The organism is Rothia uropygioeca (genome assembly GCF_004136585.1).
Taxonomy (GTDB): domain Bacteria; phylum Actinomycetota; class Actinomycetes; order Actinomycetales; family Micrococcaceae; genus Rothia.
Window position 1 is genome coordinate 57,536 of the sequence record NZ_NOIR01000004.1, and the last position, 57,671, is coordinate 115,206.

51 protein-coding genes and 1 pseudogene (2 of these 52 running past the window's edge) are annotated in these 57,671 nt (G+C 61.8%); 11 read left to right on the plus strand and 41 right to left on the minus strand.

Annotation, left to right across the window (positions count from 1 at the left end; genetic code table 11):
- From EWR20_RS10315 to EWR20_RS10350, 8 genes are all read right to left on the minus strand, one after another.
- Window positions 1-2,734: the 5' portion of a non-ribosomal peptide synthetase gene (locus EWR20_RS10315; RefSeq protein ID WP_129360597.1), read on the minus strand. It extends 1,349 nt beyond the left edge of the window; only the first 2,734 of its 4,083 coding nucleotides appear in the window; its start codon is at window positions 2,732-2,734; the stop codon falls past the left edge of the window.
- A 5-nt stretch (window positions 2,735-2,739) separates the two neighbouring features.
- On the minus strand, window positions 2,740-2,973 hold the full coding sequence (locus tag EWR20_RS10320) for a phosphopantetheine-binding protein (protein WP_129360598.1): 234 nt from the start codon (window positions 2,971-2,973) through the stop codon (window positions 2,740-2,742).
- A 27-nt stretch (window positions 2,974-3,000) separates the two neighbouring features.
- The gene (locus EWR20_RS10325; protein WP_193553890.1) at window positions 3,001-4,743 is read right to left on the minus strand and encodes a (2,3-dihydroxybenzoyl)adenylate synthase; all 1,743 of its coding nucleotides are present in this window, start codon (window positions 4,741-4,743) and stop codon (window positions 3,001-3,003) included.
- Between the two features lie 66 nt (window positions 4,744-4,809).
- Window positions 4,810-5,676 carry a heme ABC transporter ATP-binding protein gene (locus tag EWR20_RS10330; protein ID WP_202864805.1) on the minus strand — a complete coding sequence of 289 codons (867 nt, stop codon included), beginning with the start codon at window positions 5,674-5,676 and terminating at the stop codon, window positions 4,810-4,812.
- The gene (locus EWR20_RS10335) at window positions 5,673-6,731 is read right to left on the minus strand and encodes a FecCD family ABC transporter permease (RefSeq protein ID WP_129360599.1); all 1,059 of its coding nucleotides are present in this window, start codon (window positions 6,729-6,731) and stop codon (window positions 5,673-5,675) included. Before EWR20_RS10335 ends, EWR20_RS10330 begins: the two co-directional genes overlap by 4 nt.
- Before the next feature lie 6 nt (window positions 6,732-6,737).
- Entirely contained in the window at window positions 6,738-7,907 is a 1,170-nt protein-coding gene (locus EWR20_RS10340; RefSeq protein WP_129360600.1) for a heme/hemin ABC transporter substrate-binding protein, read from the minus strand.
- A gap of 49 nt (window positions 7,908-7,956) precedes the next feature.
- The gene (locus tag EWR20_RS10345; RefSeq protein ID WP_366150744.1) at window positions 7,957-11,682 is read right to left on the minus strand and encodes an ABC transporter ATP-binding protein; all 3,726 of its coding nucleotides are present in this window, start codon (window positions 11,680-11,682) and stop codon (window positions 7,957-7,959) included.
- Window positions 11,683-12,798: a nucleotide disphospho-sugar-binding domain-containing protein gene (locus EWR20_RS10350; RefSeq protein ID WP_129360602.1), complete on the minus strand. Its 1,116-nt coding sequence runs from the start codon at window positions 12,796-12,798 to the stop codon at window positions 11,683-11,685.
- Window positions 12,799-13,048: 250 nt separating this feature from the next.
- Between EWR20_RS10350 and EWR20_RS10355 the strand changes: the two genes are divergently transcribed.
- The 4 genes from EWR20_RS10355 to EWR20_RS10370 are packed head-to-tail and all read left to right on the plus strand — an operon-like array spanning window position 13,049 to window position 17,008.
- Complete coding sequence (locus tag EWR20_RS10355; RefSeq protein WP_129360603.1) at window positions 13,049-14,347, plus strand: alpha/beta hydrolase-fold protein; 1,299 nt, start codon at window positions 13,049-13,051, stop codon at window positions 14,345-14,347.
- Between the two features lie 44 nt (window positions 14,348-14,391).
- A complete protein-coding gene (locus EWR20_RS10360) occupies window positions 14,392-15,057 on the plus strand; it encodes an isochorismatase family protein (RefSeq protein ID WP_238147705.1) in 666 nt (221 codons plus the stop codon).
- Window positions 15,054-15,854 carry an SDR family oxidoreductase gene (locus tag EWR20_RS10365; RefSeq protein WP_165001015.1) on the plus strand — a complete coding sequence of 267 codons (801 nt, stop codon included), beginning with the start codon at window positions 15,054-15,056 and terminating at the stop codon, window positions 15,852-15,854. The genes EWR20_RS10360 and EWR20_RS10365 overlap by 4 nt, the downstream gene beginning before the upstream one ends.
- Window positions 15,851-17,008: an isochorismate synthase gene (locus EWR20_RS10370; protein ID WP_129360605.1), complete on the plus strand. Its 1,158-nt coding sequence runs from the start codon at window positions 15,851-15,853 to the stop codon at window positions 17,006-17,008. Before EWR20_RS10365 ends, EWR20_RS10370 begins: the two co-directional genes overlap by 4 nt.
- Before the next feature lie 63 nt (window positions 17,009-17,071).
- Here EWR20_RS10370 and EWR20_RS10375 read toward each other — a convergent pair whose 3' ends face one another.
- The 8 genes from EWR20_RS10375 to rpsO form a co-directional block, all read right to left on the minus strand.
- Window positions 17,072-17,758 (minus strand): GDSL-type esterase/lipase family protein, encoded by a 687-nt coding sequence (locus EWR20_RS10375; protein ID WP_165001016.1) that lies wholly within the window; start codon window positions 17,756-17,758, stop codon window positions 17,072-17,074.
- Window positions 17,759-17,925: 167 nt separating this feature from the next.
- Window positions 17,926-18,975, minus strand: coding sequence for a C40 family peptidase (locus EWR20_RS10380; RefSeq protein WP_129360607.1), 1,050 nt, complete (start codon window positions 18,973-18,975; stop codon window positions 17,926-17,928).
- On the minus strand, window positions 18,972-20,084 hold the full coding sequence (locus EWR20_RS10385) for a dipeptide epimerase (protein ID WP_129360608.1): 1,113 nt from the start codon (window positions 20,082-20,084) through the stop codon (window positions 18,972-18,974). Before EWR20_RS10385 ends, EWR20_RS10380 begins: the two co-directional genes overlap by 4 nt.
- A 35-nt stretch (window positions 20,085-20,119) precedes the next feature.
- The gene (locus EWR20_RS10390; protein WP_129360609.1) at window positions 20,120-21,274 is read right to left on the minus strand and encodes a DUF819 family protein; all 1,155 of its coding nucleotides are present in this window, start codon (window positions 21,272-21,274) and stop codon (window positions 20,120-20,122) included.
- A gap of 119 nt (window positions 21,275-21,393) precedes the next feature.
- On the minus strand, window positions 21,394-21,708 hold the full coding sequence (locus EWR20_RS10395; RefSeq protein ID WP_129360610.1) for a DUF3870 domain-containing protein: 315 nt from the start codon (window positions 21,706-21,708) through the stop codon (window positions 21,394-21,396).
- Between the two features lie 40 nt (window positions 21,709-21,748).
- Window positions 21,749-23,119: a M16 family metallopeptidase gene (locus EWR20_RS10400; RefSeq protein ID WP_129360611.1), complete on the minus strand. Its 1,371-nt coding sequence runs from the start codon at window positions 23,117-23,119 to the stop codon at window positions 21,749-21,751.
- A gap of 188 nt (window positions 23,120-23,307) precedes the next feature.
- Window positions 23,308-25,551 (minus strand): polyribonucleotide nucleotidyltransferase, encoded by a 2,244-nt coding sequence (locus EWR20_RS10405; protein ID WP_129360612.1) that lies wholly within the window; start codon window positions 25,549-25,551, stop codon window positions 23,308-23,310.
- A gap of 267 nt (window positions 25,552-25,818) precedes the next feature.
- Window positions 25,819-26,088: a 30S ribosomal protein S15 gene (gene rpsO, locus EWR20_RS10410; RefSeq protein ID WP_129360613.1), complete on the minus strand. Its 270-nt coding sequence runs from the start codon at window positions 26,086-26,088 to the stop codon at window positions 25,819-25,821.
- Between the two features lie 253 nt (window positions 26,089-26,341).
- Here rpsO and EWR20_RS10415 point away from each other — a divergent pair, with 253 nt between their 5' ends.
- A complete protein-coding gene (locus EWR20_RS10415; protein ID WP_129360614.1) occupies window positions 26,342-26,947 on the plus strand; it encodes a DNA-3-methyladenine glycosylase in 606 nt (201 codons plus the stop codon).
- A 91-nt stretch (window positions 26,948-27,038) separates the two neighbouring features.
- Here the strand turns inward: EWR20_RS10415 and EWR20_RS10420 are convergent, their stop codons facing one another.
- The 4 genes from EWR20_RS10420 to EWR20_RS10435 all read right to left on the minus strand — a co-directional run bounded on the left by EWR20_RS10420 (window position 27,039) and on the right by EWR20_RS10435 (window position 30,940).
- Complete coding sequence (locus tag EWR20_RS10420) at window positions 27,039-28,256, minus strand: aminotransferase-like domain-containing protein (RefSeq protein ID WP_129360615.1); 1,218 nt, start codon at window positions 28,254-28,256, stop codon at window positions 27,039-27,041.
- Window positions 28,257-28,333: 77 nt separating this feature from the next.
- Window positions 28,334-29,179: a methyltransferase domain-containing protein gene (locus EWR20_RS10425; protein ID WP_238147706.1), complete on the minus strand. Its 846-nt coding sequence runs from the start codon at window positions 29,177-29,179 to the stop codon at window positions 28,334-28,336.
- A complete protein-coding gene (locus tag EWR20_RS10430; RefSeq protein WP_129360617.1) occupies window positions 29,179-29,499 on the minus strand; it encodes a hypothetical protein in 321 nt (106 codons plus the stop codon). The genes EWR20_RS10425 and EWR20_RS10430 overlap by 1 nt, the downstream gene beginning before the upstream one ends.
- An 82-nt stretch (window positions 29,500-29,581) precedes the next feature.
- Window positions 29,582-30,940, minus strand: a complete 1,359-nt coding sequence (locus EWR20_RS10435) for a site-specific DNA-methyltransferase (protein WP_165001017.1) — start codon at window positions 30,938-30,940, stop codon at window positions 29,582-29,584.
- 106 nt (window positions 30,941-31,046) lie between these two features.
- Between EWR20_RS10435 and EWR20_RS10440 the strand changes: the two genes are divergently transcribed.
- From EWR20_RS10440 to EWR20_RS10455, 4 genes are all read left to right on the plus strand, one after another.
- Window positions 31,047-31,334, plus strand: a complete 288-nt coding sequence (locus EWR20_RS10440) for a helix-turn-helix transcriptional regulator (protein WP_165001018.1) — start codon at window positions 31,047-31,049, stop codon at window positions 31,332-31,334.
- A gap of 62 nt (window positions 31,335-31,396) precedes the next feature.
- Window positions 31,397-31,855: an S-ribosylhomocysteine lyase gene (locus tag EWR20_RS10445; RefSeq protein WP_129360620.1), complete on the plus strand. Its 459-nt coding sequence runs from the start codon at window positions 31,397-31,399 to the stop codon at window positions 31,853-31,855.
- Window positions 31,852-32,607, plus strand: a complete 756-nt coding sequence (gene mtnN / locus EWR20_RS10450) for a 5'-methylthioadenosine/S-adenosylhomocysteine nucleosidase (RefSeq protein ID WP_238147707.1) — start codon at window positions 31,852-31,854, stop codon at window positions 32,605-32,607. The genes EWR20_RS10445 and mtnN overlap by 4 nt, the downstream gene beginning before the upstream one ends.
- Before the next feature lie 41 nt (window positions 32,608-32,648).
- A complete protein-coding gene (locus tag EWR20_RS10455) occupies window positions 32,649-33,476 on the plus strand; it encodes an aldo/keto reductase (RefSeq protein WP_129360621.1) in 828 nt (275 codons plus the stop codon).
- 71 nt (window positions 33,477-33,547) lie between these two features.
- Here the strand turns inward: EWR20_RS10455 and EWR20_RS10460 are convergent, their stop codons facing one another.
- The 10 genes and pseudogenes from EWR20_RS10460 to EWR20_RS10505 all read right to left on the minus strand — a co-directional run bounded on the left by EWR20_RS10460 (window position 33,548) and on the right by EWR20_RS10505 (window position 43,513).
- Complete coding sequence (locus EWR20_RS10460; RefSeq protein ID WP_129360622.1) at window positions 33,548-34,537, minus strand: bifunctional riboflavin kinase/FAD synthetase; 990 nt, start codon at window positions 34,535-34,537, stop codon at window positions 33,548-33,550.
- 92 nt (window positions 34,538-34,629) lie between these two features.
- Window positions 34,630-35,355 (minus strand): DUF4345 domain-containing protein, encoded by a 726-nt coding sequence (locus tag EWR20_RS10465; RefSeq protein ID WP_129360623.1) that lies wholly within the window; start codon window positions 35,353-35,355, stop codon window positions 34,630-34,632.
- Between the two features lie 69 nt (window positions 35,356-35,424).
- On the minus strand, window positions 35,425-35,886 hold the full coding sequence (locus EWR20_RS10470) for a hypothetical protein (protein ID WP_129360624.1): 462 nt from the start codon (window positions 35,884-35,886) through the stop codon (window positions 35,425-35,427).
- Window positions 35,887-35,917: 31 nt separating this feature from the next.
- Complete coding sequence (locus tag EWR20_RS10475) at window positions 35,918-36,289, minus strand: hypothetical protein (protein WP_129360625.1); 372 nt, start codon at window positions 36,287-36,289, stop codon at window positions 35,918-35,920.
- The gene (gene truB, locus EWR20_RS10480; RefSeq protein WP_129360626.1) at window positions 36,286-37,347 is read right to left on the minus strand and encodes a tRNA pseudouridine(55) synthase TruB; all 1,062 of its coding nucleotides are present in this window, start codon (window positions 37,345-37,347) and stop codon (window positions 36,286-36,288) included. The genes EWR20_RS10475 and truB overlap by 4 nt, the downstream gene beginning before the upstream one ends.
- Window positions 37,348-37,515: 168 nt before the next feature.
- A pseudogene (rbfA, locus tag EWR20_RS10485) lies at window positions 37,516-37,950 on the minus strand (30S ribosome-binding factor RbfA); the annotation flags it as partial.
- 144 nt (window positions 37,951-38,094) lie between these two features.
- Window positions 38,095-41,094: a translation initiation factor IF-2 gene (infB, locus tag EWR20_RS10490; protein WP_129360628.1), complete on the minus strand. Its 3,000-nt coding sequence runs from the start codon at window positions 41,092-41,094 to the stop codon at window positions 38,095-38,097.
- 152 nt (window positions 41,095-41,246) lie between these two features.
- Window positions 41,247-41,603, minus strand: a complete 357-nt coding sequence (locus EWR20_RS10495) for a YlxR family protein (protein WP_129360629.1) — start codon at window positions 41,601-41,603, stop codon at window positions 41,247-41,249.
- 150 nt (window positions 41,604-41,753) lie between these two features.
- Window positions 41,754-42,743, minus strand: a complete 990-nt coding sequence (gene nusA, locus EWR20_RS10500) for a transcription termination factor NusA (RefSeq protein WP_129360630.1) — start codon at window positions 42,741-42,743, stop codon at window positions 41,754-41,756.
- Window positions 42,744-42,865: 122 nt separating this feature from the next.
- Window positions 42,866-43,513, minus strand: a complete 648-nt coding sequence (locus EWR20_RS10505) for a ribosome maturation factor RimP (protein ID WP_165001019.1) — start codon at window positions 43,511-43,513, stop codon at window positions 42,866-42,868.
- Between the two features lie 99 nt (window positions 43,514-43,612).
- On the opposite strand from EWR20_RS10505, the gene EWR20_RS10510 reads away from it, so the two are divergent.
- Window positions 43,613-44,668: a hypothetical protein gene (locus EWR20_RS10510; RefSeq protein ID WP_129360632.1), complete on the plus strand. Its 1,056-nt coding sequence runs from the start codon at window positions 43,613-43,615 to the stop codon at window positions 44,666-44,668.
- A 52-nt stretch (window positions 44,669-44,720) separates the two neighbouring features.
- Here the strand turns inward: EWR20_RS10510 and EWR20_RS10515 are convergent, their stop codons facing one another.
- The 11 genes from EWR20_RS10515 to rpsB all read right to left on the minus strand — a co-directional run bounded on the left by EWR20_RS10515 (window position 44,721) and on the right by rpsB (window position 56,766).
- A complete protein-coding gene (locus EWR20_RS10515; protein WP_129360633.1) occupies window positions 44,721-45,515 on the minus strand; it encodes a sulfite exporter TauE/SafE family protein in 795 nt (264 codons plus the stop codon).
- Between the two features lie 62 nt (window positions 45,516-45,577).
- Window positions 45,578-47,392, minus strand: a complete 1,815-nt coding sequence (locus tag EWR20_RS10520) for a proline--tRNA ligase (protein WP_129360634.1) — start codon at window positions 47,390-47,392, stop codon at window positions 45,578-45,580.
- Between the two features lie 95 nt (window positions 47,393-47,487).
- The gene (locus tag EWR20_RS10525) at window positions 47,488-48,426 is read right to left on the minus strand and encodes a GNAT family N-acetyltransferase (RefSeq protein ID WP_129360635.1); all 939 of its coding nucleotides are present in this window, start codon (window positions 48,424-48,426) and stop codon (window positions 47,488-47,490) included.
- 19 nt (window positions 48,427-48,445) lie between these two features.
- On the minus strand, window positions 48,446-49,771 hold the full coding sequence (locus tag EWR20_RS10530; RefSeq protein ID WP_129360834.1) for a M50 family metallopeptidase: 1,326 nt from the start codon (window positions 49,769-49,771) through the stop codon (window positions 48,446-48,448).
- 156 nt (window positions 49,772-49,927) lie between these two features.
- Window positions 49,928-51,784 carry an ABC transporter ATP-binding protein gene (locus EWR20_RS10535; protein ID WP_129360636.1) on the minus strand — a complete coding sequence of 619 codons (1,857 nt, stop codon included), beginning with the start codon at window positions 51,782-51,784 and terminating at the stop codon, window positions 49,928-49,930.
- 103 nt (window positions 51,785-51,887) lie between these two features.
- Window positions 51,888-52,508 (minus strand): DivIVA domain-containing protein, encoded by a 621-nt coding sequence (locus tag EWR20_RS10540; protein WP_129360637.1) that lies wholly within the window; start codon window positions 52,506-52,508, stop codon window positions 51,888-51,890.
- A 27-nt stretch (window positions 52,509-52,535) separates the two neighbouring features.
- Window positions 52,536-53,384, minus strand: a complete 849-nt coding sequence (locus EWR20_RS10545; protein ID WP_129360638.1) for a phosphatidate cytidylyltransferase — start codon at window positions 53,382-53,384, stop codon at window positions 52,536-52,538.
- Window positions 53,384-53,941, minus strand: a complete 558-nt coding sequence (gene frr / locus EWR20_RS10550; protein WP_129360835.1) for a ribosome recycling factor — start codon at window positions 53,939-53,941, stop codon at window positions 53,384-53,386. The genes EWR20_RS10545 and frr overlap by 1 nt, the downstream gene beginning before the upstream one ends.
- Before the next feature lie 160 nt (window positions 53,942-54,101).
- Complete coding sequence (pyrH, locus tag EWR20_RS10555) at window positions 54,102-54,836, minus strand: UMP kinase (RefSeq protein WP_129360639.1); 735 nt, start codon at window positions 54,834-54,836, stop codon at window positions 54,102-54,104.
- A gap of 116 nt (window positions 54,837-54,952) precedes the next feature.
- On the minus strand, window positions 54,953-55,783 hold the full coding sequence (gene tsf, locus EWR20_RS10560) for a translation elongation factor Ts (protein ID WP_129360640.1): 831 nt from the start codon (window positions 55,781-55,783) through the stop codon (window positions 54,953-54,955).
- Window positions 55,784-55,893: 110 nt separating this feature from the next.
- Window positions 55,894-56,766: a 30S ribosomal protein S2 gene (gene rpsB / locus EWR20_RS10565; RefSeq protein ID WP_129360641.1), complete on the minus strand. Its 873-nt coding sequence runs from the start codon at window positions 56,764-56,766 to the stop codon at window positions 55,894-55,896.
- Between the two features lie 390 nt (window positions 56,767-57,156).
- Between rpsB and EWR20_RS10570 the strand changes: the two genes are divergently transcribed.
- A protein-coding gene (locus EWR20_RS10570; protein ID WP_129360642.1) for a M23 family metallopeptidase crosses the window boundary here: on the plus strand, window positions 57,157-57,671 show its 5' portion. 1 nt of this gene lie beyond the right edge of the window; 515 of the gene's 516 nt are visible here — the first part of the coding sequence; the start codon lies at window positions 57,157-57,159; the stop codon is cut by the window's right edge — 2 of its three bases fall inside, at window positions 57,670-57,671.

A 57,671-nucleotide genomic window follows, 5' to 3' on the forward strand; every position in this document is an offset into this window, starting at 1 on the left:
GGATCTTGATCTGGTGGTCGCGTCGGCCGCGGTACTCGAGGACACCGTCGTCACGCCAGACGGCTACATCGCCCGTGCGATATATTCGCAGTTTCTCGGTCCTCGGCGCCGCGTCGTCGTGAGAGCGAGATGGTGCCGGATGCACAACCTTCAGCTTCCCTAAGGCCACTTCATCGGCTTCAGGTCGGTTCAGGTATCCGGACATGATCTGGACACCGGAAAGACACAGTTCTCCCGGAACCCCAGGAGGGCACACGTGGCCGGTCGGATCGACTACGTAACACCCGGTGTTCCAGGCGGGTTTTCCGATCGGCACCACGCCGGCATTCGGGTCTTGGGACGTGTCCCACGCGGTGACGTCGATTGCGGCTTCGGTGGGTCCGTACAAGTTGAGCGGGTAGACCCCCAGAACCTCATGCGCACCACGAACCTGTTCCCTCGTCAAGGCTTCGCCGCTGCACACGAGGTATCTCAGCGACGTCGAAGCCCCCGAGAGTATGTGGCGCACGGACGGCGTCGTGAGGAAAGCAGAGAGCATCGTGGGCACGAAATGAAGGCACGTAACCTGTTCTTCGGTCATAAGTCGTGCCAAGTACTCAGGATCCTTGTGGCCTTCGGGGGCCGCGATCACGATCCTTCCGCCGTGCTGGAGGGGCCAGTACAGCTCCCACACGTGGACGTCGAATGAGATCGCGGTCTTGTGCGCGACTCGGTCCCCCGCCCCGATCGGAATCAGATGTTGCTGCCAACGGAGCCTATTGTCCACAGCGCGGTGGGTTATGGGCACGCCCTTGGGGCGTCCGGTAGAACCGGAGGTGAACTGGATATAGGCCCGATCCCCCGGGCGTGTCGAATGGCCAGGATACTCACCGGAGGCGGAGGGCGATGCACCGTCTTCGCCGTGGATTTCCGGCTCGCGCTCGAGAGAGCCAGCAAGCTCCCGTGAGTCGATTTGGCGGATCGCCGTCTGAGGGCTCGTCCCGAAATCCAGCCCTGCGATTGCCGGACCGTTGACGAGGACGGTGCACTGCGCGTCGGCGAGCATCGTTTCGACGCGCTGGGCCGGAAGGGAAGGATCAATGGGCAGGTAAACGGCGCCGGCATACAGGACACCGTAAAGCAGCTCGAACTGTTCGACGCCACGTTCTGTCCTGAGGGCAACCGCATCTTGAGGCCGTACGCCGGCTCGCACCAGGCCCCGGGCCACGGACTGCGCGGCGTACTTCAACTCGGCGTAGGTACGTTGCCTCCCACCGAAGCGCCCGTCGGCATCGTAGACGGGCCCCTCTCGAAGGGCTACGGCTTCCGGCGTCCGATCTGCTTGGATTTCGAACCTCTGGAGCAAAGTGCGGTGCTCGACGAATTCGTCAGCCCCCTGGAATCCGAGGATCGCGTCGATTTCCTCCGGCAGTGCCTGCTCCAGCTCTGCAGTGCTCCTGTTCTCGACGGCCGCCAGCGACCAGGAGGCGAGCCAATTCTTGATCCTTCGGACGTGCCGATCGACCTCATCGCGTCCGTAGAGCTCTGGATTCGCGGTGAGCTCCAGGCTCAGCACATTTCCCCGTCCCGGCATTCCGCGCATGCAGACGGTCATATCCGGAACCGGACCGGCGGTAACGTTGTGGACCCGCCCTTGCAGCCCGCCAAACCGTAGGACGGCGTCGAAAGGAACGACGTTGATCTGCGCCCCGAAAAGCTTTCCACCTCTCCGGGTGCAATAGCGTTCCAAATCTTCTTGTCGGGCCAGGGCGTGGGTCTGGTTGAAAACCATTTGCTCGCGGACCGCCAGAAGCTGCTCCCGAGGCTGGGAGACTGCCGATACCGTCACGGGAAGCATGTTGACCGCGGTACAACATGTCCGGGCCGCAACCCGGGGCCCACCGGGCAGAGCCCTATTCATCTGGGGCACCCCGAACCGGGCTTCTTCGACACCGAGAACACGGGCCAGATAGGATCCCACCGCGGCGATAACACCGGCCGGCCACTGAGTTCCCGCGCCGCGCGCGACCGAAACCAGCCGATCCTGGATTTCGGGTTCGATCGGAAGTGTTGCCCGATGTGGACGTGGGCTGGGTGGGGCCTGCCGTTGGGCGAGCGAAAAATCTTCCTCAAGACCTTCGCGTTCGAGCCTGTCCGTCCACGCCTCCTGGTCCTTCGCACGCCGGGCGGCGTCGCCGAGATCTTGAGCCCGAAGCTCCGCCAGCCCAGGCCGTGATGCCGGCTCAGGATGGTGACCGGCGGTGATCTGACCGTAAACCTGCCCGGCGCGGCGAAGTGCGTCGAAGGCCGCAAAGCCGTCCGCGACCAGGTGGTGGACGCAGTGATAGAACCAGGTGCGTCCACCGCACTCGATAATCGCGGAATCGACCGTCTGGCCAGCCTCAAGGTCCAGGGCTTGCCCTGCTGTGCCGGAACACCATTCCAGTACCGCTTCTTTGGCTCCATCAGCGGGGGCGTCCAACCTCACGACTCGAGCGATATTCACGGATCTGGCGAATTCCTCGAGGCTCAACGGCTGCCACCCGAGTTCGTTTCCTCGTTGCACGAGCCTGATCCGCAGACCTTCGTTTTCTGCGTACACCGTCAGGATCGCGTCCCGCAACGCGTCAACGTCCGCCAACGTCGGGAATTCGATGCACTCTGCCGTGTTGTAGCAGGGATTGGCTGGGTCGAGCGTGGTCGCGAAGCCGATCCCGAGGGCCGCGTCCGTGAGGGGAAACCATTCGGGGTGCACTTCGTCTAGCCCCTCTCTGACGCTTCGCGCAGGAACTTCACGCTCGGATCGGCGATCAATTCGGTGAATTCCAAGGTCACACCGTGGTCCTGGAGGTCATCCAACAGGGCGAAGGCCGAAATGGAATCCATTCCCAGTTCGAAGAGGTTCGATTCGGGTTCATCAAATGCTTTGTCCAAGGACCCTGCCTCGCTCAGGTGAGGGGCCAGGACGTTCTTGAGGGTCGAGTCATCGACCATGGTTTTTCTCCTTCTGTTGACGGACAATTACGGTCTGGTGGTGGCCATGTCTTTGGCCAAGGCCGTGCGCAAATGGCGACGCGAAATCTTGCCGACATTGGTCATCGGAAGGCTCGCGCGGATTTCCACACGCTCGGGAATCTTGAATTCCGCCACGCCCTGCTCTCGGAAATACGTTCGGAAATAGGATCTGGGGTCCGACCCGAAGTTCGCGCCCGGTTGCGGCATCACCACGAGTCCGGCCCGCTCCCCCACGTCTTCATCCGCGATACCGACCACGACGGCATCGGCCACTCCGTCGGCTGTCAGGGCGATATCCTCGATCTCGTCGACCGCGATCTTCTCACCGGCCCTGTTGATCTGGTCCTTGGCTCTTCCGGTCACTTCGAGGTGCCCGTCCGGATGACGCCGGACGATGTCGCCGGTGCGGTAGTAGCCTTCCTCCGTGAAGCTGAAGAGATTCGCCTTCTCTTCCAAGTAGTATCCGCGGATCGTGTAGGGGCCACGGGTCAGCAAATGTCCCGCTTCGCCCGATGCGACGGGTTGATCGTCGTCGTCGAGTATGACGATCTCGTCCTCCGGGCTGATAGGACGTCCCTGGGTTGTGAGGACAACCTCTTCCGGGTCGGAATCACGAGTGTAATTGACCAGACCTTCCGCCATTCCGAAGACCTGTTGGAGCCTCGCACCCAGAATGGGGACGACCTTTTCGGCGACGCTCGGTGCCAGCTTGGCGCCGCCGACCTGAATCAATTCGAGACTGCCGAGATCGGGGGTCCTGCGCTGGGCCGAAGCAATCCACGCTTGCAGGAGAGGAGGGACGAGCGAAGCCATCGTGACACGCTCACGCTCGATCAAGCCGAAGGAGGTCTGCGGGCTGGGATCCGCCGCAAAGACGAGACTTCCGCCCGCATGCAGTACACCGAGGATGCCCGGGGAACTCATGGTGAAGTTGTGCGCCGCGGGAAGTGCCACGAGCATCACGGTTTCCTGGTCGACTCCGCAGATCCTGTCCGATTCCCGAACCGAGTACAGGTAGTCCGCATGGGTTCTCGGGATGAGTTTGGAGATGCCCGTCGTGCCGCCCGAAAGTTGCAGGAATGCGACATTTTCGCTCAGACGCTCCGAGCCCCGGTTCCGAACCGGTGCAGGCAAATCGGCCAACGGTTCAGGACTCTGCCTGACCACGACGACGTCGGCATCGACCTCGCCCGTGTACCCACCGACCTCGACGAGGACGGGTGGCACGAGCCCTTCCGCGCGCAGGTCTCCCGCGTACCGGCGGTACAAGTCGAGGTAGTCGAAGTCTTCGGCGCCCTGACACACCACGTGGGCGGCGGCGTCGGTCTTCCGGGCGAACTGGCACAGATCCATCGCACGATGCTTGGGCAAGGTGAAAACGGGTACGACTCCCAGGAGGAAACAACCGCACATATAGGCCATATACTCCGCCGTGTTCGGAAGTTGCAGCAGGACGCGGTCCCCCGGAACCGCTCCGGCGTCCGCAAGCACCCGGGCGGCGCGTCGGGCTTCTTCCTCCAGCTGGGCATAGGTCCAGGTCACGGTAGCGAGGCTGCTTGCCTCGGAGGCTCGGGCGCTATGGGCAATCACCGCGGTCCGTTCCGAGAATTCACGGCACCGGGCCAGGATGAATTCCTGGAGAGTTTCATCGATCCAGTAGCCCGCCTCGCGGTACTTTTGGGCGAATTCCTCCGGGATGCCGGGGAAGTCGGCCAGTGGTCTTCGACCGGGGCCCATTGTGGACGTCATCTACGTACTTCTTTCATGTTGAAGGGACTGGATTCGGTGAATCGCCCGTGCGCTCACCGTGCGGAATCAACGGTGTGCCGGGATGAGAACCGGTGCACCCGTCTGCGGGTGTTCCATCAGGTAGACCTTCTGGCCGTAGACCTCCTCGACGCGTTCGGGGGTCAGCACATCGGGAGGAGAACCGTCGGCAACCAGTCGGCTCCGGGAGAACATGAGAACCCGGTCCGCATACCTGGCGGCCTGGTTGAGGTCGTGCAGAACCACGACCAGGGCGGTGCCCCGGTCCGCGAGGTCCCTGGCGGACCGGAGAAGAGACTCCTGATTTTGGAGGTCCATCGCGGCGGTCGGCTCGTCCAGGAGCATGATCGGGGTGGTTTGGGCGACGGTTCGGGCATACGCTACTCGCGCTGACTCGCCCCCGGAAAGTGTCGTGACGTCGCGACGGCGCAGACGGACCAGATCCGAGCCGAGCAACGCATCCTCGACGATCTGGTGGTCACGCTGAGCGTCGACGTCGTGCGGCAGACGCCCCATTGTCACGGCTTCTTCCACACTGAAACCGAAGTGCGTGGTCTGCTGCTGAAGCATCACGGAACGCCGGCGGGCAAGCTCCAATGCGTGCCATTGGCTGGGGGCGCGGCCGCAGAGAAGGATCTCTCCGCGGCTGGGTTCGAAGTCTCCCGCGAGCAGACCCAACATCGTCGATTTGCCGGCGCCGTTGGGTCCCACGAGCGCCGTGAGCGTCCCAGGTCGGAGGCTGAAAGTGACGTCGTCAATCAGCGTTTTGCCGCCGATCGTGTAACCGGCGGAGGTCACGTCGATGACCCCGAGTTCAATGTCGCCCTCCGTGGCCAAGGTATTCGCCACGGGCTCCGAATCTGCTTCGGGCGCTCGGTTGATTTTCCTCCGTGATGAGCGGTCCTTGCGGATCATGAAATCCTCCTTTTCTCTCGAAGGATCAGGAACAGGAAGAAGGGCGCGCCGACCGCGGCCGTGAACAAACCAATGGGTATTTCGGTCGGCGGGTTCAGGGTGCGCGAGGCGGCATCGGCGGCCACGACCAAAACCGCTCCGGCGATTGCCGAGGCCGGCAGCAGCGCCTTGTGTCCAGGGCCGACGATGAAGCGCATGATGTGAGGGACAACGAGCCCGACGAAACCGATGGACCCAGCGAATGCAACGGCGGCCGCGGTCAACAGTGCCGTGGTCACGATCACCACGAATCGACTGACCTTGACGTTGAGGCCCAAGTGTTGAGCCTGACGCTCGCCAAGAGTCAGTACATCGAGAGTCTTGGACAAACGAAGGACCAAAAGCATGCCAACAAGAAAAATCGGCAGAACGGCAGCCAGCTGCGCCCAATTGGCCCGTCCCAACGAACCCATCTGCCAAAAGACCAGGGTCTGAAGCTGCGAGTCATCGGCAATGTAGGTGAAGAATCCGACCAGGGCCTGGCAGGCTGAACCAACCGCGATTCCCACGAGGAGCATCCTCGCCGTACCTGTGGTCCTGCCGGGTCTGGCCAAGAGATAGATCAGCCCAGTGACGGCCAGGCCGGCTGCGAATGCGCCTAGAGGAACAACCCACGCGGTTGCGAACCCACCGGCCAGCACGATCGCGCCGACCGCGCCGACGGACGCCCCGCTGGTGACCCCGACGATACCGGGGTCGGCCAGAGGATTGTTGAAGAGGCTCTGAAGGCATGCACCCGAGATCGCCAGAGCGGCCCCGACCATCACCCCAAGGAGAATGCGGGGGACCCGCAACTGCCAGACCACAGAAACGTCCCGCTGGTTCAGCGAATCGTCGCCACCGAAAAGTGGAGCCGAGAGGATGTGCCACACATCGACGAGCATGACCCGTACAGGCCCGATCGAGACCGAGAGGACCATGAGGGCGAGCAGGATCACGACCCCAAGGGCCAACGTCGCGGAGAGGGGAAGACGATGGATCTCCTCGCCGTGCGAATTTCTGCGTGTTGTCGGCATTCAGTCTCAGAACTCCGAAATCGCCTTGGCGAGAGCTTCCGCCCCGGCGCCCAGTTCGGGGCTCGAGTAGCGAACCTGGGCGTCCGGCATAACCACGATTCGGCCTTCCTTACCGGCCTTAGTCTCCTTGAGGGTCGGGAACGCTTCCCACAATCCGTCTTCTCTTCCCCAAGCCTCGTAGTCCGACTCGGCCAGTACGATCACGTCCGGGTCGGACGCGAGGATCCCCTCGTTGCTGAATTCGCGGGACAGGCCGCGCAGCCCGCTCTCGGCCCCCACGGACTTCATACCGAGGCTTTCGATCATCTCGGTTCCGGGTGTTCCGGTACCCGCAACCGAGTTCTGGCCACCGGCTCCGTTGGAGGTCACCTGGATCACGCTGTGGTCCTGGAGGTTGGAGTCCTTGACCTTCTTCTTGGCCTTGTCCATATCCGCGTTCAAGGAATCCACGAGTTGCACGCCGGCATCGTGAGCCCCCACGTAGTCGGCCACTGCCTGGAGTTTGTCTGCCTGGGTGGTTTGGTCGTCCACCACGACGGCGTCGGTTCCTGCGTCACGGAACTGCTGTGCAACCTCACCGTGCCGTTTGGTGTTGTCCCCAATGAACAACGTTCCGTCCAGGGCCAGAAGTCCTTCGGTTCCGGTCTGCTTGCTGAACTCGAAGTGCTCCGGGGCATCCTTGCCGGCGGGCGAGGTGCTGTTGCTCGGGGCGGCGTAAATCTTGTCCTGGAGGCCGAGGGCCGCCAAAGTCGACGAAATGCCATCCCCTGCCGAGATGATCTTGGACGCGTCCTTGACCGTGACCTCGGTTCCGGTTCCGTCCTTGACCGTGGTGGGCAGCTGGGGATCAGCCTTGATGTCCTCGAAGTTGGTGGTGCCGACCGCGTGCTTCCAACCGGCGGGCAGCTTGAGATCCTGTCCGTTGCCGGACGATGAGGACTCCGAGCTCGAGCTGGCCTGATCCCCTTCGGAGGCGGTGCTGGCTGCGTCCCCGCAACCGGCCAAGACCAGCGCTCCGATGCTCAGCGCAGCGAACGCTCTCGTGGCGCGCAGGCAGGCCCTGGCACGGCGAGAACGTGTTCTGCCGTTGCTTCCGTCCGCGGGAGGATACGGGCGTTCGTTCTCCTCGACAGCGACGGTCTTCGATTCGTTGAGTTTCTCATGATGCGGTGACATATTTCCTCTTTTCTTCGGGCCGACAAGGCCCTTCCTTAGGGGTGGTTCTTCAGCCACGGTCGGAAGCAGCAGGTACGGGGGCGGCGGAAGCGTTGAGCTGGCTGTATCTGCCGCCCAGCGTGATCAGCTCGTCATGGGTCCCGAACTCGATGATCCTTCCGTTCTCCATGACGGCGACTCGGTCGCACCGAGCGGCCGTTGCGAGTCTGTGTGCGACGATCACGGAGGTCGCGTCCGTGGCTTCTAGCGCATCCATGACGGCCGATTGCGATGCGGCGTCGAGGTGCGCCGTAGCCTCGTCCAGGAGCAGCAGATCCGTTCCGGCGAGCTCGGCACGGGCGAGCGCAATGAGCTGGCGATGACCCTGGGCAAGATTCGCCCCGCCGTCGTCGACGCGGTACTGGAAACCTCTGGGCAGACGAGCAATCGCGAGGATCGCCCCGCTGCGTCGCGCGGCTTCTTCGACCTCGGCATTCGTCGCGCCGGGCCTCGCATACCGGATGTTCTCGGCGATCGTGGTGTCGAAAAGGTGTGGTGCCTGGTTGACCACACCGACGCGCCGCCGGTAGGTCTGCCGATTCAGGCCACCGCGTTCGCTGCCACCGACCAGCACTCGCCCCTGGTCGGCTTGGTAGAGCCACGCCATGACCTTGACCAAGGTCGTCTTCCCGGCACCGGTGCTCCCGACCACGGCAAGGCTCGATCCTCTCGCGAGTTCGAGGTCGATATCCTTCAGGGCCGGTTGGGAGGCACCATCGTGGGTGTAGCCGACCCCGCTCAAGCGGATATCGCCCGAGAGTCGAGCCGGATTCTGCGAATGCGGCTCGTCCGAATCCACGAGATCGCTTTCCTCTTGCGGGGTGGACAACAGTTCGTCGGTCCGCTTCTGGCCGATTCGCGCCTGCTGGTACGAATCGAAAATATTTGCCAGCTGCTGAATCGGCGCATAGAACTGTCCCAGGAACAACAAGAACGCGGCCATGATGCCAGGGGTCAGGCTGCCATCGGAGACGAAGTGCGCGCCGGCGACAAGGACCAATGCGTTGGATACTTGGGAGCAGAACACGACGAAAGGGAAGTAGAGGGCGATGTAGCGTTGCGCCTTCTCGCGGGATTTCCGGTATGTGTCGGAGACCTTCTGGAAGAACCCGGCCGCCACGGACTGTTTTCCGTGCGATTGGACCACGCGCAGACCGGAGATATTCTCCTGCAGAGAGCTGTTGACCTTTCCGATGTCCTCTCTCGCCTGGTCGTAGGCCTTAGTAGACAGTTTGCGGAATATCAGGGTCGCTATGAGAACCAGCGGCATCGGGGACAACGCAATGACGGCGAGCAACGGGTTGAAGATCAGCATGGCGATTCCGATCCCAAACATCGAGATCAGAGACATCGTCCCGTTGACCAAGCCCGTCTGCAGGAAACGCGAGAGCGAATCGACGTCGACGGTCAGCCGGGTCATGACCTGTCCACCCTGTTCCTTCTCGAAGTATGGAAGTCCGAATCCGAGGACGTGGCGAAAGCTCCGCACGCGAACGCCGTATTGAACGGATTCCGAGCCCTTGGAGCTGAACAGCGATTGCCCGATGTAGAAGAACCAGTCCCCGGCGATCATTGCCCACGCGAGTACCGCGTAGAGGAGCAACGTTGAGTGGTCCCTCGGCGCGATCCCGAGGTCGATGCCTCGTTGAATCATGAGAGGCACCAGCACGTTGACCAGCGCGCTCAGGGCAATCAGGATCAGGGCCGCGCCGAAGAGGCCCTTGACGGGCTTCAACATCTGGACGACGCGCGTGATTTTCGAATCGGCGGCCATGTTCACCACGGATTCGGGAAGGGTCGTGAGCCAAGAGCCGGGTTTCGCCGAGTCGCCTTCCGGCATATCGGTTGCCAGGTCATCCTCGGTACCGTCCGGGTCCTCGGCCGCGGGCCAAAGACTCGCGTCTGCCGATACTCGGTCGATGGCCTCGTGTCCACCGGCCATGAGCTCGCCGAATTGCGGGCAGTCCCGAAGGAGCTGTTCACGGGTACCCACACCCACGGTCCGGCCACGGTCCAGGACGACAATCCTGTCCGCGAGGTCGAGGGTACTGCGGCGTCGGGCGATCAAGAGCGTGCAACGCCGGGCTGAAGAATCTCCCTGACGGTCGGCGCTCGCGTAGTGCCGCAAGGTTTCGTTGATGCCGCTCTCCGTGGTCGCGTCCACGGAACTCGTGGCGTCGTCGACGATGAGCACCTTGGGCTGGGTCAGCAGGGCTCGGGCCAGGGCAATACGTTGCCGCTGCCCGCCTGAGAGATTCTGACCGCCTTCGGCCAATTCGGTCTCGTACCCGCGGTCCAGACGCGCGATGAATTCATCGGCACCGGCCGCTCGGGCCGCGGTCCGGATGTCCTCGTCCGAACAGGCATGAGTCCCGTAGGCGATGTTGTCTCGCACCGTGGCGCGGAAAAGAAACGGATCCTCGAAAACCACACCGACGTCCCGCCGAAGCTCCTCGAGCTTCAGTTCCCGGACATCGCGGGGGCGCTCGTCCTCGGGAACGTCCGAGGCATCCGCCGGGTTGCCGATGAGCACGGAGCCACCGCTGACGTCGTAGAAGCGCGGTGCCAGAAGCGCAAGGGTTGATTTTCCGGAGCCGGAGGCCCCGACGACCGCGACGGTCTCCCCCGGCTTGACGGTCAGGTTCACGTCGCGAAGAACGAGTTCGTCCGAAGTGTATCCGAAGGAAACGTTGCGCATCTCCAACCCGGTGCTCCGGGGCGGGGTTGCCTCGCCATCCCGCATCTCGGGCTTGGCGTCTGTCAGCTCGAAGATTCTTTCCGCACACGTGCGGGTCCGCTGCGCGATCACCAGGAAAGAGGCCATGACGCGGGTCGGACCGGTCAGCATGCTCAGATACGTGGAGAACGCAACAAAGGTTCCGAGGTCAAGGCGTCCCGTGGTGACCTGCCATCCGCCGACCAGGAGCAGTGCAGCCTGCCCCGCGGGAGGAAGGGCGAGCATCGTCGCGCTGGGTGCCGCCTGGGCCCGCATGGTCTGCATTCGGCGGGAGAACAGGCAATGGCTTGCCTTCTCGACCCACTTCACGTGGCGGGTCTCCTGGACGAATGACTTGACCACCGATATCCCGGACAGGGCCGAGCGAATGTTCTCGGTGATCTGGCCGACGTCGTGCTGCGCTCTGGCCGACGTCTCGAAAACCCGCTTTCGTGTTCGCCAAGCAGTCATGCCCAGCAAAAACACGACGGACACGGCGATGAGGGTCAGACTCGGTGACAGCCAGAGCATGACCCCGATTCCGAATACGTAGTAGGAGATGACAGAGACGGGGACCGGGCACATCTGCAGCATGGACTGGACCTGTTGCAGATCGTTGTTGGTACGCGAGACGACCTGTCCGGTCCGCAACGAATCCTGAGCCGGACCGTCGAGCCTCTGAATCGAGTCGAAGACCCTGCTTCTGAGGCGGTGCTGCACGCGAAGGGAGAGCTTGCCCGCCGCGAAGCGACGCAGGTAGTCACCCAGGAAGTCGAATGCGGCGATCGCCACGAGTCCGGCCCCGAGCCACCACAGTTTGGAGACGTCCCCGTCCATGGCCCCGTTAATGCCTTCTCTCGTCAGCAGAGGACCGGCGACGACGGCCGCGATCGTTGCGACGGACACGATAAGAATCAGGACAACGAGGCGAGGAAATTCGCAGCAGACACGAATCAGCCGACGGAGGCAACCCTCCTTTCGGAGAGTCGCGGCTCCGGTGTGAACGGTCGAAGAGATGATCTACACCCCCACCAAGACGCCAGCCAACCGGTCGGCGATCTCGGCCGGTCCCGGCATGGCCTGGATCTCCGAGCGAACCTGACCGGCTTGTTCCTTGTACGCGGGCCCGTCAACCACGGCGCGAATCGTATCCGCGGTGAGTCCTTCTTCGTCAGGCACAATCCCGCAGCCGCGGTCCTGAACGATTTTGGCGTTCATGGGTCGGTCGGCTCCCTCGCCGAAGACGATCTGAGGAACTCCCGCGGCCAAAGCGGTAAAAGTGTTTCCGGCTCCGCCGTGATGGATGAAAACATCGGAGTTGTTGACCAAGCCGCCCATGGGGATCCAGTCGGTCAGGACCACGTTGTCGGGGAGTTCGTCGACGAGTTCTTCGCGTGCATTGTCCTTGAGCTGAAGAACCACTTGGGCATCGATCTCGTCAGCCCGGTGCATGACCCACTGAATCAGATCGAGGCCATCCACCATGGGCTTGAGGGTTCCCAGACTCACGAGGACGCGAGGTTTGCTGGGACGAAGCCACCAATCCTGGAAGACAGCTCCGCCGTTGTACGGAACGTATCGCATGGGCAGGGTTCTCTCCGTCGGGTGCTCGAGAACGCTCATGCTGGGTGGTGCGACGTCAAGCCAGGCCACGTCCTCACACGGTTCACCGACGCCGTGCTCCTTGAATTTCTCCCTCAATGAGCTGGTGACCGTGTCCACATGCTTCTGCTGGTGCGCAAATCCCACGGTCTGCAGGACAGTCGGTATTCCGAATCGGGCACCCAGCAGTCGGCCGACCACTCCCAGCGGCGGGTAGACGATCAGGTCGGGGCGCCACTGACCCGTGAACTCGACCAGTCGGTCCGTCATTTCGTAGCTGAAGAACGAGAAATCTCCCGGCTTCGTTCCCAGATTCTGACGTTTCCGCTCTGCTTCCCGACGTCGGTATTCGGCGTCCGGGTCGAGGGCCGGAGCGGCGTCGAAGGACACGAGGCCGGCTTGGGCAACATGCTGTGCCATTTCACCGGCGGTTCCCACGACCACCTCGTGTCCAGCTGTCCTGAACCCCTGAGCCAGGGAAATCACGGGGTACAACAGCCCGTAAAGGGGCGGACCGATCACGAGGACTCTCATCAATATCCTTAGAATTCAGGGAGCTAAGCTTTACTGCATACGACGTTTGTTGAGCCTAACCATATCTGTGAGTTGATGTCCATCAGGTCAAACAACATTTCAATCTGAGGCGCGATGCTCGTCCCGCTTCCCCTCTCGCGCTTGCACACCGAGATTCAATATGAAATAAGTTAGATTTCTATAGCTTATTTGCGGTAGATCCTTAGGGATGCCGCAAACGACTGACAACCTTTGAGGATGCGCCCGAACGATGAACTGCCAGAATCGCCCTTCGACGATCACAGGCTTCTTGGACGAAGACGCTGTGATCCGATCCTGGGCACATGCCGACACCGGTGAACTTCGCCAATGGTGGGAGCAGGTGGCTCGGTCGGGCACTCCGATCAATGACCCCGATTCGAGCAGGGTTACTTTTCTCTGGCGGGGCACTCACGTCCAGGACGATCCACAGGGCACCGAATCCGTTCACCTCGCCATGAACAGGGTCACAGACAAGGACAACTACGACCACGGTCTGATGCGACACGTTCCCGGAACCGATATCTGGGTCAGGACTCTGGAACTTGAGCCGAATTTGCGGGTCAGCTACGGCTTCAAACCCATGAAACCCGAGGAGACCCCGCACCCGGGCCCGCCCCGATTCAACCGATATGACACGCTTCGGGACATCTTCAACGCCTCGGATCCCCTCGTGGATCGCGGCGCCCACGGACTTTCCCTGTATTCGGGGCCACTCTCCCCCGCCCAACAGGAATGGGACAGACACACGTCCCGGATCGTGGAAGGCCGGATATTCAGGAGCACGAGGACACTGCCCTGCGACCTCGCCGAGGAAACGGCCCGTGACCACTGGCTTTATGTGCCCTCCCCGGAAGCGCCGGGCGCCGACGGTTCTCCCGTGCCCTTGGTCACGATCTTCGACGCCGAGATCTGGTTCGGCAATCTCTCGCTCCACCACGCGATCGAAGCCGCGGTCGAGGCCGGGCGGATACCTCCGCTGGCCGTACTAGGTATCTCCAATACCGACACGCCCGATCGGATTGCCCATCTAGGGGCGAACTCTGATTTCCTTCGCGCAGTGGCGGACCATGCCATTCCTTGGGCCGAAGAGCGCGCACAATCCGCCGGAGTGGAACTGTCCGGTCGAGAAGACCGCGTGATCGTCGGCCAGAGTCTCGGCGGTCTTTCCGCGCTCGTCGCCGCCCTCGAACTGCCCGACGTCTTCGGTCATGCCCTCGCCCATTCGCCCTCCCTGTGGTGGACCCCCGACGGAGCCTCGAAACCCCGAGATCTCGGAGCCCGCGAAGGAATGGACTGGATCACCGAAAGGTTCCATCAATCCGCTGCAGGCGACGTCCGAGTCAGCATGGCCGTCGGCGAGCGCGAGGGACTGACCCTTCCCCATGGCCGAATACTCCATCAGGTCATGCTCGACGCGGGTTGGGCAACAACGTTCGATACGTACGCCGGTGGGCACGATTTCGCCTGGTGGCGTGGGGCCGTCCTCGACGGTCTCAACAACACATTCATGTCTTTGCTTTCTCGGTGAGAAAGCAATTCCCATCATCTCAACCCCACCTGTGAGGAGCCCCCTTGCCACTACCCAGAATCCTGCCCTATCACCTCGATTCCCCCACGCCATGGCCGAACCGAACCGATTGGCGGCTTGACCCCCAACGGGCCTTGCTCCTGATCCACGACATGCAGAACCATTTCATCGACGCATTCGATCGCTCGCCGGGTTCGCAGATCGACGCCGCGGTAGACAACACTGCGGCTCTCCGGCAAGCTTTTCACCGCGCCGAGGCCCCGGTGGTGTACACCGCTCAGCCTCCGGCTCAGGACCCGGCCGACCGTCAGTTATTGACGGACTTTTGGGGGCCGGGACTGACGGATGAGGAAGCGGCCCGAATCATCGACGAGCTCGATCCACATGCGGAAGACACTGTTCTGACGAAGTGGCGATACAGCGCGTTCTACCGCAGCGACCTCGAACACCGGATGCGCAATCACGGGAAGGACCAGCTGGTCATCACCGGGGTCTATTCCCACATCGGGTGCCTGGCTACCGCGTTGGAAGCATATATGAGGGGGATCCAGGTCTTCTTCGTTGCCGATGCTCAGGCGGATTTCGACCGTGAGCACCATCAGATGGCCCTCGATTACGTCGCCGGCCGCTGCGGTCAGGTGTGCGCGGCCTCGGCCGTGATCGAAGAGTTCGGTGCTGCTTTGCGTCCAATCGAGGAGATGGCCTGGTGAAAGAACTTCCTCACGCAATTGTCGTGACGGGCGGCTCGGGAGGCATCGGACGCCAGATTGTCAGTCTGTTGAGGCGCCGCTCCGCCGATCACCGTGATGCCGTGGTCATTTCGACGGACCGTACCGGCGCGGCCTCTGAAGGTGCCGACAAGCCGAAGCATTCTGGGGTCGAGTACATCGACCTCGATGTCACAGACGCGGGCGCGGTCACGGAAGTTTTCGACGAATTGTCCTCACGATACCGCCTTCGATCAGTGATCAACGCTGCCGGAATCATCGCGACCGGACCGGCGTTGGAAGCCCCCGAATCGGAAGTTCGCCACATGATCGAGGTCAATTCGCTCGGTGTCGTCAACGTCAGTTCCGCCGCTGCACGCACCATGATCCGCCAAGGTGATCATGAGCCGGGTCAACGCCCCGAAAAATCCATCGTGACGGTCGCGTCCAACGCGGGCACCGGGCCGCGTGCTGACTTCGCCGCTTATGGTGCCAGCAAGGCCTTCGCCTCCCACTACACCCGTAGCCTCGGATTGGAGGTCGGTTCGGCCGGAATCCGCTGCGTCGTCGTGAACCCGGGAACGACGCGGACTCCCATGGTGGAATCCCTGTGGCAAGGTGCCGACCGTACGGAACAGACCGTCGCGGGCGATTCCCGGTTGTATCGGACAGGCATTCCGTTGGGGCGCATCGCCGAGCCGGCGGATATCGCTGAGGTCGTCGAGTTCTTGGTTTCGGCTAGGGCAGTTCACATCACGGCGGCGGAACTGACCGTAGATGGAGGAGCCACCCAACGATGAACCCCTCTACACTGACGGCGCATCCGGCGACGGACCCGGACCGAGCCACGGACCCCGAACCGAATTTCACGTTCTCTTCAGGCCGATGGACACTGGAGGCATCGGGCGGTGAGATTCTGCGTCCGGTGTTCGCCCACGAATCGGGTGCGGCCGGAGACCTGATGAATCGGTTGCGCGACCGGGAGCTGGCCACGAGCCGGACCCAGGTGCTCTACGGCATCATTCCCTTCGACACTTCCGAGCCGGCCGAGTTGCGGATAACTGGCGAAGCAGCGTGGATTCCGCAGAAGGTGTCGAGACGTACAGCTTCGGCTCCGACAACACGGCACACCACACCGGATTCTCCGCATTACCGGAGAATCGTCTCGGAGGCCCTCGATCGGATCGAGCTCGGTGAGATGAAAAAGATCGTGCTGTCCCGTTCTATGACCTTGCCCCTTCCGGGAGAAGACCGGGATACTACCGAGCAACGGATCCTGGAGCGGCTCTCCTCTGCTGGAGGCAGGGCCGATATCTTTCGGATCCGGTTGAGCGACGGGGTCACATGGCTCGGTGCCAGTCCGGAAATCATCGCGGATCTCAACGACTCCAGGTTCGTGACCCATCCCTTGGCAGGTTCCCTCGGCCGTTCTCCGGGCGGGCCCGAGGCCGACGAGGCCGCTCGACTTCTCGGCTCGTCGCCCAAGGACATGCACGAACACGGCTTCGTGACCCGACATATCCGCGATGCTCTCTGCCCGCTCGCGCGTGAACTCCGCGTGCCCGCCGAACCGGAGCTCTTCGGGACGGACTCCATGTGGCATTTGGGGACCCGGATCACCGGTCTTCTGAAGCCCGGTGTTTCGGCGCTGGAGGCGGCCCTGGCCGTCCACCCGACCCCGGCCGTGGGCGGAACACCGGCAGCACAGGCCGTCGCGGCGATTCGTCAGCTCGAAGGCCAATCGAGGCGTTACTATTCCGGCTTGGTGGGATGGACCGATTCCGCCGGAAACGGTCGGTGGTCCCTCGTCCTTCGGTGTGCGAGCATTCAGGAGCGGAACATTACGCTCTACGCGGGAGCCGGTATCGTCCAGGGATCCACGCCCGAAAGCGAACACGCCGAGACGGCCTCCAAGTTCGGGACAGTGCTGCGCACGCTGGAGGGGCTGGCCTGAGCGGGCTGGTTCACCGGATAGAACGGCCCGGCGGCTTCCGAAGCCGTCGGGCCGTTCTGCGGTCTACCCCGTGTGCGAGCCGACGGTGAGTTCTCGGAGAACAGGCTCGAGGACATGGACCCACGCCTGATACCCGGGCCCGTTGAGGTGGAGTTCGTCCTCACTCAGTTCCGGACGCAAGGCCCCCTCCGGGGTGGCCAGTGCCGGCCACAGGTCGAGGTACCGAATATTCTCCGGGTACGAGGCAACGATCTCCCGGATTCTCTCATTGGCCCAGAGAACCTCGCCGCGGTAGGAAAGAGCCCGGGGCATGATCGACTGGACCACCACGGACGTCCCCGGAGCGCAATAATCGATGTGGTCCAGAATCCCGGCGAGGTTGTTCAGAATTCCTTCGGTCGGTTTCCCCTGGCCGATGTCGTTGGTGCCCATCAGGAGCATGACCGCCGACGGGCTGTTGATGACGCCGTCCACCCGTTCGAGTATGTCCCCGCTGGTCTCTCCTCCGACTCCGCGATTGACGACGGGGATGTCCGGGAACCATTCCTGCCACTGCCCGTGTTCGGTGATGCTGTCGCCGAGAAAAACCACGCGACCCGCGGGCAAGGGCAACGTGTCCAGCTGGGACCGCCGGCTGATCTGCTGAGGTTTGTATCGCCGCGCTGACAGTCTGCTTCTGACGCGCCTTCGCAAAGCGGTCGTCGCACCGATCCTGTCCGCTGTGTCCGACGCTCCTTGTGAGGAATTCACAATATCCTTCAGCCCTCTCGCCATGTTGTGTCCTGCCACTTTGTCGTTCAGCCCGAGATTCTTCCGGTCACAGGCTCTTATCCAGAAACGTAGTACACATCATCGCCATGGTGCGGCAGCCACGGCCCGATAACGCGTTCTGCGCCCGGGCCGTGACGGACACAAGATCAGAGCATTCTCTTGGCGCCTGAGAACTCGCTCTTCGAGTCCCACTGCTTCCAGTCGGTGATCGAAACAGTGGTCGACTCGTTGGGGGCGTGGATCATTTTCCCATCGCCCATGTACATGCCGACGTGGTGGACGGCACCCGTGCCTCCCGGCTGGGCGAAGAACAGCAGGTCGCCGGGCTGCAGGTCGCTTTCCGCGACGTCCTGGCCGAATTCGGCCTGTGCGTCCGCATCGCGCGGGATATCGATCCCGTGGGCTCGGTACATGCTGTAGGTGAAGCCCGAGCAGTCGTATCCGTAGGCTGATACACCGGCCCACAGGTAACGCAGGCCCAAGAACTGTTTGCCGGTTTCGACGACGTCGCTGCCGGTCGGACGGGAGGGTCCCTCACCCGGGGAATAGAGCGCGACCTCGTCCGGCTGGACCCAGCCCGTCCCACCGTCGGGCAAGCTCACTTGCACTCCGGATTCGGTCCGCTGAACCACGGGAAGCTCGGTGTTGAAGCTCAGCTCCAGATTCTCATCCGCGTTCCCCGAGTCATTGGTCAGCGTGGCCTTCTGCGATGTGACGACCGCTCGTTGACCGGCATCCTTCTGGTGGTCGAAGGTGTTGTTCTCGATCAATTGCCGAGTCGGGACCCAACCCGGGTACCCCTGCTCATTCTTCGGGGTCGACTGGTCGTGTACCACGACCTTGGACCAGTCGCCCTGAATCTCGGTTACCGAAACCTCGGAGCCGTAGACTGCCTGGGTTTCCGTGTTGCCGGTCAACCAGCCCCGGGTTTCGGTATCCTCCATATTCTTGTTCCACTGGTCGAGATCCACCGGGTTGGTCGTGGACGGTTTGTCGATCGGCCGGTCCTTGCCGGGCTCGCCCCATAGCGTTGCGACCGTAGTGTCTACAAATGCAGTGTCGCCGACACTGATCCCCTCCCCTGGCGTGGCCGCCTGCGGGCTTCCTCCGTCGGACTCCGCCATGGCCGGCGCTCCGGCGAGAGAACATGCCAGGCCCAAGGCTCCGGCGGCCGCGATAATTCGGTGAAATCTCATGATGCTGTTCCTTCCGTGAGTGAGGGGTCAAGGTCCATGCCGAGCCCCGGAGTCTCAGCGAGGGAAATCTTTGATCCCTCGCGCTCGTACCCTCGCGCGATGCGTGGGTCCTGGATCCATTCGGCGGAGTCCAAGTCGATCAGCTGGATGTTCGGATGAGCCAGCGCCGCGTGGGCGGCCGCGGCAATGGATACGCGAGGTTCCATCATGGCCCCCATCATGCAACCGACACCGGAGACCGCCGCCAGATCGGCGATCGACATGGCCGAGCGAATGCCTCCGCATTTTGCGAGTTTGATGTTGATCAGGTCCGCTGCCTCCCGGCGGAGCACGTTCAGGGCGTCTCGCTCGGTAGCCACCGATTCGTCGGCCATGATCGGGGTCTCAACGGCGGCCGTTACCTTCGCGAGGGCTTCCAAATTTCCTTTGGGCGTGGGCTGTTCGACGAGGTCCACTGGTATCCCCGTATCTTCAAGACGCCGAATCATGCGTATTGCTTCCTTGGTTTCCCACCCCTGGTTGGCATCCAGCCGAAACCGTGCAGCCGGGACCGCTTCGTGGACGGCCTCGAGCCTGTCCAGATCAGTCCGAGGGTCGCTGCCCAACTTGATCTTGAGGATTTCGAAACCTTCCTCGCTGGCCGCGACGGCTTCCCGTGCCATGGTCTCCGGCGACCCCAAGCTGATCGTCATGTCGGTCACGGCGTGCGCATCGCTGCGCCCGCCCAGCGCCGCGACGAGAGGCAATCCCAGGCTCGATGCCCAGGCATCGTGGAGAGCGACGTCGACCGCGGCCTTGGCGCTCATATTCCCCTCGCAACTGTTCGCAACCGCGTCCTCCGCTTCCCGCAAGGACACGTCCTTTCCGATGAGTGCCTCGAAGAGGGGCCCGTTGATCGCGGCGAGGACAGAGGCCACGGATTCTCCGGTGACTGCCCACGTTTCCGCGGCGGTGCCAAATCCGTGGGAGCCGTCATCGAGATCCATTTCGACGAGGACCCCCTGGATGGAATCGACGCGTCGGCGCGAGGTGACAAAGGGGCGCTTGAGGGGTCCGCTGTACGGCATGGCGCGGAGGTCCCGCACCCGAATTTGTCCGTTCGAAACCATATTTTTCTTTTCCTTCCCTGGTGTGGAGTGCGACATCACAGCACCGACAGAACTTGTGCGGTCATGAGACCGAAGAATGTACCCGCAAACGCCCCGATCAGGGCGAAGAGCACACCAACGGGTACGAGCTGGCGGTTGAACGCGCTAGCTACCACGGGTGCGGAGGCGATACCGCCGATATTCGCTGTACTGGCAACGGCCAGGCTGAATAGCTCCGTCCGGGTCAATTTGGCGTATACCACCACGATCCCGATGTGGACGATCATCACAATCACACCGGCCACCAAGTAGAGCGGAGCCTGTCCAAGCGACGCGAAATCGGACTGGGAGGCGATGATGCCGATGATCAGGTAGAGCATGACCATCGCAATTTCGCTGGATCCTGCGACGTTGCCGAGTTTCGTCGAGCCGATAACCAGCCCGAGGACGCTGACGATCAGAATGGTCCAGGTGCTCGAAGTGACCACGACGCCGATTTCCGGGAGCAATTCTCCGACTTTGGTTGCCGCGGAGGAGATGAAGATGCTGAAACCGATCACGCAGATCAGCGACACCAGATCGATCGGCTTCTGCGCGGGTCCTTCCTCGGCATTCGAATGGACATCGAGATAACGGGTATCGGCCTTGGTCCAGGCGTTGAATTTATCCGAAATCGAGACGGATCCGAACATGACCAGCAACCACACCGAGTACACAATCGTGTCGACGATGAGAACGTAACCGAAGACGTCCTGGGGCGCCTGCAGGATCGACTGCACAGCGACCATGTTGGCCGACCCGCCGGTCCAGGAAGCGGAAAGTGCCCCGAGCGCTTTCCAGGCCTCGGGATCAAGGACGCTGTGGAGGATCAGGTATGCGACCACGAATCCAACGAAAATACTGAATGCCGTGACCACGTAGGTCAGCAGAAGCTTGGGACCGAGTTTGATGATCTTGCGGACGTCGCATTGGAACAGAAGCAACAGGATCATTGCCGGCAGGAGAGCATCTTGGACTCCCGAGCCCAGGTCCACGACGTCGTCGCTCTGGCCGAATGCCCCCACGGTGTTCAGGAGCGCCGTGACGATGTACATGAGCACGAAGCCCGGAACGTATCGAAAGAATTTGTAGCGAGAGCGCTTCTCGCAAAACACGATGACGGCGGCCAGTGCAAGCAAGACCCCCAAGAAGAGGAAGCCATCGGTGATCATGCTCGTTTCCTTCCCGCACCCCCAGTAACAAAAAAGTCGGAAACACCGGGACAAAGTTGTCTGGTATTTCCGACTGGATCCGGTCCCCGCCGAGGGACCAGGCAATCAGGGGATGCCTGTTAAGTCTTGGTGGTCGCGCAACGATACTTGGTCGCCGCGTTGTGCAACGCGGTGATCAAGGCCCGTTGGGACGACCCGTGGTATCTGACGGAGATCTGTTCCGCCAGGCTTTCCTCCTCTTCGATGCTGGCCCCGACAATCAAGCTCCTGACGAAGGTATTCGTCAGCGCCAACGTCGCCGTGCATTCTGCATCGAGAATTCGGTGAGTGTCCGTGTCGATGACGAGCCCGATGAAGAAGAGACCGAACTGGTTGGTGATCGGGTTATTCGACGGGGACTTCGCTTCGCCTGTCACGAAGATCGAGGAACACATGCGTAAAACCTTAACCCAGATCACATTCAAAACATAGCTATTACGAGCCGACGGCGGATTCGCGTGCCGCGGCGACCCCGGTTCCGACCCAGGTGGTCACGCTATCGCGCGCAGCCAGTTCCCCAGCCAGGCTTTGGACTTCCTGCGCCGTGACCGCACGAATGTTGTCGTGGAGTTCGTCGAGGTCCGTGAAATGACCGGTGTCCAATTCGGACCGGCCCAGTCTGGACATCCGAGATCCGGCGTCCTCGCTGCCGAGAACCGTTGCGCCGCTGAGTTGTCCCGTGACCTTGTTCAATTCCGTTTCCTGCAGGCCCTTGTCCGCGAGCCGGTCCAATTCTGCTCTCATCAGGTCCACGACTACGGGCGCTTTGTCAGCGGTGCACCCCGCGTACATACCGAAATAGCCGGCGTCGGAGTAGGAACCACCGAAAGAAAATGTGTTGTAGGCGAGTCCGCGCTTTTCGCGGATCTCCTGGAACAGACGAGAGGACATCCCGCCGCCCAGGCACGCGTTGAGCACGGACATCGCGAATCTTTGCTGTGACCCAGCGATCAGACCCGTGGTGCCCAGAATCACGTTGGCCTGCTCAAACGGCCGGTCGACCGTGTGGCCACCGTATTCCGGCGAAATATCGGCCGGGTGGCGGACCCGTCTCGCCGCGGGAATCGCGCCTTCCGTGAGATCCCACCCGGCGGCCTCGAGGGCATCGAGAACGAGTCGGACGATTTCGCGGTGTTCGAGCCCGCCCGCCGCGGAGATGACCAAACGATCCGGAGTGTAATGCTTGTTGTAGTGTTCCCACACCGCTTCACGCGAAACGCTTGTGATCTCGGACGGTGTGCCCCCGATCGGCCTGCCCAAAGGGTGCTGACCCATGATCTTCGCGGTGAAGTTCTCGAAGGCCACGTCGGTCGGGTCGTCGAGGTCCATGGCGATCTCTTCCAGAATGACCCCGCGTTCCTGTTCGAGTTCGCGGGGATCGATCTTCGCCGACGTCACCATGTCCGCGATGACCTCCACGGCCATGCGCACGTCTTCGGATAGTACTCGCGCGTAGTAGCAGGTATGTTCTTTGGCCGTCAGCGCATTGGATTCACCGCCAACGGCGTCGAACTCTTCCGCGATGTCGAGAGCGCTGCGTGACGGGGTTCCCTTGAACAGCAGGTGTTCCAGGAAGTGCGTCGAACCGTACATGCCCGGTGTCTCATCACGCGAACCCACGCCGAGCCAGAACCCCAACGCGACGCTGCGCTGGCCAGGCATGCGTTCCGTCAGAACACGTACGCCTCCGGGCAGGACGGAACGGCGGACTTCGTTGCCGCCCTCCCCCGAGCACACGAGGCGCCCTTCCTCGTAATTCAGCTCTTCCACGAGGTCCTCGGGGTTCAAGCCCAATGCGTATGGCATGTATTCAGTCAGTTCCTCAGATTGATCAGGTGACAGGGGACGAGCCCGTTCGCAATGAGTTGTCGTCGATCGCGGCGGCCTCCGGCGACGAGTCTAAGGCCCCAGGACACGTCGTCCAATTCGACGAAAACCCCGGCGGGATCCTCTGGGATCCGACCGGGGTTTTCGTGGGAGAGATTCGGAGGAAATTACTCCTCGTCGTCACTCTCAGTGACGGTTGCGGTCTCTTCTTCGGAGACAACAGGGGCCAACGACAGCTTGCCGCGGTCGTCAACCTTGGTGATCTCGACCTGGACCTTCTGCCCGACGCCAACGACGTCTTCGACGTCGCTCACGCGATTGCCATCGTTGAGCTTGCGCAGCTCGGAGATGTGCAGCAGCCCGTCCTTGCCCGGAGTCAGGGACACGAAAGCACCGAAGGTCGTGGTCTTGACGACCGTACCCAAGTAGCGTTCTCCGACCTCAGGAACCTGGGGGTTGGCGATCGCGTTGATCGCCGACCGTGCGGCCTCAGCGGAAGGGCCGTCCACGGCACCGATATAAACGGTTCCGTCGTCCTCGATCGTGATGTCCGCGCCGGTGTCTTCCTGGATCTGGTTGATCATCTTGCCCTTCGGGCCGATGACCTCGCCGATCTTGGAGACGGGCACGTGCACCGTGATGATACGCGGGGCGAACTCGCTCATTTCATCCGGAACGTCGATCGCGGCCGTCAGCACGTCAAGGATGTGCAGGCGGGCTTCGCGAGCCTGCTTGAGCGCGGCACCGAGCACCGAGGCGGGGATTCCGTCGAGCTTGGTGTCGAGTTGGATCGCGGTCACGAATTCGGATGTACCCGCGACCTTGAAGTCCATATCGCCCAATGCGTCCTCTGCGCCGAGGATGTCGGTCAGAGCGGCGTAACGAGTTTCGCCGTCGACCTCGTCCGAGACCAAGCCCATCGCGATACCGGCCACCGGAGCGCGCAGCGGCACACCGGCGTTGAGCAGCGAGAGGGTCGAGGCGCACACTGAGCCCATTGACGTCGAACCGTTGGAGCCGAGCGCCTCGGAAACCTGGCGAATCGCGTATGGGAATTCCTCACGCGACGGCAGGACCGGGGTGATCGCGCGCTCCGCAAGCGCACCGTGACCGATTTCGCGGCGCTTCGGGGAACCGACGCGGCCGGTCTCGCCCGTGGAATACGGAGGGAAGTTGTAGTGGTGGATGTACCGCTTGGTCTTGACCGGAGAGAGGGAGTCGATCTGCTGCTCGAGCTTGAGCATGTTGAGCGTGGTGACACCCATGATCTGGGTCTCGCCGCGCTCGAAGATCGCGGATCCGTGCACGCGCGGCAGAACTTCTACCTCTGCCGTGAGCTGACGGATGTCGGTCAGTCCGCGGCCATCGATGCGGACCTGATCCGTCAGGATGCGCTGGCGCACGGTCTGCTTGGTCAAGGCGTTGAAAGCACCATTGACTTCCTCGAGGCGGCCTTCGAACTCTTTGCCTTCACCGGCGAGTTCCTCGGCAACTTCCTTCTGCAGGTTTTCGGAAGCGACCTCGCGCTCCTGCTTGCCCGCAATGGAGTAGACGTCCTTGATCTTTGAGGAGAACTTGGACTCGACTGCCTGGGCTACTTCGTCGGCGTATCCGCCGAAGCGCTCGATCTCCATGGCCGGCTTGCCGGCACGCTTGGCCAGATCCGACTGGGCATCACACAGCGCCTTGATGAAGGGCTTGGCTGCCTCGAGGCCTTCCGCCACGACGTCCTCGGTCGGCGCTGTCGCGCCGGACTGGACGAGGTCCCATGAGGTGTCGGTGGCTTCGGCCTCGACCATCATGATCGCGACGTCTTCGGTTCCGTCGGCCTTGGTCACGACGCGTCCCGCAACCGCCATGTCGAACACTGCGTTCTCCAGCTGCGAATGCTTGGGGAATGCAACCCACTGACCGTCGATCAGTGCGACCCGGACGCCGCCGACCGGTCCCTGGAACGGCATTCCGGAGAGGGTCGTGGACATCGAGGCGGCGTTGATGGCAACGGTGTTGTAGATTTCGTCAGGATCGATCGTCAGAACGGTCACGACGACCTGGACCTCATTGCGGATTCCCTTGCCGAAGGCAGGGCGCAATGGGCGGTCGATCAGGCGGCATGCCAGGATGGCGTCCGTCGAGGGGCGTCCCTCACGGCGGAAGAACGAGCCCGGGATGCGGCCCGCGGCGTACATGCGCTCTTCGACGTCGACCGTCAGCGGGAAGAAATCGAATCCTTCGCGCGGGTGCTTGCCGACAGCGGTTGCCGACAGCATGCTGGTTTCTTCGTCGATGGACACGAGCGTGGAGCCCGCAGCCTGCTTGGCCAAGCGGCCGGTTTCGAAGCGAACGGTGCGCTGGCCGAATTTGCCATTGTCGATAATGGCTTCTGCGAATTGAATCTCGGGACCCTCCAAGGGTCACCTCCATTTCTTGTACTTCGCGCGGACCCGCCTCGACTCGGTCTTCGATCGAGGCCCACGGATGAATACATCCGGAGGCCACTACCGAGGACCGCAAGGAGAGGATAGGCCCTACGCGTATTTTTTACTGAAGTCCCACGGATCCTTCCGTGGGAGCTCGCTGTGGGTAGCGAGAGGGCGGCGCTGCCGTCCGGTATCCAGTCTTCCATGTTTGGAAGCCGGATTCCGTCACAGCGGCGCCGCCCCTCACGCTTGTCGTCTTTATCGGCGAATTCCGAGACGCTGAATCAGCGCGCGGTAACGCTCGATGTCGATCCGACGCAGGTAGCCGAGCATGTTGCGACGGCGACCAACGAGAATCATGAGACCACGACGCGAGTGGTGGTCGTGCTTGTGGGACTTAAGGTGTTCGGTCAAGTCGCTGATGCGACGAGTCAGAACTGCAACCTGGACCTCGGGCGAACCGGTGTCGCCCTCGTGGGTTGCGTATTCCTTGATGATTTCCTGCTTGACAGCGGGATCCAGTGCCACTGATTAACTCCTAGAGTTAGTGCCGTGAACGGCCCGATACGGCGAATGCCGCCGGGAACCCAACGCACCGAGGACAGTCCCGGGCGGATATCGCCGCCCGAGGATCACGGAACGAGGGACGCGTGGCAACCACGGACTGCAGCCAGACGTACTCTCCAGCTTAGCTGATGGAACCGATCTGCGGAAGAACATCCGCCCGGACGGTGCGTTTCAGGGCTGTGAGACTCGCGACCCGGCGTGCCACGATGGTGCAATGATCGATTTCACCCAGTCTGCCGACATCGTGGCTCCCCAGCTTCTGGGGGCAGTAATTCATCGTGGGCAGGTCGCGATCAGATTGACAGAAGTCGAGGCCTACCTCGGCACCGTCGATCCGGCGTCGCACGCCCACAAAGGCCCGACGCCGCGGTGCGCGACAATGTTCGGCGCGCCTAGCCACCTCTATGTGTACGCGTCGTACGGGATTCACCGTGCCGGGAACCTGGTCTGCTCCCCTGATGGAACCGCCTCCGGTTGTCTGATGCGGGCCGGAGAGGTCGTTTCCGGGTGGGATGAGGTGCGTACCCGACGCGGCGAAAGCGTCCTCGACGCCGGTCTGGCCCGAGGACCGGGAAACCTGGGTTCTGCCCTGGGGCTCAGCTTGACGGACAACGGAACGCCGGTCCATCAGGCGGCTCGCGGAGACCACATCGCGGAGTCCACCGTCGAGTTCTGGATAGAAGAGGCTCGAGAACCGGTCGAGCACGTCAGAGGCAAGCGCATCGGCATCAGCAAGAATGCGGATGCTCCCTTGCGGTATTGGATCCCCAACGATCCGACGGTCAGTTCCCCGCGTTCGCGGCGGGTCGCGGTCGGCTGAGCCCGGTTTACCCCGACGAGGCGGCGATCCTGCGCAACGCCCTGACCCGACACGGCGCACGCACCATCGTCGTCTCGCAGGAGGGACCGGGTCACACCTTCAGCTGCTCCGCCTCGTAGGCGGCAACCGCTCGACCAAGTCGCGCCACGCCTTCGACGATTTCCTCTTCCGCGTTGGTGACGAAGGAGATTCGCATCGTGTTCCGGATGCTCGTGTCCACGTGGAATGAGCTGCCGGGCACGAACCCAACACCTTCCCGCATCGCATAAGGCAGCAGAGCGTCCGTGTCATAGGCCTCCGGCAATTCGGCCCACAAGAACATTCCCCCTTGGGGCGAGGTCACGCGAGAACCCTCCGGAAGAGCATGGGGCAGCTCGCGAACCATCGCTTGCAGACGCTCGCCATAGACCCGGAGCTTCTCCTCATCGGGTTGATGCGTCTCCGGATGAGCGAGATAGTAAGCGGCCGCATACTGATCCACCGTGGAGCTGTGCAGGTCAATGGCCTGCTTGCCGACGATCATCGCGTCACGGATCGAGGACGGCACGCGTGCCCAGCCGAGGCGGATTCCCGGAGCAACGGATTTGGACAATGTCTGCAGGAGCGCAGTCTGCTCCGCCATGCCTTCGATCGCGCAGATCGGCTCGAGCGCTTCACCGGAATAGCGGAGGCTCGAATACGGGTCGTCCTCGATCAGCATGGTTTGGGTCCTGAGAAGGATCTGGGCGACGTCGTGACGGCGCCGCGCCGACATCGTGCGGCCACTCGGATTCTGGTAACTCGGGATGAGGTAGACGAGCTTCGGTCGATGCGCTGCGATCGCCCGGTCCAGGGCTTCCGGGATCACGCCTTCGTCATCGCACTCGACGGGCTCAAAACGCGCTCCAGCCAACCCGAAGGTCTGCAATGCGGCCAGGTACGTCGGGTCTTCGACCAGGATGACGTCCCCTTTGTCGACCATCACCTGTCCCATGAGGGTCAGGCCCTGCTGCGAGCCCGTGGTGATCAGAATGTCGTCAGACTGGGAGGGAATGCCTTCGGACGTGAGGTTCGCGGCGATCACTTCGCGAAGCTCGAGCTCGCCCTCACTCGACGAATACTGGAGCGAACGCTCCGGCCGAGCCAGGGATGCCTCGTAGGCCGCGCGGATGGCGCCCAGGTCGAAAAAGGAGGAGTCCGGAATACCGCCCGCGAAAGAGATCACCCCGGGTCGACTCACCAGGTCCAGGAGCGCCCGGACCGGAGAATCTTCCGTATCCGCAAAATTGCGCGCGAGCCGTGGGGTGAATTCGGTATTTCCCGTAGTCATTATTCTTCTTTCCGCGTGTCGTGTGATTTCCTCGATGTCTCACATCTTGGTACAACTCATGAGGCCGGGCTGGGATATCAGTTTTCGGCGAGCCGCGCGGCCACGACGAATACCCGGCGGAACGGCATGACGGTCCCGTGGGCTTCGGCAGGGTAAGCCGTCCGAAGTGCCGCTTTGTATTCTTCGACGAACTCGCCCTTGACGGGCTCCGGCAGGGCGTTGAGCACCGGACGGGCCCCCGTCGAGGAGATCCAGTCGAATACAGGGTCCTCCCCCTGCAGAACGTGGAGATACGTTGTTTCCCAGGCGTCCACCGACCATCCCGGACGGGACAAGAGAGCCAAATACTCCCGGGCCCGGATGATTTTGTCCCGGAGCTTTTCGTCGATATGCCGGGCGTACTTCGGTTGGCCAGCGATCTCGCGCAGCAGAACGTGGGACGGGGCGTCGAAATTGCCCGGCACCTGAAAAGCGAATACACCGCCGCTCGGCAAGAGGTCTGCCACTTGGGGCAACCAGGTCTCGTGGCCGTCAACCCATTGGAACAGGGCGTTAGAGACAATGAGTTGGGGCTCCTCTCCTGCCCAGCCATGGACTCGGCGGGCGTCCAACCACTCTTTGACGTCGGCATGCTCGTACCGAGCGAAAGACTCCCCGCGCCCTTGGGCAGCGTCGATCATCTGCTGGCTGCTGTCGACACCGTGCACCACCGCCTCGGGCCAGTGTCCGTGAATGATCGGGGTATCGGAACCGGGCCCACAGCCCAAGTCGACGACGTTCTGGACCGTGGTCAGCGGAATCCTCTGGAGGAGGTCCACGAGCGGGCGGGCTCGTTCAGAACCGAATTTGAGGTACTGCTCGGGGTCCCACCGTGTGCGTTCCTGTGCAGCGCCTGCCGAGTCCTGGGACGACAATGTGCTCACTACTTGGCGGAGGTGCGCGAGGCGACGTCGCGCCCCAAGATGGCCGACGCGGCGCCGGTCGCGGCAGTCACCGTGTAAACACTCGGCCAGGCACCGATCTTCTTGGCCAGCGGATGGGACAGTCCGAAGGAGAGGACATAAATACCGGTCAGGGCCGCAGCCGTGCCGGTTCCCGCATTTTTCTGCCAGCCTTTGAACGCGGCCGCACCGGCAACAGCCAGAACGGCACCGCCGAGCGGGCGGTTTCCGGTTGAACGAGCTACTTTGTAACCTCCGATCAAACCTGCGGTAGAGAACAGCGTGGGGGCGAGAGCGGACATTTTCCGCCACCTTTCCTTCAAGACAATCTGACTTGTCCGGTATAGCGCACCACAGGAATGTTCGCCAATGAGACGTGATGATTCAGACCACCTTGAGCTCCACGAATCGGGTCTGAGCGGGATCCAGCTCGGGGAATTCTTCGCGCAATGCTGCGGCTGCCCGACGCACGCGCTCGCGGGTGACGTCCGCGATCGTCGAGAATTCGCTGGCCACCGTTGGCTTCCGCGCCGCATTGATCGGCTCGTCGAGTTGAACGAGGACGAACTTCCGGTTGCCACCGTCTTCCGCGTTCTGCCGCATCACCGCATGAGCCGTGGTGCCCGAGCCGGCGAAGAAGTCAAGCACGAGTGAATCTTTGCCGGTGGTGACCTGAAGGAGTCGCTGGATCAGGCGCACGGGCTTCGGGGTCTCGAATACGGCCGTGGTTCCGAAGAGCTTTCTGATGTCGTTTTTGGCCAGATGATTGTGCCCGGCGAAGTCGCGAGTCCAGAGGGTCGTCGGTACAACTCCGTCCTGAACTTCCCCAAGGTATCGCTTGAGTTGAGGGGCGCGTGTTCCGTCCGTGCCCCAATATATCCGACCCTCGTCGATCAAGCGCTGCATGGCCTGAGGCGAATATCCCCAACTCCGCCCGGGAGGCGGAAAATGCTTCGCCCCGGTCAGTGGGTTCACCACGGCGTAGTCCGCGGCCGGCGAATACGTGCGTACCGAGAGGTCACTCGTCCGGTAGAGGCCGCGACCGTCGGCGTCGTCGTGGCGGTACGGCCGATTGGTGGCCTCGGTTCGGGGCAGGAGGTTGCGACGAAAGGCTGGTGATGCCGCATAGAGAATCAGGTAGTCGTGGACGACCGAGAAATTGCGGCAGTCGTTGGCCGGTGAGTATTTCTTTTCCCAGACGATCGTCGCGCAGAAATTCTCCTCTCCGTAAATCTCGTCCAGGAGCAGCCTGAGTCTGGGGGCTTCTGCGTCATCGATCGAAACGGCAATGACCCCATTGGAGGCGAGCAGCTCGCGCGCGGCTCGAAGCCTCGGGTACATGAGATCCAGCCAGAGCGAATGCCTCCGGCCTGCGCTAGAGCGAGCGGCACACCGCTCCGGCTCTTCGTGCACTCCTGCGGCGCGGTCCTCGACAGCCTGACTCCGGTGAAAAGAGTCTCGGTAGTCGGCCTTCGTCCCCACGTTGTACGGAGGGTCGATGTAGATCAGCCCGAAGGCTCCGGCATGCGTGCGCCTCAAGATTTTCAGGGCGTCGAGGCTGTCCCCCTCGATCACGAGGTTCACCTCCGCGACGGCGGCTCCACCTTTCCCCGGGGAATGGGGGACCAGGCGGGCGGATGTCGCGCTCTCCCCCAGCCTCTGGGATTCGGACTTGCCGGGCCAGGTAAGCCCGTATGTTTCGACGGGGCCTCCACCTGCGTTCCGGTGGGCCTGTGTTTGCACTCTTGCACCCCCACGTCGTGCCATGTACACTTTGCACACAAGGATAGCGAAGTTTTGCCATGTGCACTTGGTAGACCTGAACTCCGGGCGACCCGATTCTGGTGCAATGACTTCCGACTCCCTTGATCGCCAAACCGCGTTGCGACTCGGGAGCCTTCTGCAGTCCCATCGGGCCGATCTCGGTATCACTCAGGAGAAGGTGGCTCTGGAAGCGGGAATCTCCCGCCAGCACTATCAGCAAATGGAATACGGGTTCAGCGATCGAGCGACTCGGAGCCCCTCGAATCCCAAACTGCGATCTCTCATGAACATCGTCGCAATCCTCGAGATTCCCCGGGAAGAGGTCCTCAAAGCGCTCTGGCCTGACGAGACCGAAGACGATCTCACCACCTAGCCACGTTACGGTCCGTCCTGCCGCCCCTGACTTAAACCGCACATGTGCGCAACAATTGATGTATGCAGAAGATGAACGTTGAATCCTTCAACTTGGACCACACCAAGGTCGCCGCGCCGTACGTGCGCATTGCTGACCGCAAAGAACTACCCGGCGGGGATACCCTCATCAAGTACGATGTCCGGTTCTCCCAGCCCAATCAGGGTCACCTCGAGATGCCGGTCGTTCATTCGATCGAGCACCTGACGGCCGAGCACATGCGCAATCACACGGAGGCCCTCATCGATTTCTCCCCGATGGGTTGCCAGACCGGGTTCTACGCCCTGACGCTCGGACTCGAACCAGATGCGTTTCTGCCGATACTGGAAGCGACGTTCCGCGACATACTCGACGCGACCGAGGTTCCCGCGGCCAACGAAACCCAGTGCGGGTGGGGTGCCAACCACACCCTGGCCGGGGCCCAGGGCGCGGTCGGAGGCTTCCTCGACCAACGTGAGGTCTGGGACGAGGTCTACGCGTGAGCCCAGCCCACAACAACCCGTGGTCGGACGACATGTGCGAAGCGGTGGCCGGCGGGATTGTCGTCCAAGTCGCCATGGACGAGGAAGCCTCCCCTTTCCTCGATTCCTGCGAGCACTTGGGTGAGCCGGTCGATTTCGGCCGAGCCCGCTACACTCCCCTGGCTCATCAGGGGCACCCGATCCTGTTGGTCCGGTCCGGCATCGGCCTCGTCAACGCGGCCAGCGCCGCGACTACGGCGATCGCCATGTGCGAGCCGCGGGCACTGTTGTCTGCCGGTAGCGCGGGAGGCTTACGCCGGGACGTCGAGGTCGGCGATCTGGCAGTGGGAGACTCGTACTCATTCACGGATGCCGATGCCACCGCATTCGGCTACGAACGAGGCCAAGTCCCTGGCATGCCGGTCGACTACGCTTCGGATGAGACCTTGCTCGACGCTGCTCGCTCGGTCACTGCTCGCAAAGGCACACACCACGTGGGACAGATGCTCGCGGGAGGTTCCTTCGTCACCGAATCGAACGTCAAGGATGCACGCGAAGCTTTTCCTCACGCCATTTCGACCGATATGGAAACCACCGCGATCGCTCAGGTTTGCTCGAGTCACGGAATCCGGTTCTTGTCCGTCAGGGGCATCTCGGATCTTTGCGGCCCGTCGGCCGACCAAGACTTTCACATGGCCGTGGAGATTGTGGCACAGAGGTCGGCGGAGGCCGTCCTGGCCGTGATCCGTACGACCCACGCTCCGGACGCGTAAACTCGCGTCAGGAGACGACCACTGAATTTCAGGAGACCCTAATGCTTACTCACAACCTGCGCGATGGCCATGAGATCCCGGCCGTCGGTTTCGGGACCTACCCCATGTCCAATGCCGAGGCGGAGGCCAATGTCGCCGAGGCCATTATGCGCGGTCACCGCTTGATCGACACGGCCGCCCAATACGGAAACGAAGAAGGCGTAGGGCGAGGAATCCACAATTCCGGCGTCGACCGGGAAGAAATTTTCGTGACGACCAAGCTCGCGGGCAAGGACCACGGATACGAGCCGACCATCGCCGCTGCCAAGGAGTCCCTCCGGAAGATGGGTCTGGACTACCTGGACCTTTACTTGATTCATTGGCCCAACCCCAAGGTGAATCTCTACGTCGAATCGTGGAAAGCCTTGATCGCGCTCAAGGACGAAGGACTCGTCCGGTCGATCGGCACCTCCAATTTCCTGCCTGAGCACATCGACCGTCTCGGCGAGGAGACTAGCGAACTTCCGGTGGTCAACCAGATCGAGCTCCAGGTTCGACAGCAGCAGGAAAAGCTCCGTGCATATCACGAGAAGAATAAGATCGTGACTCAAGCGTGGTCACCGCTGGGACGCATGCAAGGCCTCGAGGACACCCCCGAACTGGGCGATATTGCCGACACCATCGGCGTGACCCCGGCCCAGGTCGTTCTTCGATGGATGGTCCAGAACAAAATCGTCCCGATTCCGAAGACCTCGACACCCGAGCGGATGGAAGAGAACCTCAACGTCTTCGAATGGGATCTCAGCCCTGAGCAGATGGACGTCATCAAGCGTCTCCACACGGGGATCGCATTCAAGGGGTACGACCCCCGCACCCACGAAGAGTTCTAGACACCGCATATACAGAAGCCCCCGCGAGGAATGTCCTCGCGGGGGCTTCTGTATATGCGGGTGATTGTCCTTCAGGCTTCGTCGGAGCCCAGCACGCGCCAAGCGTCGTCGACGTCCTTCGACATCTGACGGATCAACGCGTCCATGCCTTCATAGGCGACCATTGGCCTCAAATGCGCCACGAATTCCAGCAGCACATGTTGGCCGTACAAGTCGAAATCCTCGACCTCTTCGTGCGGCCGCCCCATCACGTGCGCTTCGACCTGCCGTGATACTCCTTCGAAGGTCGGATTCGACCCCACGGAAATAGCCACCGGCCACCGCATTCCGGCCTCATCATGGAGCCAGCCGGCATACACACCGTCGGCAGGGATCAATCCATCGGATACTGGAGACATATTCGCCGTGGGAAAGCCTAGTTCCCGTCCCCGAGCAGCACCATGGATCACTTCGCCGCGCATCCGGTGATAGCGGCCCAACAACTGGGTTGCGGCCTCAACGTCCCCGGCCGCGAGGAGTTCACGAATCCAGGTCGAAGAACACCGCCGATGCGGGTCTTCGTCATGCAGGTCGTTCAGGTCGTTGTCGGTCGAGAGGTCCTCGACCACGACGACCTCAAAGTCGTACTTGACCCCCAGTTCCTGCATTGTGGTCAGATCGCCTGAATTGTCGCGGCCGAACCGGACGTCCGCCCCGATCACGACTTTCTTGGCGCGGAGACCTTCGACGAAGGTTTCCCGGATGAAATCCTCGGGCGTCTCGCGCGCAAATTCGAGGGAATACGGCAGCAGAACCAGGGCGTCCAGCCCAAGTTCTTTGAGAAGGTCCAGGCTGTCTTGCAGGCCCATGATGGGTAGGTGTGGGACGTCCGGTCGGTGCACCAAAGCAGGATGGGGATCGAAGGAAATCGCAACGGCTTGCAGCCCCGCGGAATGGGCTTCCGAAACGACCGTCTTGATGACGCGTGCATGGCCACGATGGACTCCGTCGAAATTTCCGATGGTCACCGCCGTGGGGCCGAATTCCTCCGGGATCTCGTCCAGGCTCCTGAAACAGTCCACGAATCTCCTCATGCCAGACCGCGGCTCGGTTCTCGAGCCGCGGCCATCAGTCTAGTCCTTGTGCGGTCGCACTGCCGTTCCCGAGGGGGCAGTTATGAACGCTTTTTACCGCGTTTGTTCCGGGGTGCGGCCTGCGGGGCACCCTGAGACATTTCGGTACGAATACGATTGGCCTTGCTGATCCAGGCGTGCCAGACCAGCAGGCAGGGCGGGATCACGAGGTCGAGCACCATGACCACGATCATTACGGCATGGGGAAGTCCGAAAATCGCCCACGAGAAGATTCGGCCTATTCCGCCGAGGAAGATCATGAGGCAGACGAACCACAGGACGTTGGCCCATTTGAACTTGACGGCAATCGCGACGAAAGCTGCTCCCACGCCGCACAGAACCGCTGCGAGGGCTCCGTACGACGAGGCCACGGTGGCGCTGGAGTCCTCCGTCTCACCAGGCAATGAAGCCGTTCCGGCGAAGATCTGCCATACGCCGTATGCAATGATCACCAAACCATAGAGTGCAACGACGGTCCGGAAGATTCCCCAGTCCTGCTGTTTGCCGGGCTTGGACGACGTCTTGGCCGGCCCTGGGGTGCTGGATGTCTTCTTCCGGGTCTGTTCAGCACGAGGCTGGCGAGGTTGCTGCCTCGTCCGAGGTTCGGATGCCTCGGTCCGTCCCGGTCCTGCAGTCGAGGACGGCTCGGCGCTATCTCGCGACGTTCCGGTCGGACCGGTCGACTCCGATTCCGGGCTGTTTTCCCACGGGCCCCTGGGGTGGCCGTTCTGCTCGTTGTTGTTCTCCGGGCTGGACGGATGAGTCACGATTGGCTCCTTTCACGGAGTATCAGATCTGTCTTGCACCACTTTATGGCCGATGGGGCCGGTCATGGTCTACTTCGCGCGTTCAACGCCTCGGCCGGGTCGGTTTCGATACAGCCACAGGAGCCCGATAATAGGCAAGACCAAAGGCACATAGCCGTACCCGGAGCCGAAATGCGACCACACGGATGCCAACGGGAACAGATCCGGTCGAAGGTAGGAGAAGATTCCGACGGCGATCACGCCGCACAGCTCGATGGCAATGGCCCACACGGCCGCCCAGTACGCTCCCAGACCTTTGCGCGCCAAGGAAATGGTCGCGTAGATGTAGATCGCGGCGGCGACTCCGGAAAGGACGAAGGAGACGGGCGCCTCATCGAATTTGGCGATGATTTGGTAGAGCGCACGGGCCCCGGCCGACAGGGAGAATATCGCGTACACGGCCACCAGGAGCATTCCGGGGCCTTTGGATTTCGCGGCAGGGCCCCGGGTCTGATGTGCGGCGTTCGCCTCGACGTCGTTCATGTCAGTCATGACCTCTCTGATGGGTCTCTCGGGATGGGACTCAGTAGTAATACCACAGTACGTTCATGCGTTGGACCATCACGAGGATGATCGGTCCGGCAACGGCCAACATCAGCGTTGACCACCGGGTCCTTTCGGTCAGCGACCACACGAAAGTCCCTGCGGGAATCAGCATTGCGGTCAGCAGATAACCGTAATACTCCCAGGCATCACCCGAGGGCCCATCGGTCACTATTTGCATCACAATCGAGCCGATCAGATACACCACGAGGAAAGCCTCGAGGACCAGGACGGAGCCCTGTGAGAAGTCGTCCGGAACCTTGCCGCGGAGGAACTGCACCAAGCAGACCAGCGCCGACAAGAGGCCCAGGACCAGAGCGATCCAGAACCACAGATCATAACCCGCGATCATGAATCAGCCGTCCTTTCCGCTTCGACCGGAAAAGTCGTGCCCGATCGAAACACGAGGTGCGGAACCGCGACATCGAGCCCTCGGCGGCGCTGGTTCTGGGCCAGCGCAACCAAGGTCCCGTCCGGGGCGAAACCCGCGGCCAATTCGCATGCCGGAACGATGTCGTTGGCTCGCTTCCCACTGGCCTCGGAGGCACCTGCTTCGGTCTGAGCGTTTGGGGTGATCCACCGGCCGTTCGAGAGCGAGGTTGCCTCGTCATTGTTCAGATTCCGGCGCACAAAGATTCTCTCCGCCGCACGTTCGACCGAAAGCATGGGGATGGTACGGCCTTTGTCCCTCGCCTGGGCCAGTTCTTCAAGCGTCGAGGAGTCGTCTATAGATACCTCGCCGATATTCAATCGGTTCAGGCGCGTCAGATGGCCTCCCACACCGAGCCGTGCACCCATGTCGCGGGCCAACGCCCGAATATAGGTGCCGGAGGAACACGAAACCGTGACGTCGACGTCGACCACGGATGTCTCCCTCGAGCCCTCGCATGTGGCCGTGACGCGCCGAATGTCATGGACGTCGAAGGAATCAATCGTAACCGGACGGGCCTCGAGCTCGACGTCCTGCCCCGACCGGACCCTGGCATACGACCTGACTCCGTCGACCTTGATCGCGGATACCGACGACGGAACCTGCAGGATCCGGCCCGTCAGTTCGGTGACCGCGGCGTTGATCGCGGATTCTTCGAGGGAGTCCACAGTGGCGGGGTCAGCGGTGATGCTCACCTCGCCCTCGGAATCGTCGGTCACGGTCCCCTGCCCCAGTCGGATCGTCGCACTGTAGGTCTTGGACTCGCCGCTGACCCAGGTGAGCAATTTGGTGGCCTTGTTGACGCCCAGAATGAGTACGCCGGTGGCCATCGGGTCCAAAGTCCCAGCGTGACCGACACGCCGCGTACCGATTATCTTCCGCATTCGGGCGACGACGTCGTGGCTGGTCAGGCCTGCTGGTTTGTCGACGACGACGAGGCCCGAGGGAACGTCATCGTGGCGGTCGCGATGCCGTGCCACCTACTCGGTATCCTCCGGTGCCTCGCGGACCTCTTTGGCCCCTGAATCGGGATCGCTGCTGGAGCCGTCTCCGAAGTCTTCCTCGACCGGATCGTAGGCGGTTCGAAGGTTGTCGCTGTCCCCGCGGGCAGCGTCCATGTGGGGCGTCGCGACGGCGTCGTCCGTGCCCTGTGCTTCCGTCTCTTCGTCCTCGCGTCGGTATGGATCGGCATCACCGGCGAAAGCTTTTCCTTCGGCGGCCTCGGCCAGTTCGGCGTCGCGGGCACGGGCCTGCCTCAAAATTTCCTCGAGGTGGCTCGCATTCACGGGAACTTCGTCCGCGACGAAAGTCAGCGTCGGCGTCAGGCGAGCCGTAATATTCTTCCCGACCTCCGAACGGAGGATGCCTTTCGCCGATTCGAGGGCGGCGCGGGTGCCTGCCTGTTCCTCTTCGGTCCCGTAGACCGTGTAGTAAACAGTGGCGTGCTGAAGGTCATTGGTGACCCGAGCATCCGTGACCGTCACGAAGCCGAGGCGGGGATCCTTGATTCGGCGTTCGAGGGCTTGGGCCACGATGACCTTGATGCGGTCCGCCATGCGAGCCGCGCGGGCTGCGTCAGCCATGATCTCTCCTCATGTCATTGCGCCCTGATGGGCGCGGAAAATTGTGCATTCCGTGGAAAACGGGCCGGTGTCCAGGTTACTCCTGGACACCGGCCCGATGCTTCTTCAACCGCTACTTAGGCGGCAGGTCCTTCAACCACGCGATCAGTCGCGGGGCTTCTCCTGCATCTCCCACGTCTCGATCATGTCGCCTTCCTTGATGTCGTTGAAGGATCCGAGCCCAATACCGCACTCGTAACCGTCACGGACCTCGGTTGCATCGTCCTTGAAGCGACGCAGCGACTCGATGTTGAGCGAATCCGCAATCACGTTGCCGTCACGCACCAGGCGAGCCTTGGCATTGCGGCGAATGAGACCGCTCCGCACGATCGAGCCGGCGATGTTGCCCCACTTGGAAGAGCGGAAGACCTCGCGGACTTCTGCGGAACCAAGGTCGACTTCCTCGTACTCGGGCTTGAGCATGCCCTTGAGGGCCTGCTCGACCTCGTCGATGGCCTGGTAGATGACGCTGTAGAACTTCATCTCGACGCCTTCGCGGTCGGCGAGTTCGGTGACTCGCTCGGCCGGACGGACGTTGAAGCCGATGATGATCGCGTTATCCACGGTGGCCAAGTTGACGTCGTTCTGGGTGATAGCACCGACGCCACGGTGGATCACACGCAGCTGAACCTCATTGCCGTCTCCGACCTCGATCTTGAGCAGCGAATCCTCGAGAGCCTCCACGGCACCCGAGACGTCGCCCTTGATGATGAGGTTGAGCGTGTCCATCTTGCCTTCGGCCACGGCCTCGTCGAAGGACTCGAGCGTGACGCGCTTGCGGCGCTTGGCCAGTTGAGCGTTGCGGTCCGCCGCCTCGCGCTTTTCAGCGATCTGACGAGCAGTGCGCTCTTCCTGTGTCGACAGGAACGTGTCGCCTGCCCGCGGAACCGTGGAGAGGCCCAAGACCTGCACGGGGCGCGAAGGACCGGCCTCTGCGACGTTCTGACCGTTCTCGTCGAACATCGCTCGGACACGGCCGTGGGCAACGCCCGCGACAATGCTGTCACCGACGTGCAGCGTACCGGACTGGACCAGCACGGTCGAGACCGCACCACGTCCCTTGTCCAGGTTCGCTTCGATCGCGACACCGCGGGCTTCCTTATCAGGGTTGGCCTGCAGTTCGAGCGCGCCGTCGGCGGTCAGGCAGATGGCTTCGAGCAGTTCCTCGATGTTCTGGTTCTGACGAGCCGAAACGTCGACGAACATGGTCTCACCACCGTATTCCTCGGGCACCAGACCGTATTCGGTCAGCTGTCCGCGGATCTTGTCCGCGTTCGCGCCTTCCTTGTCGATCTTGTTGACCGCGACCACGATCGGCACGTTGGCCGCCTGGGCGTGGTTCAAGGCCTCAACGGTCTGGGGCATGACGCCGTCATCGGCGGCGACGACGAGCACGGCGATGTCCGTGACCTTCGCACCGCGGGCACGCATAGCGGTGAACGCCTCGTGACCTGGGGTATCGATGAAAGTGATCAGGCGGTCGGTGCCGTCCACATTGGTTGTGATCTGGTAAGCGCCGATGTGCTGGGTAATGCCGCCGGCTTCACCTTCGATCACATTGGTGTGGCGGATGGCATCCAACAGACGGGTCTTGCCGTGGTCAACGTGACCCATCACGGTGACTACGGGGGGACGCGCTTCGAGCTGCTCTTCGGTCTCTGCCTCACGCTCGGCGTCGAGGTTGATGTCGAAGGATTCGAGGAGCTCGCGCTCCTCGTCCTCGGGCGAGACAATCTGGACCCTGTAGCCCAGCTCTTCGCCCAGCAATTCGAACGTCTCCTGGTCCAAGGACTGGGTTTGTGTCGCCATCTCACCCAAGTGGATGAGGACGGTGACCAGTGCGGCCGGGTTGGCGTTGATCTTCTCCGCGAAGTCCATGACCGAAGCCCCGCGACGCATGCGTACGACAGTATCGCCGTTGCCCCGGGGAACGACGACGCCGCCCACCGCAGGTGCCTGCATCTGCTCCAACTCATGGCGCTTTGCCTGCTTCGACTTGCGCTGCTTCCGACGTGAATTTCCGCGTCCGAAAGCACCCTGGGCATTGCCACGTCCGCGACCGCCGCCGCGCGGAGGACCACCGGCACTCGGGCCACCACGACGGGGACCATTCCCCCCGCCGGGGCTGCCGCCACCGGGCCGTCCGCCGACGTTCGAGGGCATCTTGGCCGGCATCATGTTCGGGCTAGGACGATTTCCACCGGATGCGGCCGGGCGAGGAGCATTCCCCCGCTGGCCGCCTGCACCCGCGCCAGCGGCGGGCCGAGGTCCGGCAGGACGCGGTCCGCCCTGTCCCTGTCCTTGTCCCTGGGCGGGACGCGGTGCACCGGGACGCGGTCCGCCTTGTCCCTGTCCTTGTCCCTGGGCGGGACGCGGGCCACCGCGGCGATTGCCGTTGTTGCTGCCGCGCATGCCCTGCTGGGAGCTGAACGGGTTGTTGCCGGGACGCGGGGCACCGGGCTTGGGCGCACCTCCACGTGATGCTGCGGGACGGGGTCCTGGGGTCGGCACCGAGCCGGGCTTGGGCGCGGAGGAATCCGTGCGCATGCCCTGCTGGGAACTGAACGGGTTGTTGCCGGGACGAGTCCCGGGCTTGGGCGCGTTGCCCGATTTGGAAGCCGAGTCCTGGTCAGACTTTTCCTGGGCCTTTTCGTCGGACTTCGCGGATGCAGCCTCGGTCGGCGACGGAGTCGGTTCCGGCTGTGCTGCGGGCTTCTCTTCCGCAACGGCCGCCTTTTCTTCCGCTGCCGGCTTGGGGGCCGGCTTCCCTGCTGTAGCAGGGGTTGGCCCGGAAGGCTTGGGCTTCGCGCCGGGCTTGGGTGCAGCCGGCGTCGCCGGTGCAGGCGCCTCGGCCTTGTTGGTCTCGGCCTTCTGATCAGAGGGCTCGGATGTAGTGGACGCCTTCTTGCCTCCGGACTTTTTGCCCGGCTCAGAAGGTGACTGTGCGCGGTCCGCAAACGCGGCGCGCAGTTTTTTCACCACGGGGGGTTCCACCGTGGAGGATGCACCACGAACGAATTCGCCCAAGTCTTGAAGCTTGGCGATCGCTTCCTTCGAGGTGATGTTGAGCTCTTTCGCGAGCTCGTGAACGCGGGGCTTGGCCACATTACTCCTGTCTCGGTCTGCGCCGAAACAGGCACAAACCGCTTAATTCCGTATAAGGCTCCCGGCAATCACATAATTGCCTTGGGACTCGCCGTTTGCAGAGCACAGTGAAGTACTCATTGCGCGGCACTCATCGGGTTTCCATCGGTTTTCTACTCGCTTTCTTCAGACGCTTGTGCGTCCGTTGATTGAGCTAGGGGGTGTTCCTCAGTGGCCGCATAACGCCGCAGGACGGCGTTTTCTTCCGCGCACCACTGACCTTCGAGGTGTTCGGAATCGACTCGGGTACGGAAAGATCTGGCGAATGCCTTGGTCTTGACCGCCCGGTCCAAACACTCCTGGTCAGGGTGTAACCAGGCGCCACGTCCTTGAAAGGACCTTTTGGGATCCAGGACGACGACGCCAGTTTGCGCTCCCTGCGACCGTTGCAGGACCACACGTACTAGTGCGGTTTGATCTTCGCTCCGCCGACAGCCGATGCACGTACGAATACCGGGAGGGGAAGACATAGGCTTTCCCCTTTCCGGACCGCTCCTGCTTGCTCGGGCCGTCGCTCGCAGTCGATGACCGCATTCCAGTCTATCCCCCCACCGGGCGTTTCCCCCAAAGATTCGGCAAAATACACCGTCCCGTGTGAGGACCGTTACCAGAATGACCGGTTATTCGGCGAGATCCGCCGCCCGCGCCTTGGACTCGGAGACGATGTCGATGCGCCAATTCGTCAGTTTCGCGGCCAGACGTGCGTTCTGGCCTTCCTTTCCGATCGCCAGGGAGAGCTGGTCGTCCGGGACGATGGCCCGGGCCTGGAACCTGCCCTGGGGATCCACCTCGACCGAGGCGACTCGAGCAGGGCTCAGAGCGCCGGCAATGTAGTCGGCGGGGTCCTCGGAGTAGCTGACGATATCAATTTTCTCGTTGTTGAGTTCGGAAGTCACGGCTCGGACGCGCGAGCCCATTTCTCCGATGCAGGAACCTTTGGCGTTGATCCCTTCCCTCGTCGCCCTCACTGCAATTTTGGTGCGGTGACCGGCCTCGCGAGCGATCGACATGATTTCGACGGAACCGTCCTCAATCTCCGGCACCTCGTGTTCGAAAAGACGTCGAACCAAGTCCGGGTGGGAGCGGGACAGCGTGATCGATGGGCCCTTGAACCCGCGACGGGCTTCGACGACGAATGCGCGGATGCGGGATCCATGAGAGTAGCTTTCGCCGGGCACCTGTTCGTGCGGGGGAAGAACACCTTCCACGGTTCCCAGGTCGATCTGGACCATGTTGTTCCGACCGCCCTGCTGGATCTGCCCGGAGACGAGCTGCCCCTCACGGTCGCGGAAGTCGCCAAGGACCTGATTGTCCTCGGCTTCACGCAATCGCTGGAAAATCACCTGCCGGGCCGTGGCCGCAGCAATGCGACCGAAGTTGCGCGGAGTGTCATCGAATTCACCGATGACCTCGCCGTTTTCGTCGATCTCCGGAGCCATAATGCGCACGTGCCCTGTATCGCGGTCTACGATGGCACGCGCGTTGCGGATCGCACCGGGGTTCTTCTCGTACGCCAGCAATAGAGCGGACTCGATCATCTGGATCAGCTGACCGACTGGGATGTCACGCTCCTTCTCCAAGAGTCGGAGGTTGCTCATGTCGATGTCCATTGCTGGCCTTTCCTTGCTCTATGTGCCAAAGCACCGGAACGCTTCAGCGCTCCGGTACCCGACTGGGCCTGGATCCTGTGCTGGGCGGCCCCTGTGTTCCGACTTATTCTAGCCGGGATGTCCTAGTGGCTGAACTCGATTTCTACCTGGGCCGCTTCGACGTCCTCAACCGAGATCTCCTCCGGTTCCAGATACTTCGCCGGAACGCCTTTGGGAGTCTGTCTCCGACGTGCAATCGTCGCGGTACGACCGTCCGTTTCTTCGAGGCGCGCGACGAAGGTCTCGCCGCCCGAAAGGCGCAGACTGAGGAGCCGGCCTCGCGACCGCTTCCAGTGACGAGGCTCGGAAAGCATGCGGGTTGCACCGGGGGATGTCACCTCGAGCAGGTATGTCTCTTCCGGGTCTCCTTCGGTCCGGTCCAGGGTCTCGGAAATTGCTCCGGAGACCTCGGCGATGGTGTCCAGACTGACGCTGCCTTCCTCGTCTTCCTGAAGATCGACGACGACCGTCACGGTCTGGTTCTTTCCTGCGCCGCGGGCGCTGACCTCTTCGAGAACCAGGTTGAACTGCCCGACGACCGGCGCAATGGCCTCCCGCAAGGAAGGCAAGTCCAGCGTGTCGGACAGAGAATTCCTCGGATGAGCTTGGTCCGAGTATCCGGCGTTGGCCTTCATCCGAGCGGTCCGACGGCGTTGACGAGAAGTGTTCTTGCTGGTGGTGGACTTGGGGTTCGAGCCGTTGTTGGCCAAGAGACCTCCTGTAATGGTCATGTCATGTCCTCTCCCCAGGTTAGCGCCCACAGCCCTGCCCGACATGCCATGATGGTGAGTTGACCCAGGACCGCAACGCATCAGAGGAAACACGTTCGGATGAAAACTTCCGCCGCAAAGACCATTTTTGTTTTCTTGCTGATCGTGCTCTTGCTCCTGGCAGCAGTCTCAGGGTTCGTCTGGTGGCGAACCACACACAATCAGGGCGGCGTCGCAGCCCAACAGCAGGCGGCGGCGGAGCTGAAAAGTCTTCAAGCGGCCGTCCGGAGTTCGGGTGTCGCCGGGTCCCAGAAGGACAGCCTCGAATCGGATCTCCACGAGCAGCTCGATGCGCTGAATCGTTCAGCGGTCGAGGACGCCCAGCCTGAGGAGGATCACGCGCCTCAGGACGTACCCGGCCTGGCACAACGGATGACTCAGAGCTCACAACGCATTTACGATCTCGCTTCAAACACAGGCCTGTCCTCGGACGAGTCCGCCACTTTGACCTCCATCTCGGTCGGTCAATGGGCCACGGTCCAGCTCTTGAATGGGACCTTGGCCGAGGTCGATGACCCGTCGTCGGCGGCGAGCAGGGAGCTCAAGGACCTCACCGGTTTAGGGCAGAACGAGGCGTTGAAGGCCGACGGGTTGTGCCCTGCCATGTCCGACGATGCCAAGGACAAGGCCTCCGGGGGCGCTGGTTCCCAACAAGCCGACGACGGATCGAATGCGGAAGATTCCGAAAACCTCACGAAGGTTCTGACGGGTCTCTATACGTCGACCTGGTCCGAGTCCTACTTCCAGGCCCGCCAGGACGTCGACAACATACCGAAAGACACCTCGGACCGGATCGTGGTCGCCGCCAAGATTCATTCTTCTCAGCTTCAGCAGCTGCGTGCCGGGTTGGATCAGAATTGCTCCGCGATGCCGCAGCCGAAGGCCGCCTACAAACTCCCCCATGGTGCTGCACGGGACCCGGGGAAAATCATGGCCGAACAGGCGGATCATCTCGGCAGCGAATCGATCGGGGTGATCCGATCCCAGAAGCCGGGTAAGTCCGATGCTCAGGGATCTGGTTCCTGGACCGCTTGGGGTGCCCGTTCGCTGGCTCTCAACACCGCGATCTCGACCCAGATCAGCGGGGATGTGCCGGCCCTGCCCGGAATTTCCTGACGGATGGCCCCACAGCGGGGTACTGGAATCGGGCGCTGAACAAGTCTCGTCCCTATGCGATCACGTCGCCGTAAACATCCCAGCCGGTTTTGACGATCAAAACGGCCACCACGGCCAGGAACACGACGCGGATAAACCTGTTCCCTTGAGACACGGCACTTCTGGCCCCGGTATAGCCTCCGGCCATGTTGGCGATTCCCAGAAGCAGTCCCAGAGCCCAGACCACCGAACCGTGGAACCCGAAAAACGCCAAGGCACCGAGATTCGTCGCCATGTTGACGACTTTGGCCTGCGCGCTGGCCCGCAAGAAGTTCTGGCCGAGCAGCGTGATGAGACCGATGATCAGAAATGACCCCGTTCCTGGGCCGAGAACACCGTCGTAGAAACCTATGACGAGTCCCAGCGCCGTCGAACGAACGAGCACAGTCCGGGAATCCATCGTGGGCTTGGTCAATGTCCCCGCATTCGGTTTGAGCACGGTGAACACGGCCACCGCGACCAGGGCCGCGAGGATCACGGGTTTGAAAACTGCTTGGGGCAGGGATGCGGCCACCGCGGCTCCCGCGAAACTGCCGAAGAAGGCGACGCCCGCCATCGGCAACGAGGGCCGGAGAGGCGTCGTCGTGCGACGGAAGTACGTCACCGCGCTGGTGCTGGTTCCGAGCAGCGAACCGAATTTGTTGGTTGCGAGGGCCTGCACCGGAGTCATGCCCGGGATCATGAGCACAACGGGCAATTGAATCAGACCGCCACCGCCCACCACGGCATCAACCCAACCGGCCAGGAATCCGCCGACGAGTACAAGAACCAGGGTGCTCGGATCCAGGGATTCGATTCCCGCGATCACCTTCCGAGTACCCCTCTTTCATTCAGCTCTTTCGTTCAGCGGCTCACGTCATAGATCGCGGTTCAGCCGTCGGAAGCGACCGACTTGGTTTCTTTCACCACTTCGTCCACCACAATCGAGATGTCGACCTCGCGGGATTCACCACTGATCCGGTCCTTGATCTCGACCTTGCCGTCCTTGTAGCCGCGTCCTATGACCAGGATCGTCGGAACACCGAGCAGCTCGGCGTCACCGAACTTCACACCGGGAGACGCTTTGGCTCGGTCGTCGAAGATCACCTGCAAGCCAGCTCGTTCCAACTGCTCCACGATGCCTTCGGCACCGCTCATGATTTCCTCGCCCTTGCCGGCGGCGACCACATGAACATCCGCAGGCGCCAGGTCGCGGGGCCAGATCAGACCCCGCTCATCGTGATTGGATTCGGCAATGGCCGCGAGCGCTCTGGTGACGCCGACACCGTACGAACCCATGGTCACGGTGACGAGTTTGCCGTTGGAGTCCAGTACGCGAAGCCCCAGGGCATCCGCGTATTTGCGACCGAGAGCGAAGATGTGACCCATCTCGATTCCGCGAGCGGTATGCAAAGGCCCCGAACCATCCGGAGCCTGGTCGCCTTCACGGACTTCGCACGCTTCGACGACACCGTCCCAGGTGAAATCGCGACCGGCGACCAGATCGAAAACATGTCGACCTTGCAGGTTCGCGCCCGTTATCCAGGCGGAGCCCTCGACCACGCGGGGATCCACGAAATACGGAATGCCGGTCGTCGACTCGGTGCCCAGAGTAGCGGCATCGGTGCTCAGACCGGGCCCGATGTAGCCCTTGACGAGCATCGGGTAGCTACGCAGATCGGAGTCGTCGGCTTGGTTCACCTCGACTTCGCCGCCGACTTCCAGGGCGTCACTGAGGCTGACTTCGAGTCGCTTGAGATCGACGGCCCGATCCCCGGGCACGCCGACGGCGACGATCTGTTTCTCCCCGCTCGGAAGGGTTACGGCCACCAGAAGGTTCTTCAGGGTGTCCGCTGCCGTCCACTGTTGACCGTCCTTCGCGTGAAGCGCATTGGCTTGGGCAACGAGGGTATCGATGGTCGGCGAATCCGGCGTTTCCTCGACGTGCGCGGCCGCCAGTCCCTCGATGTCGATGGCCTCGGGGGCCACGGTCGTGACGGCTTCGACATTGGCCGCGTATCCCCCTTCGGAACGGACAAAGGTATCTTCGCCGATGGGCGTCGGGTGCAGAAATTCCTCGGAGCGTGAGCCGCCCATGGCACCGGACTGCGCCTGAACGATGACGATCTCCAGACCCAAGCGTTTGAAGATTCGCTGGTAAGCGCCTCGATGTGCTTGGTAGGCCTCTTCGAGGCCTTGGTCGTCCACGCTGAAGGAGTAGGAATCCTTCATAATGAATTCACGACCGCGCAGAAGACCCGCACGGGGGCGTGCTTCATCACGGTATTTGGTCTGGATTTGGTACAAGGTCACCGGCAGATCCTTGTACGAGGAATACATGTCCTTGACCAGGAGCGTGAACATCTCCTCATGCGTAGGCGCCAAGAGGTAATCCGCGTCCTTGCGGTCCTTCAGGCGGAAGAGATTCTCTCCGTACTCCACCCAACGGTTGGACGTTTCATACGGCTCACGGGGCAGCAATGCTGGGAAGTGGACTTCCTGGGCGCCGATCGCATCCATTTCCTCGCGGACGATCGCCTCGACCTTGGTCAGGACCCGTAGGCCCAGCGGCAACCACGAATAGATGCCGGGGGCCGCTCGGCGGATGTAACCGGCGCGCACCAGGAGTTTATGGCTATCCACTTCCGCGTCGACCGGGTCTTCGCGAAGGGTGCGGAGGAAAAGCGAGGATAGGCGAATGGCCAACTATGAAGTCCGTTTCTTTGAGGTGCCGGTTGTCTCTCGGATAAGTCTAAAGGAGCCCACCGTGGAGTACATACCAGCAGGACAGGAGGCGCCGGTTACATCAGGATCGTCGAGAAGGTGCCGACCTGTTGGAAACCGACGGCTCGGTACAGCGCGCGAGCCGGACCGTTGTAGTCGTTGACGTACAGGCTGATCCTCGAAAACCGCGGGGCGATCAGCTCGCAAGCCTGCGCCATGAACGCTTCGGAAAGTCCTTGGCCCCTGAGCCGGGGAGCAAGCCACACGCCCTGGAGCTGGCACATGTCCTGCGCTGCGAGGCCAAGGTCCGTCTTGAAGATCACCTCTCCCCTCCTGTCCGTGGCAACGACCGTACGGCCCGATCGGACGGTCTCGAGAACTCGTTGTGAGTATCCCTCCGGGTTGTGTTCCATCGGCGAGTACCCGACTTCCTCGGTGAACATTGACACGCTCGCAGGCAGGAGCGCTTCCAGGTCACTCGGTACGGCCCACCGTACCGGGGACAATCCGGACGTGGTTTCCCGGTGCGCCACGCGACGGGCGGTCTCGTGATCGACCAGGGCCATGAGCGGCTGTTGTGGGCGAATGTCGAAAGGCCGGGGCAGGCCGCCGCGAATCAGATCCCACAGGGGCATGACGAATTCTGCGGGGCCGAACAAGGAGGCGGGCCTTTTGTGGGTCCGCAGGACGTAATCCGCAACCCGGGAGAAGTGGTGACGTTCCAGACGGATGGGGACCAGATTCGCGCCGAACCACACTGCTCCCGTCAGCTCGGAGAGTTCGGTTTTTCCCATCTCTTCAGACGGTTCGAAGACGCCGAGAAAAGGCGAGGCAGAATGCATCCGCGTCAGGAACGAGGGGCGCGGCAGACCGATGCGCTCATAATGCTCCAGCGGGAACAGGTTGGCCACGGGAGATTGGTTGATCAATCCGAGGAGGCTCTCGGTATCGTCGACGGTCAAGGGACGAACGGTCGGCCCCGAGATACGATCTGCGCGTTGCGTCAGGAATTTCACGAAGTCATGGCTCCCGGGGTCATAGGATTTTCACCGGGTCGAAAATGTCCGCGGCGATCAGCAGGACCGACATCCCCATGAAGGCCACCGCAACCACGTAGGTCAGAGGCAGCAACCTGATCGGGTCGAAATGACCGGGGTCGGCTTTCTTTCTCAACCGTGCCCAGAACCGCCGTATTCCTTCCCATAGGGCGCCTGCAACGTGACCACCGTCCAAAGGCAGAAGCGGAATCAGGTTGAAGACGAAGAGGCTGAAGTTCAAGGTTCCCAGAACAGAGACGATGTAGGCCGCTTTGGTTTTGGTGGTGATGTTTTGAGTAGAGGCCACTTCTCCCGCCACACGCCCGACTCCGACCACCGACATCGGAGAATCGGCAGGTCGTTCTTTCTGGGTGAAGAGCGCAACCCCTACGTCCCAAACCCGCAGCGGAAGCTTGATGATGACGCTGCCGATCTGGTTGAAGGTTTGCCCGATCACCGGTGGAATCTCGGAAATGCTCCCGGCTTTGAGGTCCTGCTCGGGGCTGATCCCGATGAACCCGACCTCTTGCGTCTGGGTCTTGCCCTCGGTGTCTGTCTGGGGGACACCGGCGGCATCGGTCACGGGACGTTGGGTGATCATCGGGCTCATGCTCAGACTGACTTCGCGGCCGTCCCGGTCGACGACCACGGGTACGTCCTGGTTGCCGTGTTCACGAATGAGACGACTGAGCTGATCCCAGGAGTCGATATCCTGATTCGCGAAACGCACGATCTTGTCGCCCGGCTTGATCCCGGCCTCATAGGCGGGTGCCGCTGGGTCGTCTGCCCCGCATTCGGTTTTCTGCTCTTCCTGACCGGCCTGGACCTTTTGAATGCATTGATTGACCGCCGAAACTTTGGTGGTCGGCTGGGCCGTCCCGAAGGACAGAACCACGACACTCAGGCAGAGGATTCCGATCAAGAGATTCATGCAGGGCCCGCCCAGCATGATGATGATTCGCTTGTAGATCGGCAATTGGTAGAACTGACGGTTCTCGTCCCCCGGTTGCAGGCGCTCGGCCTCCATGCTGCGCGTTTCCGAGACCATCTGTTGGACGAGCCCGGTCGAATCGCTCGTGATCTTCTCGCCGTTCTTGTCCGGAGGATACATCCCGATCATCGAGATATACCCGCCTAGCGGTATGGCCTTGAGCCCGTACTCGGTCTCTGCCTTTCGCCGGGAGAAAATGGTTTTGCCAAAACCGATCATGTATTGGGTGACCCGGACATTGAATAATTTGGCGGGCACCAAATGTCCGACTTCGTGGAGCGCGATCGACAGAGCGATGCCCACAGCCATGATGAGGACGCCGACCACGAACATGAGCCATGACCCGCCCAGAACTTGAGAAAGATCCACTAAAGTCTCCCGTCCGTTCCCATCGTGGACGGTTTTCCGCCCCCGCGCTCGATTCTACGGACTCTCGACCGCATTAATGGCTCCTACGGACCGGTGTACCACCGACGACCACGCATGGGCTCATCCCACAATGCCGAATTTCTTGAGACGTTGGCGGTCCGCCGCGGTGGCCGACATCTGCAATCGCAACAATTCAGAGTAAATCCCGCCCGAGGACGCAAGCTCACTGGGAGTTCCGATCTCACGGATCCTGCCGTTCTCCAGTGTCACGATGCGGTCGACAGCCGAGATCGTGGACAGTCGATGCGCGATGATCAGACTCGTTCGGCCGACCATCAGTCGGTCGAGGGCATCCTGAACGATTCGCTCGGACCGAGTATCCAGGGCGCTCGTCGCTTCATCAAGGATCAGGATCGGCGCGTCCTTGAGAATCGCCCTGGCTACGGCGATCCTCTGTTTCTGTCCGCCCGAAAGCTTCAGCCCCCGCTCCCCGATCAGCGAGTCGTAGCCGTCGGCGAATTTCCGGACGAAGATGTCAGCGTTGGCTTGTTCCGCAGCTTTCACGATGTCTTCACGGCTCGCATCGGGCCGAGCGTAGGCGATGTTCTCCGCGATTGTTCCCGAGAAGAGGGAGGCGTCCTGGAAGACCATTCCCATCGCGGCCCTCAATTGGCCAAGGGTCGACGTCGAGGTGTCGAACCCCGCGACGGCTACTTTTCCCTTCGTAGGCATGTACAGACCTTGCAGAAGGGACATCAGGGTCGATTTGCCGCCTCCTGACTCGCCAACGAAGGCTACTTTCTCTCCACGGGCGATCGAGAGCGTGATGTCTTCGAGAACCGCCTGTTCGCCGTCATAGGCGAAAGAGACGCGGTCGAAGGTGATGACGGGGTCCGGCAGCCGGTCAGTGCGCGGGGTCGCCGGCTCAGCTACGGCAGGTGTTTCGGGCGAAACCTGTTGGATCGTTCCGGTCACCGTCGGGGCCACAACGGAGCCGGCGCGAGGATCATTCGGCAGATTCATGACCTCGAAGTACTCCCGCGAGCCCGCAATCGCGCGCTGGGCCGAGTCGATGATCCACGAGAGCATCGCGACCGGCTGCGACGCCATGGCCATGAGCTGGATCATGAGCACCATGTCGCCCAAGGAGAAATCGCCTTCGAGTGTCTTCCAGAAGATCAGCAGGTACATCGCGAAGAACACGAGGTTGAGGACGGACCTCCGGTAGTTGTCCATGCGGTGCCAATGCCGAGACTGGTCTTTCGTCAGGGATACGGTGTCCGTGAAGTGACGGGTGAACGCCGCTAATTCCCTGGCTTGGGTTCCGAAGGACTTGACCACCCTCAGCTGGGAGATGACTTCGTTGAATCGGCCCCCAGCCAGGTCGATGTGCTCGTTCTTGTCCCGCTCCCAGACTTGCCATTTCTTGCTAGTCAACCCGGTCAGCCAGAGATACATCGGATAAATGATCAGCAGGAGAACCGCCAGGGGCCAGTAATAGACGAACATGATGACTAGCACGGCGATGGTGGTGATGATCGTCGAGAAGAAGTTGTTCGACATCGACTTGATGAAGAAGGTGACTTCCGCGATCGACCGGTTCAGCCGGGAGACCACGGACCCGGTGAGTTGAGTATCGAAATAGCTCTGGGGAAGGCTCAACAGCTTGTGGAAATACCGGGTAGATAGCAGGGAACGCATCCGTTGCCCCATGATGTCGCCCAGGTATCCGCCGTAGTTGGAGATGAAGGTGCTGAACAGCTGCATGATCAGATAGAGGCCCGCAAACGTGAAGATGATGCGAGCGGTCGAGTCGCCGTGCCCGTTGAGGGCCGCGACCACAGCATCCGTCGCGAACTTCAAGACGAATGGCGTCGCCAGGGAAGCGATTGCCGTCAAGACCGAACAGATGAGGATACCGACGTAAAACGGCCAGAGGGATCCGGTGGCCTTCATGATGCGGAATATGCTCCGCATAGTACTTCTCCTTCCAAAGCACGACGTCGTGGTGCCGGAAGGATCACGGCGGTCTCAGCCTCAGGCCCCGGAGGGTAAAGGCTGTGCACCGCCGTGCCACGCGTCAGCGCAATGCTTGGGTCAGCTGAATGGCCTTCTCCAGGAAGGCATCCACCTGCGCTTCGTCATAGGCATGTTTGGATGTGGCCGCTCGGAATGAGGCCCGTCGAATCAAGGTCGGCTTGACATCGTCGCTGTGACGGAAATACTCCAACAGGTCCGCGCACAGGCTGTCGACATCGCCCACAAAGTAGCCTTCGATGCGACGTCGCGCCGGTCGCCTGAATCGCTCACCGTCACTTCTCTTCAAGCGACCCATCACGAGGTCAGCCAATTGCGAGGCGTACTCGTGCCACGCCTCTTGACCGTTCCGCTGAATCGATGTCTGTTTCTCCACAGCGGCGAATCTGTCCTCGTAGGACTCCAATGCGAAGTCCACGTCCGCGGGTTCGTATCCGCCCTTCTCGGGTTCGAACTCCACAGCGCGGATCTCGGCCGCGGTGATAGCGCCCCCGGATGGACCTTGTCGCAGCAATTCCACGTCCCTGCCGCACCGATCCAGAATATCCCGCACCTGTCGAACAGAATACCCGCTCTTCTTGGGAGCGACCCGACCGATTCGGCCTAGTTCTTGTGTAGCCGAAATAGAGTCGTCGTTCTGTTCCGGAACGGATGAGCCGGGCATGTATTCCTCCAGTGAGCGTTGAATGGGTCAGACCAGAAGTGCTGCAAAGATGACGTATCCAATGGCGGCTGCGAAGACGATTGAGTCGAGCCGGTCCATGACGCCGCCGTGACCAGGCAAGATGTTGCTCATGTCCTTGATCCCGATTTCTCTTTTGACCATGGATTCGGACAGATCTCCTACGGTGGAAGCGACCACCAGAAGGACGGCTATCACAATGCCGTTCCACCATGGCGCACCCAGCAGGAAGACCGCGCACAATACTCCCACGATCATGGACCCGATCATGGACCCGGCAAAGCCTTCCCAGGTTTTTTTGGGGCTAATCCTAGGTGCCATGGGGTGTTTACCGAAGAACACGCCGGCAATGTAGCCCCAGGTGTCATTACCTATGGCCATGAGGACGATCGTGAACACCTTTGCAGCACCGTTGTCCTCGCGGAAAATCAGGACTGCCAACGCGAGCATGAACGGAACCCAGCACATCACGAAGATCCCGCCCATGATGGACAGCAACATCCCGGATTTCTGCCCGAACGCTCGCCACAGTGTCAAGAGACTGACGGCGCCCAACACGGAAAGTATCAGCGCTTCTCCCCCGCCGAAATACGCGGCGAAAGGGAGCAGGGCGCCCGTGACGACGGCTGGAATGATCGGCACGCGCATCCCGCGCTTGTGGTTCAGAGCTTGGCCGACCTCCCAGGTTCCCACGGCCGCCGCCAGAGCGGCGACGGCCACGATCACCATCGGAACGAAGAACAGCCCAATGACGACGACGACCACCAGGGTCGCGCCGACCCCGATAGCCGCAGGGAGGTCTCTACCTGCCCGAGACTTCTTCTCTGGGGTCGACGAAGACTCTGTAGGAGACGACATCAGACCTCGAGAAGCTCGGCTTCCTTGCGCTTGAACAGATCGTCGATCTGGTCGATGTGCTTCTTGGTGATGGAATCAAGTTCCTTTTCGGCGCGGTTGCCTTCGTCCTCGCCCGCGTCCCCGTCCTTGACGATCTTCTCGATCGCGGTCTTGGCCGTGCGGCGGATGTTGCGAACGGCCACGCGGGCATCCTCGGCCTTGCCGGAAACCATGCGCACATATTCCTTGCGGCGCTCTTCGGTCAATTCGGGCATCACGATGCGAATCACATTGCCGTCGTTGGCGGGATTCGCGCCCATATCGGAATCTCGCAAAGCTTTCTCGATGTCGCCCAGGGCCGACTTGTCGAAAGGCGTAATGAGAAGGGTACGTGCTTCCGGGTTCTGGAAGGAAGCCAACTGCTGCAAGGGTGTCGGGGTTCCGTAGTAGCTCACCAGGACGCCCGAGAACAACGAGGGGTTGGCACGGCCAGTACGTACCGCGGCGAAGTCGTCCTTCGCCGTGTCGACCGCTTTGCCCATCTTGGTACGGGCTTCGGACAGGGAATCTTCGATCAATTCGATCTCCTCATTCGGTGTAGTCACACCCATTCGGATGTGGCCTAGACAGCCGCCGCCGACCGGCCAGGAAAGACCGGGTACGGCACCGTCTAAAGTCTCCTTGATTCAGTTTAGCGACCTGATTCGGGGACGGGCGAACCCATCCGGCCTCGTCACGCTAGGCAGTGACTAGGGTTCCGATTTCTTCACCGAGGATCGCGCGGGCAACGTTGCCCTCGCCCTGCATGCCGAATACGCGCATCGTGACGTTGTTGTCCTTGCAGAGGCTGAATGCCGTCTGGTCCATGACGCGAATGTTCCGTTGCAGGGCCTCGTCGTAGGTCAGGTGAGTCAGACGTTCCGCGGTGGGGTCGACCTTGGGGTCGGCAGTGTAGACACCGTCGACACCGTTCTTGGCCACGAGCACCTCGTCCGCACGGATTTCCAAGGCTCGTTGCGCCGCGACCGTGTCGGTCGAGAAATATGGAAGACCTGCCCCTGCCCCGAAGATCACCACACGATCCTTCTCCATGTGCCGGATGGCCCGACGCGGAATGTAATTCTCCGCTACCTGAGCCATTTCGATGGCCGACTGCACGCGAGTGTCCACACCGCTCTGCTCCAGGATGTCCTGGAGCGCCAGGGAATTCATGACCGTTCCGAGCATGCCCATGTAATCGGCGCGGGACCGATCGAGGCCCGCGGAAGACAATTCGGCGCCCCGAAAGAAATTGCCGCCACCGACGACGATCGACGTTTCAGCCTGACCAACCGTCGAAGCGATCTGTTCGGCGAACTTCCGTACCACGGCCGTGTCGATACCGACGCGGCCGCCGCCGAAGACCTCCCCGGAAAGCTTGAGCAAGACCCTGCGGCGCTGCGGTTCGGCTGAAGGGGCGGTATTGACGGACATGGATCCTCCTGGGCTCTTGACCCTGCGTTCTCGTGGTTGGGCTGGTCGTCCCCAGCTAGCTTACGCAAAGAGGGAGCGTCCACACATGGTGGACGCTCCCTCAAACACTTCGTTGATCAGTTGCCAACTCGGAAGCGGACAAAGCCGGTGGCCTTGGCACCTGCCTCTTCCAGCACCTGTCCGACGGACTTCTTTGAGTCCTTGGCGAAGTCCTGATCGACCAGGGTGTTCTCCTTGAAGAAGCCCTTCAGGCGGCCCTGAACGATCTGCGGAATGATCTTCTCGGGCTTGCCCTCGGAACGCGCGGTCTCCTCGGCAATGTGACGCTCGGATTCGACCTGCTCGGCCGGGATGCCCGACTCGTCCAGGAACTTGGGAGCCATCGCTGCGATGTGGACGGCGACGTCGTGTGCGACCTCGTCCGCGTCCTTGCCATCGACGGCGAGCAGGACACCGACCTGGGCCGGGAGGTCCTTCGACGTCTTGTGGAGGTAGACGGCAACGTTCTCGCCCTCGAGGCGAGCAACGCGGCGCACAACGACCTTCTCACCGAGAAGGGCGCCGGCCTCGGTGACCTGCTCCTCCACGGTCTTGCCATTCGAGGTGGCCTTGAGAAGGTCCTCGAGGTTGTCGACGTCGGCGCTCACTGCCGCATCGAGAACCGAGTTGCCGAATTCGATGAACGGGGCCGATTTCGCCACGAAATCGGTCTCCGAGTTGACCTCGACGAGATAGCCGACACCGTTCTCAACGCGCGCAGCGACGAGACCTTCGGCGGTCGCTCGACCTTCACGCTTGGTCACGCCCTTGAGGCCCTTCACGCGGATGATCTCGAGAGCTTTCTGCTGATCTCCCTCGGCTTCGTCCAAAGCCTTCTTGACATCGAGCATGCCGGCACCGGTGCGCTCGCGCAGCGCCTTGATATCGGCTGCAGTGTAGTTCGCCATGTGAACTCCTTAGGTTTTTTGATGAGCACGTGAACGCAAGGCCGGGCCGGTGCGGCCCGGCCTTGCGGATACTGTGCGGTCCGATCAAGCGCGGACCGGTCAGCTACGGATTAGTTGGAAGAGGTCTCGGTGGACTCTTCAGCCTCGGTCTTCTCCGAGCCCTCAGAGTCTGAAGCCTTCTCGGCTTCGGAAGCGGTCTCGGATGCCTTCTGAGCCTCGTGCTGCTCGAGAAGTTCCTTCTCCCACTCTGCCATGGGCTCCTCTGCGGCGTCAGCCTTGCCGGACTGCTTGTTGTTGCGCTCGAGAAGACCCTCGGCCACGGCGTCGGCAACAACGCGTGTCAGCAGGTTCACGGAGCGGATGGCGTCATCGTTGCCCGGGATCGGGAAGGCGACTTCGTCCGGATCGCAGTTGGTGTCCAGGATGGCCACGACCGGAATGCCCAGCTTCTGGGCCTCGTCGACGGCGAGGTGCTCCTTCTTCGTGTCAACGACCCACAGCAGCGACGGGGTCTTGGACAGGTTGCGAATACCGCCCAAGGTCTTCTCGAGCTTCTCGAACTCGCGACGGAGCAGGAGCAGTTCCTTCTTGGTGTACTGCGATGCGGCGACGTCGTCGAAGTCGACCTGCTCGAGTTCCTTCATGCGCTCAATACGCTTGGAGACGGTTGCGAAGTTGGTCAGCATACCGCCGAGCCAGCGATGGTTAACGTAAGGCATGTTGACGCGGGTGGCCTGCTCGGCAATGGCCTCCTGGGCCTGCTTCTTGGTACCCACGAAAAGAATGGTTCCACCGTGTGCCACGGTTGCCTTGACGGCCTCGAAGGCACGATCGATGAATTCGAGCGACTGCTGCAAATCGATGATGTAGATGCCGTTGCGCTCGGTAAAGATGAAACGCTTCATCTTCGGGTTCCAACGGCGGGTCTGGTGGCCGAAATGGACACCGGAATCGAGCAACTGACGCATAGTTACGACGGGCATGTCGTCTCCTTTGTGCGATGCGCCCCAGATACTTTAGGGCAGCGCATCGGCCTAGTAGTTATCGGTTTTCCATGAAGCGAGCATGTGACTCGCCCCATTCCTAGCGACCTGCGATTCCCGAGCCGGTTGCCCGACTGGATCCAGAACCTACCGTTACCGCCTCCTGAAAGGCGACGGACCGTTGGTAGGCACCGCCCTCCGTATGCGAAGGGCGCGCTGGCCGCGCGAAGTCAGCGGACATAGTTGTTCCACTGCTACGGCAACTATACAGCACGCCAAAGCCCTCCACCGTCCGAATATCCACCGATCTGAATCACACTTTTCCACCGGAGTAGGCATTCACACCGAATTCTTCCGAAACTGCTCGTGGCGAGGACCTTTGATGGTGGCATGAACACAATCCTTGCCCTTGTCCTCGCCGCCGTCCTTGGAGGGGCGCACGAGCTTGCAATACCGGCTCGCGCGCCTTCCTGGGTCCCCCGATGGGTATGGCCGACCTCGCCCGCGCCCGCGGTCGAAAGAAAATTCGAGAAACCCGCCCGGAAGTGGGACCCCGGTCACCGAGGCGTGGACCTTGCCGTGAAACCCGGGCAGACGATCAGATCGCCGGCGTCCGGGACCGTGACCTTTTCCGGTCGGGTCGTGGACCGTGGCGTTATCACGGTGACCACGGACGATGGCTATCTCACGAGTTTCGAGCCCGTGACCGAACAGCTGCCACGGGGCACCAGAGTCTCTTCGGGAGATGTCATAGCGAGGCGGGACTGGGAACAATCACACGAGGGGTGTTCTTCTTGCCTCCACTGGGGAGTTCGACACGGCGGTGACTACGTGAACCCGCTCTTGCTGGTGGGAGCCCTTAGCCCCTCCGTCCTGTGGCCTCTCCCCCGCGGCCCAGACCTCTG

Excerpts from the sequence above, each read along its gene's own strand:
- EWR20_RS10505 (WP_165001019.1), bottom strand. The coding sequence starts at position 43,513 with ATGACCATTACAGGAGGTCTCTTGGCCAACAACGGCTCGAACCCCAAG.
- EWR20_RS10335 (WP_129360599.1), bottom strand. The coding sequence starts at position 6,731 with ATGCCGACAACACGCAGAAATTCGCACGGCGAGGAGATCCATCGTCTT.
- EWR20_RS10325 (WP_193553890.1), bottom strand. The coding sequence starts at position 4,743 with ATGACGTCCACAATGGGCCCCGGTCGAAGACCACTGGCCGACTTCCCC.
- EWR20_RS10385 (WP_129360608.1), bottom strand. The coding sequence starts at position 20,084 with ATGGTTTCGAACGGACAAATTCGGGTGCGGGACCTCCGCGCCATGCCG.
- EWR20_RS10430 (WP_129360617.1), bottom strand. The coding sequence starts at position 29,499 with ATGTCCGCTCTCGCCCCCACGCTGTTCTCTACCGCAGGTTTGATCGGA.
- pyrH (WP_129360639.1), bottom strand. The coding sequence starts at position 54,836 with ATGTCCGTCAATACCGCCCCTTCAGCCGAACCGCAGCGCCGCAGGGTC.
- EWR20_RS10330 (WP_202864805.1), bottom strand. The coding sequence starts at position 5,676 with ATGATCCGCAAGGACCGCTCATCACGGAGGAAAATCAACCGAGCGCCC.
- EWR20_RS10420 (WP_129360615.1), bottom strand. The coding sequence starts at position 28,256 with ATGACTACGGGAAATACCGAATTCACCCCACGGCTCGCGCGCAATTTT.
- EWR20_RS10320 (WP_129360598.1), bottom strand. The coding sequence starts at position 2,973 with ATGGTCGATGACTCGACCCTCAAGAACGTCCTGGCCCCTCACCTGAGC.
- EWR20_RS10545 (WP_129360638.1), bottom strand. The coding sequence starts at position 53,384 with ATGTCGTCTCCTACAGAGTCTTCGTCGACCCCAGAGAAGAAGTCTCGG.
- EWR20_RS10400 (WP_129360611.1), bottom strand. The coding sequence starts at position 23,119 with ATGCCATACGCATTGGGCTTGAACCCCGAGGACCTCGTGGAAGAGCTG.
- EWR20_RS10475 (WP_129360625.1), bottom strand. The coding sequence starts at position 36,289 with ATGATCGCGGGTTATGATCTGTGGTTCTGGATCGCTCTGGTCCTGGGC.
- EWR20_RS10390 (WP_129360609.1), bottom strand. The coding sequence starts at position 21,274 with ATGATCACCGATGGCTTCCTCTTCTTGGGGGTCTTGCTTGCACTGGCC.
- EWR20_RS10395 (WP_129360610.1), bottom strand. The coding sequence starts at position 21,708 with ATGTGTTCCTCGATCTTCGTGACAGGCGAAGCGAAGTCCCCGTCGAAT.
- tsf (WP_129360640.1), bottom strand. The coding sequence starts at position 55,783 with ATGGCGAACTACACTGCAGCCGATATCAAGGCGCTGCGCGAGCGCACC.
- EWR20_RS10350 (WP_129360602.1), bottom strand. The coding sequence starts at position 12,798 with ATGAGAGTCCTCGTGATCGGTCCGCCCCTTTACGGGCTGTTGTACCCC.
- EWR20_RS10535 (WP_129360636.1), bottom strand. The coding sequence starts at position 51,784 with ATGCGGAGCATATTCCGCATCATGAAGGCCACCGGATCCCTCTGGCCG.
- EWR20_RS10440 (WP_165001018.1), top strand. The coding sequence starts at position 31,047 with ATGACTTCCGACTCCCTTGATCGCCAAACCGCGTTGCGACTCGGGAGC.
- EWR20_RS10455 (WP_129360621.1), top strand. The coding sequence starts at position 32,649 with ATGCTTACTCACAACCTGCGCGATGGCCATGAGATCCCGGCCGTCGGT.
- EWR20_RS10370 (WP_129360605.1), top strand. The coding sequence starts at position 15,851 with ATGAACCCCTCTACACTGACGGCGCATCCGGCGACGGACCCGGACCGA.
- EWR20_RS10380 (WP_129360607.1), bottom strand. The coding sequence starts at position 18,975 with ATGAGATTTCACCGAATTATCGCGGCCGCCGGAGCCTTGGGCCTGGCA.
- EWR20_RS10445 (WP_129360620.1), top strand. The coding sequence starts at position 31,397 with ATGCAGAAGATGAACGTTGAATCCTTCAACTTGGACCACACCAAGGTC.
- EWR20_RS10540 (WP_129360637.1), bottom strand. The coding sequence starts at position 52,508 with ATGCCCGGCTCATCCGTTCCGGAACAGAACGACGACTCTATTTCGGCT.
- EWR20_RS10470 (WP_129360624.1), bottom strand. The coding sequence starts at position 35,886 with ATGACTGACATGAACGACGTCGAGGCGAACGCCGCACATCAGACCCGG.
- EWR20_RS10355 (WP_129360603.1), top strand. The coding sequence starts at position 13,049 with ATGAACTGCCAGAATCGCCCTTCGACGATCACAGGCTTCTTGGACGAA.
- EWR20_RS10340 (WP_129360600.1), bottom strand. The coding sequence starts at position 7,907 with ATGTCACCGCATCATGAGAAACTCAACGAATCGAAGACCGTCGCTGTC.
- EWR20_RS10415 (WP_129360614.1), top strand. The coding sequence starts at position 26,342 with ATGATCGATTTCACCCAGTCTGCCGACATCGTGGCTCCCCAGCTTCTG.
- EWR20_RS10510 (WP_129360632.1), top strand. The coding sequence starts at position 43,613 with ATGAAAACTTCCGCCGCAAAGACCATTTTTGTTTTCTTGCTGATCGTG.
- EWR20_RS10530 (WP_129360834.1), bottom strand. The coding sequence starts at position 49,771 with ATGTTCGTGGTCGGCGTCCTCATCATGGCTGTGGGCATCGCTCTGTCG.
- nusA (WP_129360630.1), bottom strand. The coding sequence starts at position 42,743 with ATGGACATCGACATGAGCAACCTCCGACTCTTGGAGAAGGAGCGTGAC.
- rpsB (WP_129360641.1), bottom strand. The coding sequence starts at position 56,766 with ATGCCCGTCGTAACTATGCGTCAGTTGCTCGATTCCGGTGTCCATTTC.
- EWR20_RS10495 (WP_129360629.1), bottom strand. The coding sequence starts at position 41,603 with ATGTCTTCCCCTCCCGGTATTCGTACGTGCATCGGCTGTCGGCGGAGC.